Source organism: Vibrio hepatarius (genome assembly GCF_043642085.1).
Classification (GTDB): Bacteria; Pseudomonadota; Gammaproteobacteria; order Enterobacterales; family Vibrionaceae; genus Vibrio; species Vibrio hepatarius_C.
Genome location: NZ_JBHZSA010000004.1, coordinates 230,687 through 287,496 on the forward strand (window position 1 = coordinate 230,687; position 56,810 = coordinate 287,496).

Below are 56,810 nucleotides of genomic sequence, written 5' to 3' on the forward strand. Positions count from 1 at the left end.
ATGTAAAGATTTTATCCATTGCGCGAGCAACGACAGGGTTAACTTCGTACTCTTCACATGGGTTAGCGAACATCATGTGCAAGTAGTTCTCAGCGTAGCTTAGGTCATTACGTGGGTAAATGAACGGCTGGCCGATAGAGTACTTGTAACACATAGCCGCAAGCGTTGGCATTTTCGACAGTAGTCGGTATGCCGCGATTTCGCGGTGTTCGTCGTTGTTAATATCTAATGAATCGTGGTAGAACGCAGCAAGTGCACCAACCACACCACACATGACCGCCATTGGGTGAGCGTCACGACGGAAGCCGTGGAAGAAGCTCGCAATTTGCTCATGTACCATAGTGTGACGAGTAACAGTTGTCTTGAATTGCTCGTATTGTTCACGTGTTGGGGCTTCACCATAAAGAAGGATGTAACATACTTCTAAGTAATCAGCATTATTTGCTAGCTGATCAATTGGGTAACCGCGGTGCAAAAGAATCCCTTTGCCGCCGTCGATATAGGTGATTTGAGATTCACAAGATGCAGTGGCAAGAAAACCTGGGTCAAAAGTGAAAAATCCATTTGCTCCCAGTTTACGAACATCAATCACAGGTGTGCCTAGGGCACCTTCCATAATTGGCAGCTCGATAGGCGCTTGACCTTCAACATGAAGGGTAGCTTTCTTATCCGCCATAACAATCTCCTTTGTTTATTATTTTATCCGTCCAGGATGTTTGTGTGACATTTTTGTACGTGTCTTCGTTATCAAAGTCAATTTTTCTCCTCTGATGTGTGCACTTGTTGGGATTTTTTGAATGCAAAACGTTAAAAATCTGGGCTGTGTAGCAAAAATTGTTACATCAATTGTATTAGAATGTTGCCAGCCGTATAGTGGCGCTGTCAATTTTGGTGGAAACCTTATAAATTCAAGGCTTGAAACAAATGTGAGGTGAAGTTTTAAGTCTTGTTGTTAACAAAATTTTTACAAAATACTCGGTCGTTTGGTGGGGTTGGTTGTTAAATAAATGTTAACTTTTGCAGGTTTGCAACCAAAATTCGTTCATAACTATAAATGCTCAATGGAGCTGAGTGAGCAAGCCCGTGAAAGAAAGAAAGTCAAGACCTGTTAATTTAGATTTACAGACCATTCGCTTTCCGATCACTGCAATCGCATCTATTTTACACCGTGTTTCCGGTGTGATTACGTTTGTCGCGGTCGGGATCCTACTATGGTTACTATCCATTTCCTTATCCTCTCCTGTAGGTTACGCACAAGCAGTCGACATTGTTGATGGCTTCTTTGTGAAGTTTATCTTGTGGGGAATTCTAACGGCATTGGCCTACCACATTGCTGGTGGTATCCGTCACCTTCTGATGGACTTAGGTCATTTTGAAGAGCTGGAATCTGGTGCAATGAGCGCTAAGGTTGCATTCGCAGCGACAGCCGTCCTGTCACTACTAGCGGGGATCATGGTGTGGTAAAACATATTTCATCTTTTGGTCGTAATGGTGTACACGATTTCCTATTGATTCGTGCTACTGCGATCATCATGACACTTTATACTATCTATCTGGTTAGCTTTTGCGCTTTCACAGATATCTCTTACGTATCTTGGACTCAGTTCTTTGGTGGCACGTTCACTAAAGTGTTCACGATGTTAGCGTTGGTTTCGGTTCTAATCCATGCGTGGATTGGCTTGTGGCAGGTTCTTACTGACTACATTAAATGCGCTAAGCTTCGTGGCGGCCTACAGTTAGCGATTATTGCGGTACTGTTTGGTTACTTCTTCTCTGGTCTATTTATTCTGTGGGGTGCGTAAGTGTCTATTCCAGTTCGCGAATTTGATGCCGTAGTAATCGGCGCTGGTGGTGCAGGCATGCGTGCTGCGCTACAAATCTCTGAGCAAGGCCTATCATGTGCTTTGCTTTCTAAAGTATTTCCTACCCGTTCTCACACTGTATCAGCACAGGGTGGTATCACTGTTGCGTTAGGTAACGCGCACGAAGACCACTGGGAACAGCACATGTACGATACCGTTAAAGGTTCTGACTACATCGGTGACCAAGACGCTATCGAATACATGTGTAAGAATGGTCCTGAGTCAGTAATTGAACTTGAGAAAATGGGTCTACCTTTCTCACGTTTCGACAACGGTACTATCTACCAACGTCCATTTGGCGGTCAGTCAAAGAACTTTGGTGGTGAGCAGGCTGCGCGTACAGCTGCAGCTGCAGACCGTACAGGTCACGCACTTCTACACACGCTTTACCAACAAAACATCAAGCACAAAACAACTGTATTCTCTGAGTGGTATGCACTTGATCTTGTGAAGAACGAAGACGGTGTTGTTCTAGGTTGTACTGCGCTTTGTATGGAAACGGGTGAAGTTTGTTACTTCAAATCAAAAGCAACCATCCTAGCTACGGGTGGTGCAGGTCGTATCTACGCATCGACAACCAATGCTCACATCAACACGGGTGATGGTGTTGGTATGGCGCTACGTGCAGGCGTTCCAATGCAAGACATGGAAATGTGGCAGTTTCACCCAACGGGTATCGCTGGCGCAGGTGTTCTTGTAACAGAAGGCTGTCGTGGTGAAGGTGGTTACCTACTTAACAAAGATGGTGAGCGCTTCATGGAGCGTTACGCACCTAACGCGAAAGACCTAGCTGGTCGTGACGTTGTTGCTCGTTCAATGATGATCGAAATTCGTGAAGGTCGTGGTTGCGATGGCCCTTGGGGTCCACATATTAAACTGAAACTGGATCACCTAGGTAAAGAGACCCTTGAGTCACGTCTACCTGGTGTTTGTGAACTGTCTCGTACGTTTGCTCACGTTGATCCAGTGAAAGAGCCAATTCCAGTAATCCCAACCTGTCACTACATGATGGGTGGTGTTCCAACTCAGGTTTCTGGTCAGGCAATCAAGCAAGATGAAAACGGCGCTGATGTTGAAGTTCAAGGCCTATTCGCTTGTGGTGAAATTGCATCTGTATCAGTACACGGCGCTAACCGTCTTGGTGGTAACTCACTATTAGACTTGGTGGTATTTGGCCGCGCAACAGGTCTGCATCTAGGTGAAACTCTAGCGAAGCAAGCTGAGGCTACACCTGCAACTGAAGCGGACATTGAGCGTTCTCTAGAGCGTTACAACCGCTGGGAAAACAGCACTGAAGGTGAAGACCCAGCTCAGATTCGTAAAGACCTACAACAATGTATGCAAAACAACTTCTCGGTATTCCGTGAAGGTGATGCAATGGCTAAAGGTCTTGAAGAGCTTAAAGTTATCCGTGAGCGTCTTAAGAACGCACACCTTGCTGATAAATCAACAGAGTTCAACACTCAACGTATTGAGTGTCTAGAACTAGAAAACCTGATGGAAACAGCATACGCAACAGCTGTAGCGGCAAACTACCGTACAGAAAGTCGTGGCGCACATGCTCGTTTTGACTTCCCTGACCGTGATGATGCGCAGTGGCTATGTCACTCAGTCTACAACCCAGAAACGGAAGCAATGGCGAAGCGTGATGTAAACATGGAACCTATTCACCGTGATGCGTTCCCACCGAAAGCACGTACGTACTAAGGAAAGGAGGATAAGATTATGAAACTGAATTTCTCTTTGTACCGCTACAATCCGGATGTCGATCAAAAGCCTTACATGAAAGACTACACGCTTGAAGTGGAAGAAGGCTCTGACATGATGTTGCTTGATGCACTGATTCTGCTAAAAGAGCAAGATCCAAGCATCTCGTTCCGTCGCTCTTGCCGTGAAGGTGTATGTGGTTCAGATGGTCTGAACATGAATGGTAAAAATGGTCTAGCGTGTATCACACCACTTTCTGCACTAAAAGCAGACATGATTGTGATTCGTCCATTACCAGGTTTGCCTGTTGTTCGAGATCTTATTGTTGACATGACACAGTTCTACGATAACTATTCGAAAGTTAAGCCTTTCTTGATTGATGACGGCGCTCTACCGCCATCACGTGAGAACCTGCAAACGCCAGATGAGCGTGCTCATCTTGATGGTCTGTACGAATGTATCATGTGTGCATGTTGTACAACTTCATGTCCGTCTTTCTGGTGGAACCCTGATAAGTTTATTGGCCCTGCAGGTCTATTGGCCGCTTACCGTTGGTTAATTGATAGCCGAGATACGGCAACAGATGAACGTCTATCAAATCTTGATGATGCATTTAGCGTTTTCCGTTGCCATGGCATCATGAATTGTGTAAGTGTTTGTCCTAAGGGATTAAATCCGACGAAAGCGATTGGTCACATCAAGACGATGTTGGTTAACCGCTCTGTCTAATGAAACAAAAAATTGCCGGCCTAATTTAGGTCGGCTCTTAATAGCTCGGCGTAAGACCGAAGCAAACGTGAAAACTACTGGTTAAGGGAAAATATGCACAACGGCGTGATGAAGGCGTGGCTCGAGTCTTCACACTTGGCTGGCGCCAATGCAACGTATGTAGAGGACCTCTACGAACTGTATCTAAGTGATCCCGATCTGGTAAGTGAGGAGTGGAAACGCGTATTTGAAGGCTTGCCTAAGCCGACAGAAGAAGTGGTAGAACAACCACATTCGCGTGTCCGTGACTACTTCCGACGACTCGCTCAAGAAACAAAGCATTATAGTGTCCAGGTTAGTGATCCAGATGTCGACGCTAAACAAGTTAAAGTACTCCAATTAATCAATGCTTACCGATTCCGTGGACACGAAGCGGCACAGCTTGACCCTCTTGGTTTATGGCAACGTCCACCTGTGGCGGAGCTAGAACCCGCATTCCACAATCTTACCGAAGATGACCTAGAAGAGACCTTCAACGTTGGTTCTTTTGCCATTGGCCAAGAGACGATGCAGTTGAAAGATATCTACTCAGCTCTTAAGAAAACGTACTGTGGTTCTATCGGTGCAGAATATATGCACATGACAGACACAGAACAAAAACGTTGGATCCAGCAACGTTTAGAGTCAGTCATTGGTCAACCTTCTTTCTCTAATGAAGAAAAGCACATGTTCCTAGACGAGCTGACAGCAGCTGAAGGTCTAGAACGTTACCTAGGTGCAAAATTCCCAGGTGCTAAGCGATTCTCACTAGAAGGTGGTGATGCACTGATCCCAATGACGAAAGAATTGATTCGTCATGCGGGTGCAAGTGGCATGCGTGAAGTGGTTATCGGTATGGCTCACCGTGGTCGTCTAAACATGTTGGTAAACGTGTTAGGTAAGAAACCACAAGACCTATTCGATGAATTTGCTGGTAAGCATGACGAAACGTGGGGTACAGGTGATGTTAAGTATCACCAAGGTTTCTCTGCGGATTTCGCAACGCCAGGCGGTGATGTCCACCTAGCGCTAGCATTTAACCCGTCTCACCTTGAGATTGTAAACCCAGTAGTTATTGGTTCGGTACGTGCTCGTCAAGACCGCTTAGGCGATACGACAGGCAGCACAGTTCTTCCTATTACTATTCACGGTGACTCTGCGATTGCAGGTCAAGGTGTGGTTGCTGAGACGTTTAACATGTCTCAAGCACGCGGTTTCCAAGTGGGCGGCACGGTACGTATTGTTGTGAATAACCAAGTTGGTTTCACGACATCTAACCCTACCGATACGCGTTCTACTATGTACTGTACAGATATCGCTAAGATGGTACAGGCACCAATTTTCCACGTGAATGCGGATGACCCAGAAGCGGTTGCGTTTGTTACTCGTATCGCACTTGATTACCGTAATGAATTTAAACGCGATGTTGTGATCGATTTGGTTTGTTACCGTCGTCATGGTCACAACGAAGCCGATGAGCCGAACGCGACTCAACCGTTGATGTATCAGAAAATCAAGAAGCACCCAACACCACGTAAGCTGTACGCTGATGTGCTGATGGAGAAAGACGTTCTTGGTATTGATACTGCGACGCAACTGGTTAACGAATATCGTGATGCTTTAGATCACGGTGAAGTGGTCGTTAAAGAGTGGCGCCCAATGGCTCTACACTCAGTCGACTGGTCTCCATACCTAGGTCATGACTGGGATGTTGAGTGGGACAATAAATTTGATACTGAGCGCTTAATTGAGCTTGGTCAGCGTTTATGTACTTACCCTGAGAGCCACAAGCTGCAAAGCCGAGTGAACAAGCTTTACAACGATCGTAAAGCGATGATCAGCGGTGAGAAAGCACTCGATTGGGGTATGGCAGAAACGTTGGCGTATGCGACGCTTGTTGATGATGGTAAGCGTATTCGTATCTCTGGTCAGGACTCTGGTCGTGGTACTTTCTTCCACCGTCACTCAGTTCTGCATAACCAGAACGATGCGAGCACATTTGTTCCGCTAGCGAATATCCACGATAAGCAAGGTCCGTTCCAAGTCTTTGACTCGGTACTGTCTGAAGAAGCGGTATTGGCGTTCGAATATGGCTACGCGACTGCTGAGCCAAGCGGCTTGACCCTTTGGGAAGCGCAGTTTGGTGATTTCGCTAACGGTGCACAAGTTGTAATTGACCAATTCATCTCGTCAGGTGAACAAAAGTGGGCTCGTCTTTGTGGCCTAACGATGTTGTTGCCTCATGGTTATGAAGGTCAAGGTCCTGAGCACTCGTCAGCGCGTCTAGAGCGTTACCTACAGCTTTGTGCAGAACAAAACATGCAGGTGGTTGTGCCATCAACTCCGGCGCAGGTTTACCACATGATTCGTCGCCAAGTTGTTCGCCCAATGCGTCGACCATTGATTGTTATGTCACCGAAGTCACTACTTCGTCACCCGCTGTGTACTTCTACATTAGAAGAACTGTCGGAAGGGACATTCCAACCAGCGATTCCAGAGATCGACAACCTAGATGCAGCTAAGGTGAAACGCGTCGTCTTCTGTTCGGGTAAAGTTTACTTCGACTTGCTAGAGCAACGTCGTAATAACGAACAAGACGATGTGGCTATTGTCCGTATTGAGCAGCTATACCCATTCCCACAGGATGAAGTGAAAGCGGCAATCGAACAGTACATCAATGTTGAAGACTTTGTTTGGTGTCAAGAAGAGCCTCAAAACCAAGGTGCTTGGTACTGTAGCCAACACAACTTCCGTGCTGCAATCCCAGCGGGTGCTGATCTTAAATATGCTGGCCGCCCAGCATCAGCATCACCAGCTGTCGGTTATATGTCAGTACACTTGAAACAACAAAAAGCGCTGGTTGAAGATGCGCTTAACGTGAATACAAAAACTTCGGATTAAGAACTAGAAGTTAAAGGAAGAAACAGATATGACAATTGAAATTCTGGTTCCAGATTTACCTGAATCTGTTGCAGACGCTACAGTAGCAACTTGGCACAAACAACCTGGTGACGTAGTTGAGCGTGACGAAGTACTGGTTGATATCGAAACTGACAAAGTGGTTTTAGAAGTACCAGCTCCAGAAGCAGGTGTTCTAGAAGCAATCATTGAAGAAGAAGGTGCGACGGTACTTTCTAAGCAGCTTATCGCTAAGCTTAAGCCGGGTGCGGTAGCGGGTGAGCCAACGACTGACACAACTGAAGCATCAGAAGCGTCACCTGATAAGCGTCATAAAGCGGCGCTTACAGAAGAGAACAACGATGCACTAAGTCCAGCAGTCCGTCGTCTACTTGCAGAGCACGGTCTAGAAGCAGGCCAAGTGAAAGGGACTGGTGTTGGCGGTCGTATTACTCGTGAAGACATCGATGCGCACCTAGCTAATGCGAAAGCAGCACCGAAAGCAGACGCTCCAGCAGCAGTTGAAGCGCCAGCAGCGGCTCGTAGTCAGAAGCGTGTACCAATGACTCGCCTACGTAAGACTGTTGCAAACCGTCTGCTAGAAGCGAAGAACAACACGGCAATGCTAACGACGTTTAACGAAGTGAACATGAAGCCAATCATGGATCTTCGTAAGCAGTACAAAGACCAGTTCGAAGAGCGTCACGGTATCCGTCTAGGCTTTATGTCTTTCTACGTGAAAGCGGTAACTGAAGCACTAAAACGCTACCCAGAAGTGAATGCATCGATTGACGGTGAAGACATTGTTTACCACAACTACTTCGACATCAGCATGGCGGTATCTACGCCACGTGGTCTAGTAACACCAGTACTGAAAGACTGTGACACACTAGGTTTTGCTGACGTAGAAAAGGGCATCAAAGAGCTAGCAATCAAAGGCCGTGACGGCAAGCTAACTGTTGATGAGCTAATGGGTGGTAACTTCACTATCACTAACGGTGGTGTATTTGGTTCACTGATGTCTACGCCAATCATCAACCCGCCACAATCAGCAATTCTTGGTATGCATAAGATCCAAGAGCGCCCGATGGCAGTAGATGGCAAGGTAGAAATCCTACCTATGATGTATCTAGCACTGTCTTACGACCACCGTCTAATCGATGGCCGTGAGTCAGTGGGTTTCCTAGTAACGATTAAAGAGCTACTAGAAGATCCAGCACGTCTGCTATTAGACGTTTAATATCGCTAAAATGTCTAGTTGCCGCGGGTAGCTAGACGTTCGATAGTTTTAAGGGCTAGACTTGCTCAACTGTCTGGCCTTCACTTGAGTCATTGTTTGTTGTTGAAATAGACAATGATTGATTTGAGAAGACCCTACAGACGTACGCAGCATAGCGACGTTATGGAAATAATAATCCCTCAAGGGAAAATAAACGGAATATCAAAATGAATTTGCATGAATACCAAGCCAAACAGCTGTTTGCAGAATTCGGTTTGCCTGTACCGGAAGGCTTCGCTTGTGATACACCACAAGAAGCTTTTGAAGCTGCAGGTCGCATTACAACTGAGAAGAAAGTTGTAAAGTGTCAGGTTCACGCGGGTGGACGTGGTAAAGCGGGTGGCGTTGAGCTACACGACACGAAAGATGGCGTTAAAGAGTTTGCTCAAAAGTGGCTAGGTAAAAACCTAGTAACGTACCAAACAGATGCAAATGGTCAGCCTGTAACAAAAATCCTAGTTGAAGAAGCGTCAAACATCGCAAATGAACTTTACCTAGGTGCTGTTGTAGACCGCGCTAGTCGTAAAATTGTATTCATGGCTTCTACCGAAGGCGGCGTGGATATCGAGAAAATCGCAGAAGAAACTCCAGAGTTGATTCACAAAGCGGCAATCGATCCATTAGTTGGCCCTCAAGCTTATCAAGGTCGCGAGCTAGCGTTTAAGCTAGGTCTTGCAGGTGACCAAATCAAACAATTCGTTAAGATCTTCATGGGTCTTGGTGAGATGTTCGCTCAGTACGACTTAGCTCTACTAGAGATCAACCCTCTTGTTATTACTGGCGAAGGCAACCTGCTTTGTCTAGACGGTAAGATCAACATCGACTCAAACGCACTTTACCGTCAGCCTAAACTGCGTGAAATGCACGATCCTTCACAGGAAGATGAGCGCGAAGCACACGCAGCTCAGTGGGAACTGAACTACGTAGCACTTGATGGCAACGTTGGCTGTATGGTTAACGGTGCAGGCCTTGCGATGGGTACGATGGATATCGTTAACCTACATGGTGGCAAACCTGCTAACTTCCTAGACGTTGGTGGCGGCGCAACGAAAGAACGTGTTGCTGAAGCATTCAAGATCATCCTTTCTGATGACAATGTAAAAGCAGTTCTAGTAAACATCTTCGGTGGTATCGTTCGTTGTGACATGATCGCAGAAGGTATTATCGGTGCGGTTAAAGAAGTTGGTGTAACGGTTCCTGTTGTTGTTCGTCTAGAAGGTACTAACGCTGACCTAGGTCGCGAAGTTCTTGCTAATTCTGATGTTGATATCATTGCTGCTGAGTCGCTAACAGATGCTGCTCAGAAAGTTGTTGCTGCTGCGGAGGCTAAATAATGTCTGTACTAATTAACAAAGACACTAAAGTAATCTGTCAGGGCTTCACTGGTGGTCAAGGTACTTTCCACTCAGAGCAAGCTATCGCGTACGGTACGCAGATGGTTGGTGGTGTTTCTCCTGGTAAAGGTGGCCAAACTCACCTAGGTCAACCTGTATTCAACACAGTACGTGAAGCAGTAGAAGCGACGGGCGCAACAGCGACTGTTATCTATGTACCAGCACCGTTCTGTAAAGATGCAATCCTTGAAGCGATTGATGCAGGTATCGAGCTTATCGTGACTATCACGGAAGGTATCCCAACAACAGATATGATCGACGTGAAAGTGAAGCTAGAAGAAACTGGCGTTCGCATGATCGGTCCTAACTGTCCAGGCGTTATCACTCCTGACGAGTGTAAGATTGGTATCATGCCTGGTCATATCCACAAGAAAGGCAAAGTGGGTATCGTATCTCGTTCAGGTACACTAACTTACGAAGCAGTTAAGCAAACAACTGACGAAGGTTTCGGTCAGTCTACTTGTGTTGGTATCGGTGGCGACCCAATCCCAGGTTCTAACTTCATCGACATCCTGAAACTGTTCCAAGAAGACCCTGAAACAGAAGCAATCGTAATGATTGGTGAAATCGGCGGTACTGCGGAAGAAGAAGCTGCTGCATTCATCAAAGAGAACGTCACTAAGCCAGTGGTTTCTTACATTGCGGGTGTTACTGCTCCTCCAGGTAAGCGTATGGGTCACGCAGGTGCAATCATCTCTGGTGGTAAAGGCACTGCGGAAGACAAGTTTGCTGCGCTAGAAGCGGCAGGCGTTAAGACTGTGAAGTCTCTAGCAGACATCGGCAAAGGTCTACGTGAAGTAACGGGTTGGTAATCTAACCACTTCAAATAAGAAAGGCTTGGCATTGTGCCAAGCCTTTTGTTTTTCCGCTCTCTAAATATTTATCATTCCATAGAGCGACGAAGGAGAGAGTATTTGTTATTTCTCTAATTTCTTCTCAAGCGCATTCAATCTTGCCGTTAGGTCCATTACTTGCTTTTCTAGCTGTTCAATTCGATCTGCGTCAGCGACTTCTTTTTTCGCTGCGACCTCAACTTTAGGAACTCGGTTCGAGCTTTTCCAACTCTTCAAGGTTGTAATCAAAGCCGGCATAGGCACAGATGTACTCAAACGTGCTTTGACGAGTGCGACTGTCGGCTCTTTTCCTTCTGCGCGTAACTGTTCAAGGACATCTTTTAGCTCTTGGCTAACATCTTGAGTAAGCATAAAACCTCCATTGTGCTTATGTATTTAATCATACCCAGTCAGTTTAAAATTGGCGAATAGAAAATAGTGACAGAGTCTGTGCGAGATCTCTCACACCTGTTGTGAGACAAACAGCGTTTTAAACACAAGATAAGTACCTTTTAATTTGTTAACTTGTTGATTTGTAGTCTAAATTTATTTTGTTTCAATATTGTTGCGCATTTTTGATTTGCTACAGGCATTGTCTCTATCGGTAATTCGCGTAAATTAGAACCTGTCGGAAGGATACTGACACGGAACAGGAAAGACCAAGGATTGGGAATCTTCAGGAAGAAGATTGGTTGACTAGGATAGTTAATCAAGCATGGAGCGAAAGGACATTGTAAGGAAACAGCCACTGACAGGATGTGAGTGACATGGACGACAATGGACACCTCTAGGAAGAGGCTAGGACAGTATCAGGAAGATACAAGGACACCACTTAAGGATAGAGTGATGTGCGCTAACTAGGATATGTTAGCTATCAGGATGATGAGGACACCGCTAGGAAGGCGACGGTTGGATAATACTGAAGGATTCAGTAGCTATTAAGGAAGATGCATGGAGCACCTTCTGTAGCCGGATTGCTGCGAGTAAGACTTATAACCCCGATACTGATGTATCGGGGTTTTTCTTAGATCCCACCTTTACTAATAACTCTAATAACAATGTGCTAAAAACAACCTAGATCAATAAAGGTTGCTATCAGTTGGTATAAATTTTCGGCTTTGTTTTATAAGACAAGAACTGCTGCTTACAAGGATGTGTCATGACTATTGTGACTCGCCGATCGTTATTAGTACCTTATAACGACTCTTTACAATCTGAGTTTCTTATTCTCAACTGCTGTGCGATTAATCGTGCACAGATGAATGGGGCGCACACGGTGTCGTCTGCTAAGAGACGGTTTGAACAGGTACTGACAGACCCAAATATCTATGCCAGAGCGGTACTAGACAGCAATACTCGTGAATATATTGGTCACGTGTTTGTTTGCGATCTAGACGGCGAACCTGAGCTAGGGTATATCTTTGATAAAAATTACTGGGGAAGAGGAATCGCCAGCGAAGTGCTGCAGGCCTTTTTTCCAAAGGCATTGCGCGACTTAAACATCAGTAAAGTCATCGCGACAGCCAATGTAGGCCATGAGCCTTCAATTCGAATTCTAAATAAATTGGGTTTTGTACTCAATGCTCATAAAGCCGATACCTTCGGCCCCTATGATGAGTATCTATTTACATCCGATGCGGTGGTAGAGCCACCTTTGCTAGTCGGAAACCTTGCATAATAATCTCACCTTGGTAGCAGTCGTCACCCAGTGATGAAAATTCAAATTGATAGATAGAATGCCAACGCCAGACACCGTCCGGCGTTTTTAGTTTGTGGCGTTTGAGAGCGACACTGACTAATTGAAGATCAAGCTCTTTGCACTTTCGCAATGCGATGCTTTTAGCAATTTCCGCCTGTCGTCTTTGCTGCCAAAACAGAAGACAGACAATGGCAAGAGCCAGAATAGCAAAGAGGTCATGAATCATAATTACGCCTTAGTTGCTTGCTGCAGTCGGATGAGTGCTTGTGCAAGCTCTTCAGAAGGGCTTGAATGCAGTAAAGGCAGTAGAACCATTCTAAGTTCAGGCAGCATTACAAGATCGGCAAACAGCTGATTAAACAAGGTTTGATTGCCAGTTTGTGCTAAGCGTAATAGGAATTGTTGTGCTGTTTTAGCATCACCAAGCCAATGCCAGCTGCGACCGGCAATACCGATTAATACTTCTTGATGGCTTAAACGAGGGCTAGCCAGAATGGAATCAATAATAGGTTGAGCGATGGATGTTTTGGCACCCGAAAGCGCACGTGTTAGCGCTGAAAGCAGGAACAGGTCTGGTTGTTCATTCTCAATCTGCTGCTTGGCCATTTCGGCAATTCGCTCAGCCAGTTTATCTGAAAGTTCGGTGTGTTCTAGTGCCCCAAGCAACGCATAAAGAGGTTCATTAGGTAGGTGTTGCAGTGCTTTACGTACATTCACCCCGTTTTGCTCTTGGCCAAGGCGCGCACAAATATCAGTCACACCTTGTAGGCCAACCGTGTGCCATTTATCCCACTCTAATCCACCAGAAAAGTAGTGTTGAGCGTGCTCATAATATTGGCTGCAAGGCAGGTCTAGCGAAGCGCGTACTTGGCTGTGAAATACGGCCATCTTATCTTCAGCAGGTTTGAAGGTATAAGGGTTGTTAGATAGCTTCTCTTGTTGCTCTTCACTCATCTCTTGATTGATACGAGTACCCATCGCTTCAATCACGTACTTTAAGAAGTTACCAATGTCTGACTGCTTCAGTAAGCCGCGCTCATCGAGTTCAAACTTTAGAAACCAAATCCATGGCTGCTGCTCTTTATTCCAATACGCAATCGCTATATGGGCTTTACGCTGCATTGGGTAAGGGTATGGCAGTTGACCTTTTTCAGCATCAGAAAATGTTTTTGCGTCGATGGTTTTGATACGACGTCCAAGATCAAACACTTGATACTGGCAGTTACTGTCATTGAGCAATTGGGTAAGGGTATGAATCGTTTCCATTAGAGAATTGTCCTAACTTTCTTTCCTCTATAAATGGTACTCTTAGGCCAATTTTCAAGGTCCAATATAAAGTTTAATGACGAAAGAAAAACAATTAGTCGAGTTAGTCGACGCTTTAGAAGGTGAGATGCGAAAACAAGGGCAGTGGCAACAACACTCTCCTAGTGTTGAAGCATTAAGCAGTCAGGAGCCTTTTGCTATTGATAGCCTCACTCCTTTAGAGTGGTTGCAATGGATATTTGTCGCGCGTATCCGTCTACTCGTGAAAGAAAGTCAGCCGCTGCCAACGGGGTTTGCTATGGCTGCTTATTTTGAAGAGTGCTGGAAAGAAGAGCAGGGTATGACCCCACTCATTACGATTCTCCAACAGATTGATAAGGTATGTCGCCATGCTTGAGATTGTTTTCCAAGATGAGTATTTCGTCGCTGTAAATAAGCCTGCGGGAATGTTGGTTCACCGTAGTTGGTTAGATAAGCATGAAACACAGTTTGTGATGCAAACCTTACGTGATCAAATTGGTCAACATGTGTTTCCTCTTCATCGCCTTGATCGACCGACATCGGGTGTGCTGATTTTTGCTTTATCTAGTGAAGTCGCTTCGCAGGTGATGCCGATGTTCGCTAACCACGAGATGGAGAAAACCTATCACGCTATCGTACGCGGTTGGATTGAAGAGTCTGGCCGCCTTGATTACGCATTGAAGGTTGAGCTGGACAAGATTGCCGACAAGCACGCCAGCCAAGATAAAGAAGCCCAAGATGCCATTACAGACTACTGGCCGCTGGCGAAAGTAGAAGTGCCGCACTCGACAGGAAAGTTTCCAACCACTCGTTACTGCTTGATGGAAATGAAACCACTAACAGGGCGCAAACATCAACTAAGACGCCATATGGCTCACCTAAGGCATCCTATTGTCGGTGATACGACTCATGGCGACGGTAAGCATAATAAATTGTATAGAGAGGTCTATGACTCGCACAGACTGCTTCTGCATGCATCGAGCTTAGAGTTTGTACATCCCTTCACCAATGAAAAGGTGCTGATTAAAGCTGGCGTTGATGAAACTTGGCAAAAACTCTGTGCGGAGTTTGGTTGGCAAGTGCCAGAATAAATCGGTTAGAGACAAAAAAGCCCTCGAAGTGAGGGCTTTTTGCTATCGAAACAGTAACGTTTACTTTTCTAGGTATTGGCGAATGGCGTTTTCGATGCCGGTTGCATCTAAGCCTAACTCTGCATGGAGTTCATTTTGGGTACCTTGATGAACAAACTCGTCAGGCAAACCTAGGTTAAGCACAGGCTTGATGATTTTCTCTTTCATCATAAACTCAATCACACCTGCACCCGCACCGCCAGCAATCGCGTTTTCTTCTAGTGTTACTAGAACGTCGTGCTCTGCAGCAAGTTGTTTGATCAGTTCCTCGTCAAGCGGCTTAACAAAGCGCATGTCCGCAACAGTGGCATTTAAACTTTCTGCCGCTTCCAGTGCGTTACCAAGGAAAGTACCGAAGCTTAAAATCGCGACCTTTTCACCTTGACGAACAAGACGTCCTCTACCGATCTTAAGAGCGGTAAACTCTTGTTCTATCTCTGTGCCCATACCAGTGCCGCGTGGGTAACGAACGGCACTTGGACCTGTATGTTTATGACCCGTGTAGAGCATTTGACGACATTCATTTTCGTCGCTCGGAGCCATGATCACCATATTCGGAATACAACGCATAAAGCTTAGATCAAACGCACCTTGGTGAGTCTGGCCATCGGCGCCAACTAAACCTGCACGGTCAATAGCAAACATCACAGGCAAGTCCATGATTGCTACATCGTGAATCAGCTGATCGTAACCACGCTGTAAGAAGGTCGAGTAGATAGCAACGATCGGGTTGTCACCCGCAATTGCCATACCTGTCGCCAGCGTTACTGCGTGTTGCTCTGCAATGGCGACGTCGAAGTATTGTTCAGGGTACTCTTTAGAGAAACGAACCATACCTGAACCTTCACGCATTGCTGGCGTAATTGCCATTAGCTTAGGATCTTGCGCGGCCATATCACACAGGAAATCACCGAAGATCTTAGAAAAGCTTGGCTTGCCGCCACTGCTCTTAGGCAAAGAGTTGTGGCTAGGGTCGAACTTAGGTACACCGTGGTAACCGATTGGATCTTTTTCCGCTGGCTCGTAGCCTTTACCTTTCTTAGTCATGATGTGCAGGAACTGCGGGCCTTTTAGCTCACGCATGTTCTTCAGCGTTTTGACTAACTCATTCACATCATGGCCATCGACAGGACCAATGTAGTTAAAGCCTAGCTCTTCGAATAAGGTACCTGGGATCACCATGCCTTTGAGGTGTTCTTCAGTACGACGAACCAGTTCTTTAATTGGTGGAACGCCAGACAGAACCTTTTTGCCGCCTTCACGAATCGAGGTGTACAGGTTACCAGAAAGCACTTGCGCCAAATGGTTATTCAGTGCGCCAACGTTTTCTGAAATCGACATCTCGTTGTCATTAAGAATCACCAGCATGTCAGGGTGAACGTCGCCAGCATGGTTCATTGCTTCAAATGCCATACCTGCGGTAATCGCCCCGTCACCAATGACGCTGACCACTTTACGGTTCTTGTCTTCTTTACCGGCACTGATCGCCATACCTAACGCCGCACTGATCGACGTTGATGAGTGACCAACAGACAATGTGTCATATTCACTCTCTTCACGCCAAGGGAATGGGTGCAAGCCGTCTTTCTGACGAATCGTAGACAGTTTATCGCGGCGACCAGTTAAGATTTTGTGTGGGTACGCTTGATGGCCCACATCCCACACCAATTGATCAAAAGGCGTGTTGTAGACGTAATGAAGCGCGACAGTGAGTTCCACTGTACCTAGGCCAGAAGCCAAGTGACCACTAGATTGGCTCACTGAATTTAATAAGTAGGTACGTAGCTCATCACATAGCGTCGGCAGCACTTCTTTAGGAAGACTGCGTAGCTCATCTGGCGTATCTGCTAGAGCAAGTGTTGGATATTTTGAAATATCAAGAGTCATATAAATGCGCGCTTATTGTGTTAGTTCTTGCGCTCGATGACATATCGGGCGAACTCTTCGAGTAACTCTGTATTGTATGGGATTGCTTCCAAAGCTTGAAGTGCTTCATTTAACAGAGTGTGAGCTTTGTTAATAGCTCCATCCAATCCTAGTAGGGCTGGATAAGTACTTTTGTTTAATTCTTGATCAGAACCTTGAGGCTTACCTAAAGTTTCTGTATCACTAATAATATCTAAAATGTCGTCTTGAACCTGAAACGCTAGGCCAACTGCATCGGCGTATTTGTCGAGTTGAGGCATCACCTCAAGACCTTTTGCACCAGCAGCAAGAGCGCCTAGACGGATAGCAGACTTCATCAATGCACCGGTTTTATTGCGGTGAATCTCTTCTAATTCTTCTAGCGACACTGAGCGATTTTCAGCTGCGAGGTCCAAGGCTTGACCTAAGCACATACCATTGGCACCTGAAGCGTCCGCTAATACTTTGATCATCTTGATACGGTTAGCTTCAGCATTTGGATGTAAATCACCGTCTGCCAAAATAGTAAATGCTAACGTTTGCAGCGCGTCTCCGGTGAGGATAGCCGTTGCTTCATCAAATTTGATGTGACAGGTTGTTTGACCACGACGAAGTTCATCGTCATCCATCGCAGGGAGGTCATCATGGATCAGCGAGTAGGCGTGAATGCACTCAACCGCAGAAGCGGGAGTATCAAGGTCACTCTTGTCACAGCCTAGCATTTGGCCAGTAATGTAGACCAAAAATGGTCGAGCGCGTTTGCCACCAAGCAGTAGGCCGTAGCGCATGGCTTCAATTAACGGCTGATTTTGATGTGGCAGTGCTTGCAGCCAAAGATTTAGCTGCTCATTATTACGTTGTTGAAATGAGGTTAATGCCTCTTGCATAACAGACATATTTCTATCAATTACTCAGGCTGGCCGTCAAAGTCACTTAATGGAGATTCGTCATCGTTTTGCAGCAAAATACTTACGCGTTGCTCGGCATCGCTAAGTTTAGTTTGGCCTGCACGAGCAAGCGTAATGCCACGCTCAAATTTCTTAAGCGCATCTTCCAATGCTAAATCACCATTCTCAAGGTTTTCTACGATAACATCGAGCTCGTCGATCGTCGCCTCGAAGGTCATGTTTTCTGGTTTCTTGCTCGCCATAACTTTTCTACTTTGACAAAGATGCACGAAAGTTACCTTAGCCGATAATGATGGTCAAATTTAACCGAGTAAAATTGTCAGAAAAATCGAGCTTTGGCAGCCAATCAATCCGTTTGAATCTCATTGATAGCGGGATTTCTCTAGTGCAAACGAAGTAAGCAACTGCATTTATGTGAATAGAGTATCAATAAAAAACTAAAGATCTGAACACGTTGCCGATATACTTTGTTAGAAGCTCAAAGATTGCATGAGGAGTGCTTTGTGGATTTAGCAACGCTGGTGGGACTATTAGGCGGCTTTGCTTTCGTTATCATGGCAATGATACTTGGCGGAAGCATTATGATGTTCATCGACGTCACGTCGATTTTGATCGTAGTGGGTGGCTCTACCTTTGTCGTTTTAATGAAGTTCACCATGGGCCAATTTTTTGGTGCGGCGAAGATTGCCGGTAAAGCTTTCATGTTCAAAGCCGATGAGCCAGAAGATCTGATTGCTAAAGTTGTTGAGATGGCGGACGCTGCTCGTAAAGGCGGTTTCTTAGCGCTAGAAGAGATGGAAATCACCAACGGCTTTATGCAAAAAGGCATCGACTTACTGGTTGATGGACATGATGCCGACGTTGTTCGCGCTGCTCTGCAGAAAGACATTGTCCTTACCGATGAGCGCCATGATTTTGGTGGTAGTGTATTTAGAGCCTTTGGTGACGTTGCCCCTGCGATGGGGATGATCGGTACACTGGTTGGTCTGGTTGCGATGCTTTCTAACATGGATGACCCTAAAGCGATCGGTCCTGCGATGGCGGTAGCACTCTTAACCACTCTGTACGGTGCGATCTTATCAAACATGGTCTTTTTCCCAATTGCTGACAAGCTGTCTCTACGCCGTGAGCAAGAGAAATTGAACCGTCGCCTAGTGATGGATGGCGTATTAGCGATTCAAGATGGTCAGAACCCTCGTGTCATCGACAGTTACCTTAAGAATTACCTCAATGAAGGTAAGCGTGCTCTTGACGTAGATAACGAGTAAGGTCAAAGGTATGGAAGAAGAACAACCCAAATGTCCGCCGCCCGGTCTACCGTTGTGGATGGGGACCTTTGCTGACTTAATGTCGCTGCTGATGTGTTTCTTCGTACTTCTACTCTCGTTCTCTGAAATGGATGTACTGAAATTTAAACAGATCGCAGGCTCGATGAAATTTGCTTTTGGTGTTCAAAACCGATTGGAAGTCAAAGATATTCCAAAAGGCACCAGTATTATTGCTCAAGAGTTCCGACCTGGACGTCCTGAGCCGACACCGATTGACGTCATAATGCAGCAGACAATCGATATCACTCAGCAAACTCTCGAGTTCCATGAAGGGGAGTCCGACAGAGCCGGTGGTACTCAGCGTGACCAAGGCAAGTTGACCGGAGGTCAGTCTCCGGACACCTCGACGCAGAACAACCAAAACTCAGAGTCTGATAACGAACAGCAGCAATCAGCTGAAATGTCTCAAGAACTTGAAACGCTCATGGAGAGCATTAAGAAAGCCCTTAAGCGTGAGATTGAACAAGGCGCGATTGAAGTTGAGAACCTTGGTCAGCAGATTGATATTCGTATCCGTGAGAAGGGTGCATTCCCTGAAGGTTCTGCTTTCTTACAGCCGAAGTTTAGACCGCTAGTGAGGCAGATTGCTGATTTAGTGAAAGATGTCCCCGGGCGTATTCGTGTCTCTGGTCATACTGACAACCAGCGTATTGATTCTGAGTTGTATCGTTCTAATTGGGACTTGTCTGCTCAACGCGCTGTATCGGTGGCGCAAGAGATGGAAAAAGTCCGCGGCTTTAATCATGAGCGACTACGTGTTAGAGGTATGGCGGACACTGAGCCGCTTGGGCCGAATGATACTGAAGCACAACGTTCGCGAAACCGCCGAGTTGAAATCAGTATCATGCAGGGTGAAGCATTGTTAAGCGATGAAATCCCTGTGAATCAGTAAAAGAAAAAAGACGAGCAAAAGGCTCGTCTTTTTTATGGCCATTCATTCATGTATAATCTTGCGCCCTTAGAGTCCAACTCTTATTTCGAGTGAGCGGTGAGTGCTTAGCAGCCCTGCTTATTCTGCGAATTTATTAAACTTGTTGTGAAGTGAATTATGAAATTTATCGTCAAGCCCCATCCAGAAATTTTTGTAAAAAGTGAGTCGGTGCGTAAGCGCTTCACAAAGATTCTTGAGTGCAATATTCGCAACATTATTAAGAGCCGTTCAGAGTCTGTTGCGGTATTTAACCGTCGTGACCATATCGAAGTGACGTCTGAATCGGATCAATACCGCAATGAAGTTATTGAAGTCTTGACGCAAACGCCAGGTATCCACCACGTACTTGAAGTTCAGCAATCAGACTTTACAGATCTGCATAATATTTTCGAGCAGGTATTAGAGCTTAATCGTCCAAACCTTGAAGGTAAGACGTTTGTTGTGCGCGCTAAGCGTCGTGGTAAGCATGACTTTACCTCTATTGAACTTGAGCGTTACGTTGGTGGCGGCCTTAACCAAGCGATTGAAAGTGCAAGCGTTAAGCTGAAGAACCCAGACGTGACGGTAAAAGTTGAAGTCGCGAACGAGAAGCTAAACCAAGTTATCGCGCGTTACAAAGGTCTAGGCGGTTTCCCGCTTGGCACACAAGAAGATGTACTAAGTCTGATTTCTGGTGGCTTCGATTCAGGTGTATCAAGCTACCTACACATCAAGCGTGGCTCTAAAGTACATTACTGTTTCTTTAACCTAGGTGGCCCAGCGCACGAGATCGGTGTTAAGCAGGTTTCTCACTACCTATGGAACAAATACGGTTCTTCGGCAAAAGTACGTTTTATCTCGGTTGATTTCGAACCTGTAGTGGCGGAAATCCTAGAGAAAGTCGATGACGGCCAAATGGGTGTTATTCTTAAGCGTATGTTTATGCGTGCAGCAGGCATGGTCGCTGAGAAATTCAAGATTGAAGCGCTTGTTACCGGTGAGGCTCTAGGTCAGGTATCTAGCCAAACGCTGACTAACCTTCGTCATATCGATAACGTAACAGATACGCTGATTCTTCGTCCGCTAATCAACTGGGACAAAGAAGATATCATCAACCTAGCGCGTGATATCGGCACTGAAGACTTTGCTAAGACAATGCCTGAGTACTGTGGTGTTATTTCTAAGAAGCCAACAGTGAAAGCGGTGAAAGGCAAGCTAGAAGCTGAAGAAGACAAGTTCGACTTCGATATTTTAGAGCAAGTGGTTCGTGATGCTCGCGTGATGGACATCCGCGATATTGCTAAAGAAACCGAGCAAGCTGCACCTGAAGTTGAGCAAGTTCAAGCGGTGGAAGAGCATGCTGTCGTTCTTGATATCCGTAGTCCAGAAGAAGAAGACGATAACCCACTAGAGATTGAAGGTGTGGAAGTAAAACACATTCCATTCTTCAAACTCGGTACCCAGTTTGGTGATTTAGACCAGTCTAAAACTTACTTACTGTACTGTGATCGTGGTGTCATGAGCCGCCTACAAGCGCTGTACCTGCAAGAGCAAGGCTTTAACAATGTTAAGGTTTACCGTCCTTAATCTTTGCTAAAACAACAAAATGAAAGCGCAAATCGTTAATCCGGTTTGCGCTTTTTTATTATCTGGAATTCGAAAAGATCGCGCTCTATTCGGTGGCGTATTTTCGGTTGATTTCAATCGCGACATCTATATTATCTAGCAGGGTATCGACGATCTTGGCATCTAAATGGCTACCTTTAGAACGTTTAAGTTCCTCGATGACTTCCTCAACGGGCCAGGCTGGCTTATAACAGCGTTCGTGGGTTAAGGCATCAAACACATCGGCCACTGCAATAATGCGCGCTTCAATACTGATTTCATCGCCTTTTAGCCCCAGCGGGTAGCCTGTGCCGTCAACTTTCTCATGGTGTTGATGAGCGATGGTGGCAGCGGTTTGTAATATCTTGCGTTTAGAGCCAGCTAAAATATTGTGGCCAATAGCGGCATGGTTTTTCATCGTTTCCCATTCATCCGCATCAAGCTTACCCGGTTTAAGTAATACACTATCGGGAATGGCGATTTTACCAATATCATGCATTGGGGCCGCTTGGCGCAGTAACTGAGCTCTCTCTTCAGAATGACCGAGTAAGAGACACAGCTCATAGCTCAATTCCGACATGCGTCTGACGTGATTCCCTGCTTCTTGAGAGCGTGACTCAACCACATCACCAAGGCGATAAATAAGCTCACCTTGGGTATCAATAATCTCTTGGCTAAGAGAGAGATTCTCAAAAGCTAAACTGACACTGTAAGAGAAGATAGTCAGCAGTTGGCTTTCAAGCTCAGTGATTTTTCGAGCCCCTTTAAGATAAAGTAAACTGACCGCACCAGAGCTGGTGGCGAAGTAGCCGACGAAGATATCGCCTTCGATGATACTTTCTTTTTTCGCAATCGCTTTGTCTAAATAGTCTTGTACCAGTGGGTCAATGGTGTCTTCTTGGCCTTGACCAATTTGGGCTAATACTTGGTAGCCGCTCTCGGGCTGTTGAATGGTGGTTAAACCACGAACGCTGACCAACATGCTCTGTTCATTCATCCGTAGTAGCGATAAGACTTGCTGCAATATCCCGTTTGAGAAGGTTTTTAAAGTGTGTTGTTGGAAAATGACTGAAGTCGACTGAATGACGCGTTCCAAGCCTAAACGGTAATTGGTTTCTAGCTGTTTAGCATGCTCGATTTGGATAATATCGCGATAGGATCTCAGTGCCGATAACACCACCGTAAAGAGCTTCTGGCTAGTGAGCTCGGTTTTCTCTTTGTAATCATTAATATCGTAATTAGCGACGACACTTTGCTCTGGGGCTTGGCCGGGTTGACCTGTACGTAAGATTATCCGAACCTTGTGGTTACTCAGATCCTCTCTTGTCCATCGAGCAACTTCAAGGCCCGCATCATCCGTTTCCATCACCACGTCGAGAAACATTAATGCAATATCATCATGGGTCGAGAGCTTCTCTTTTGCTTCTAGTCCAGAATAAGCGTGGATAAATTCAAGTGGCCTATCATCAAGAGTAAAGCGTCTGAGTACGAGCACGGTAACTTGGTGAATATCGGCGTCGTCATCCACGAGCAGTACTTTCCAAGGGGGGAGAGTGGGTTCATCCATTTCTCGCAATAATTTTAAGGGCATAAGCGACTCCCAAATTCCACCTTAGTATCATCCATGTGTGTCATCCTTAATTAGGGTATAGGCAAGGTTAAAACTAATTACAAGTGAGTAGTTTGCTACTGTTCAGTAATGACTTTAGGCACGTTAATTTGATAGGCCAATCCTTTGCCCAGCGCAGTATCAATCGAAATACTGCCTTGTAGCTTCTGTGTAACCAAATTGTGGATAAGATGCGTTCCTAAACCACTCCCACCTTGATTTCTTTTGGTGGTAAAAAAAGGATCGAACAGTCGTTTGGCTTCTTCTTCATCTAAACCTTTACCATCATCTTGATAGTGGATAGATAAAGTATCTGCGTTATCTTCAACGCGAATCGAAATATGGCCAATTTGGTCAGGCTTAAACGCATGAATCAAACTGTTCATGATTAAGTTAGTAAAGATTTGAGATAATGTGCCAGCGTAGGAGTAACAATGAATACCTTCGGCGCAGCTCACGTCGATTTTATGCGCTACTTTTTTCAGCTGTGGTCGAAGTGATAGCATGATTTCATCAATGTATTTTTTGATGTCAAACTCTCTCAGTTCGTCTGAAGATTGATCAACGGCAATTTGTTTAAAACTGCGTATAAGCTGTGACGCACGCTCGTTATTTTTATGGATGATCAGCGCTGACTCATCACACAATTCGAAGAACTCTAGTAACTGCTTTTCGCTTAGCTGTTCACTGTCATAAGCTTGCTTCAATTGACTGACTTCTTCGCTTAAATTTGATGAGGCCGTGACACAAATACCAATCGGTGTATTGATCTCATGTGCTACCCCTGCGACTAACATACCTAGAGACGCTTGCTTTTCTTTTTCGACTAATTGACTCTGGGTTTTTTGCAGTTGCACCATCGCTGCCTGTAACTCATTGGTACGTTGCTCGACTTGAATCTCTAGCTGTGAATTGTACTCTTCGACCAATTGCTCTTTTTCTTTGGCGTAATTGAGCTGTTGTCTTAATTGGGTAGGGCTGATTTTTAATTGAGATAGCAGTTGGCTGTAGGTTTGTTCCAATGCTTTCATTTCTGCTGGCGAAAACAGTCCCGAATCTTGAATAAGGACATGTGCCATTGCGGAGCCTGTTGCACCACTGAGATAGCGTTCAGCGGTTTTTTCTAAGTTGGCGAGCTCAATGGTGGTAAGAAACTCTGCGTTATCGACATTGGCTTCACTGATACTTTGTTGCAGTTTTAAGTGCGCTTCATCATTGGGGAAATAGTGTTCGAACAAGTCTCTTAGGATGGCGAGCTTAGGGGCTAGGGCAATGTCTTTTGGAAGCTCAAGGCCAATGTCGTCATCCTCTGACTGAGTCTGGTTCATATTGTCGATGAACTCGGCATTGTAGCGACTCTCTGACTCACTCTCTTTATACAGCAAACTACCCAATATCAGACCTGAGATATTAGCCATCATTGACCAAAATGCGCCATGACTGACTCGGTTCATTGTCGAACCAAATAAGTGTTCAGGATGCAACCACTCAATCCCCCAAGGTCCCGTGGCGAGCAGGCTGTCATCGATCCAACCACTTTTCATCAATGAAGGGACGAACAAGCAATAGCCCCAAACAAGAAAGCCCATCATCAGGCCGAATATCGCGCCGCGCGTATTGACCTCTCGCCAATAGAGCCCGGCAAGCACAAGGGGAAGTAATTGGAGTACGGCGCAAAACGAGATCATCCCCATATTGACCAAAAGATAGGATTCACCGAGATATAGGAAGAATGTTTGTCCGGCAATAAACACTAGGACAACGGCAAACCAACGTATTTGTAATAAGTAGCGACCAAATCTTCGGTTGGGAAAAAACTGACGTATCAGGGGTAATGCTAAATGGTTGCTAAACATGGTCGACAGGGTCATACCTGAGATCATCAACATGGCCATAGCGGCAGAAAAACCACCAATAAAGACCAGTAGCGTTAGCGCAAACTGCTGTTGAGACATTGGCAACGCCAACATATAAGTATCCGGTGGCGTAGAGCCTAACAACAAGATACCAGCGGCAGAAATAGGCATGACAAACATGGTCATTAAGAACAAGTAAATTGGCAGTTTCCACTGGGCTTGTTTGATGTACTGAACCTTAGGGTTTTCTATTACCATCACGTGAAACTGCCTAGGCAATAAAAAGAAGGCTGAGCCTGCCAAAATTAAATAGCTCACCCAGGTGATAAAATTGGGTGTTTGAGCCATCTGTCTGGCGGCGTCTGGATATTCACGCTGTAGTTGTTCGAAGATCTGGCTCGGTGAATCAAACAGGAAAAAGCAGACAAAAATACCCACCGCCAGCATGGCAATGAGCTTGATGATCCCTTCAAAGGCGAGCGCCATCATCATGCCAGGGTGGCGTTCTGTAGGGTCTATATGGCGAACACCGAAGATAATTGTGAAGAGTACGACGCCAAGCCAAACGATCCACGTAATGATATCCCCTGAGACACTTTCATCCAGAATGACGGACACCGTGTTATTGATCGATTTTAACTGTAAGGCGAGGTAGGGAACGATACCGACCATCGCGACCACAGAGGTTAGTCCTGCTAGGAAAAGGCTGCGGTTAAAACGTGCAGATAGGAAGTCCGCAATGCTATTGACGTGATAGGTTTGCTTAACCAACAAAATTCGGCGCATTAAAGGCCACAATACGAGCATAAGCAGAGTTGGACCTAGGTAGATGGTGTAGACAATGATTCCGCTACGTGAGGCGAGCCCAACGCTGCCATAGAAGGTCCAACTGGTGCAATAGACAGCAATGGACAAAATGTAGACCAGAGAGCTTGAAGACCAACGTTGAGCAGTTTTACTGGAGGATTCAGCCCAATTCGCAATGGCGTAAAGAATACCTATGTAGCCAATTAGTACTGTTACGAGCATCCCAGCGCTTAGCATAGTGAATTACCTAGCAAGGCCGATGAGGATCGCGATGAGAATCACCCAAATACTCAGTATAGAAATGGTAATTGAAGTGATTGAAAACGGTGTCACGAGTATCACTGGCCAAGTAGCCAAAGTGAGTGCAAGAACCAATAGCAATATACGCAGTGCTAACTGGTTTTGAATAGGTTGCATTCGTTTCCCTCTACCGCAAATACGTTAGTACAATCATAGGACATGCAACAAAAGTTGACTAAAAAACTCAGGTATTTACTTCACAAGCATTAGTCGTATTGAGAGGGCATAAAAAAACACCGCCATATAGGCGGTGCTAAAAAATTTGACAGACAGGTCAAAATAAATACAGGAAGTATATGTTTCGTCTCACGGAGAAACAAAACTGGTAGAAACCTACCGAACTCGAAATACGAGTTTGCAAACACAACATCGCAACAAGAAGTCAATTGATTCAAAAGGGAATCAAGCCGTTCTGACTCCTCGCTGCGGTGTGAAATATAGAATTTCTCTGGTCGTCAGGCAACGGACATTTTATAATGTTTCAGATAAAAAAAACTAATCTATTTACGGAAGGCTATTATGTCCAGAAGATTGCCTCCTTTGAACTCTTTAAAAGTGTTTGAAGCTGCTGCCCGACATTTGAGTTTTACGCGTGCTGCAGAGGAGCTGTTTGTTACCCAAGCAGCCGTCAGTCACCAGATCAAAGCGCTAGAAGAATTCCTTGGCTTAAAACTATTTCGTCGTCGAAATCGCTCACTTCTGCTCACCGAAGAGGGGCAGAGTTATTTTCTCGATATCAAAGATATTTTCACCTCACTAGCAGAAGCGACTGATAAAGTCCTAGAACGTAGTGAAAAAGGTGCGTTAACCATCAGCTTACCGCCAAGCTTTGCTATTCAATGGCTTGTGCCTCGCTTGGCGGATTTCAACCAACAAGAACCGGATATCGATGTTCGTATTAAAGCGGTTGATATGGATGAAGGCTCATTAACCGATGATGTGGATGTCGCCATCTACTATGGCCGCGGTAATTGGCCAGGTTTACGTGCCGATAAGCTCTATCAAGAGTTCTTGATCCCGCTTTGTTCACCTTCATTACTTTTAGGTAACAAACCATTAGAAACTCTAAGTGATTTAAAACAGCATACGTTACTGCATGACACTTCTCGTAAAGACTGGAAACAGTTTGCCAAACTGAATGGTATCGAAGGAGTGAATGTTAATCACGGTCCGATCTTCAGTCACTCGACTATGGTTCTGCAAGCGGCAGCGCATGGGCAAGGGGTTGCACTTGGAAATAACGTTCTGGCTCAACCAGAGCTCGAAGCGGGTCGACTTATCGCGCCATTTGATGAAGTGCTGCTTTCGAAGAATGCGTTTTACGTGGTTTGCCATGATAAACAGGCAGATATGGGCCGTATCGCAACATTCCGTGATTGGATGCTAGCTAAAGCGCAAAGTGAACAAGAGGAGTTACTGGATGAGTAATTACCTGATTGATGGTCAACAGGGCAACCCTCTCTTTATCTTTGCTCATGGTGCTGGTGCGGGTATGGACCATACCTTTATGGAGTCCGTGGCGAAAGGGTTGGCGAAGAAGGGCATTCAAGTGGTGCGCTTTAATTTCCCTTATATGGTCAAACGCGCTGAAGATGGTAAGAAACGTCCACCGGATAGAGCGCCTAAGTTACTTGAAGCCTATCAAGCTGTGATCGCAGAATTTGCAGATAATGGACCGATTGTTATTGGCGGCAAATCAATGGGCGGACGCATGTCGAGCTTACTGGCAGAAGAATCAAACGTGGCGGGTGTTGCTTGTCTTGGTTTTCCGTTCCATCCACCGGGAAAACCAGAAAAGTTCAAAGGTGAGCACTTAGCGACATTGGAAAAGCCGACCCTTATCCTTCAAGGAGAGCGAGATACCTTCGGCAAAAAAGAAGAGTTTGCTGAATTCGAGCTTTCCTCCTCGGTTCAGGTGAGCTTTATCCCTGATGGTGATCATAGCTTTAAACCGCGTAAGAGCTCTGGGCATACTGAGTTAGGTAATATTCAGCTTGCAGTAAAACATCTGGCTGAGTTTATTTTTGAGGTGTACGGTGAAAAGTAAACATCTGCTTGCTGTCGGCGGGCTTCTCAGTGGAGTCGGGGTGGCCTTAGGCGCCTTTGCTGCGCATGGTTTGAAGAAGTCATTATCGCCTTACTTACTCGACGTATTCCAAACGGGCGTGCAGTACCAATTTATTCACGCGATTGCGATTTTGCTCTGCGCTGTCCTGCTACAGCTAAAATTGCCTACTAAGTCACAAAAATATTTCGCCCTAGCCGCAATTTGCTTTATCATCGGCATCTTTTGTTTTAGCGGCAGTCTTTACGCACTCGCATTAACGGGCATTAAATGGTTCGGACCGATTACCCCATTTGGTGGTATGACGTTTATGCTTGGCTGGGGCTTGTTCGTCTATGCAGCGCTACAGATTACAGAGGTGAAACAGTGAAACAATTAATGCTCTACTGCCGCAGTGGCTTTGAGAAAGAGTGTGCCGGTGAAATTCAAGATCGTGCGACTCAGCTAGAAGTGTTCGGTTTCCCTCGTGTGAAAAAGAACAGCGGTTACGTAATTTTTGAATGTTACCAAGATGGTGATGCGCAAAAGTTAGTGAAAGAGCTTGATTTCAAATCGCTTATTTTCGCTCGTCAAATTTTCGCTGTAGCGGCTGAAATTCAAGAACTGCCACGTGAAGACCGTATCTCGCCAATTCTTCATGATTTGAGCTTTGTAGAAACCATGCCTCGTTGTGGTGATATTCGTATCGAAACCCCAGACACGAACGAAGCCAAAGAGCTATTGAAGTTCTGCCGTAAGTTCACGGTACCAATGCGCCAAGCACTGCGTGGTAAAGGCCTCCTTTTTCCGAAAGATAGCCCGAAGAAACCAGTACTGCATGTTTGCTTTGTCGGTCCGACGCACTGTTTCATTGGTTACTCGCTGCCAGACAACAACTCGCAGTTCTTTATGGGTATCCCACGTCTTAAGTTCCCAGCGGATGCGCCAAGTCGTTCAACATTAAAGCTTGAAGAGGCGTTCCACGTGTTTATTCCACGCGATGAGTGGGATGAGCGTTTAGCTGCAGGTATGTGGGGCGTTGATTTAGGTGCGTGCCCAGGCGGTTGGACTTACCAACTTGTTAAGCGTTCGATGTTCGTTCACTCAGTGGATAACGGCATGATGGCAGATAGCTTGATGGATACTGGTCAGGTGAAACACCACCAAGAAGATGGCTTTAAGTTTGAGCCAGCACGTAAGAACGTGACTTGGTTAGTGTGTGACATGATTGAAAAGCCATCTCGCGTAGCTCAGTTAATGGGTGAGTGGATCATCAGTGGTTGGGCAAAAGAAGCGATCTTTAACCTTAAGCTGCCAATGAAAGGCCGCTATGATGAGGTTCTTGAAGATATTGAAAACTTGAAGCTGTTCCTGATTGAAAATAAGGTCAAGTTTAAGCTACAAGCGAAACACCTATACCATGACCGTGAAGAGATCACGGTGCATGTTCAGTGTTTATCAAACATCTCACCGCACTAAGAAAGAACTGAGCGGATTTCGCCCTTCGAGCGACGGACGCGGCATTGCTCAAATAGACTGACTCCAATAAAATAAAGGGTTGCTACTTGGTAGTAACCCTTTAAATTTTCTCGCATCTCACAGTCCGTTATTACTCATTTGTCCCATTAAAGCGCAAATCTTGCAGATTAAACCCGAGCTCAATATCCGTTTTAAGCGCTGCGATCAGTTTGCACTTGCGCGCTGATTCGATGTGCTCATCGAGTTTTTTGCGATATTTGGCTGGTAGCTCTTCACTAGCAAAGGCTTGTTCAATATCGGTAAATTGGGTCAGGATCTCTTTGGCCGCTTTTGGTCCGACACCCGGCACACCCGGCACTTGGCTTGAGCTAATACCCGTTAGCCCCCAGTAGTCCGAAAGCTGTTTTGGCTTAACGCCAAACTCTTTTTCAATAAAGGGTTCATCTAACCAGCGGTGCTGGAAGTAGTCTCGGATCTGCAGGGTAGGTGACAGCAACTGACAGTAGCCTTTGTCAGTTGAAATGATCGTGACTTTTTCATTGTGGCTAGCCACTTTCATTGCCAGTGTTGCTACGAGATCGTCCGCCTCGTCGCCATCAGATAACAGCGAATCTATTCCCAGTTTCCACCAAGCATCTTGGATAGCTTCCAAGCCGTTCATTAATGGTTCTGGCATAGGTTTACGATTCTGTTTGTACTCTGGCCAGATTTCTGCGCGCCAACCACGCTCTTGAAGGTGATGATCAAACACCGCAATGATATGGGTCGGTTGAGACTCAGATAAGATTCGGTTAAGAGTACGAGAGGTGGTCGTAATGGTTCTTGCTATATCGGTGGGATCTGGCTGGGCAGAGTGAACTCGGCGAATAAGGTTTAACGCATCGATGATAACAAGATGAATAGACATACAAATCAAAAAAATAAGGGCATGAAGCCCTTATTGTATCGGATGGTGTTGAGATTACCAGTCAGTCACTAGCTGATGGTCTTGATTTGGTAACAAGGCTCGTAAGCCGTGCCGCCTGGCAGCTTCATACGATCTTGCTCAACAAAGTCTTTCAGTAGCTTGTCCATCTTCTTCATCAGATCAACGTCGCCATCGAGAATAAATGGACCGTGGCGTTCGATTTCACGAATCCCCTCTGCTTTAACGTTACCAGCTACAATGCCCGAGAAGGCTTGGCGTAGCGCTGCTGCGAGGTTTTCAGGGCGTTGGTTTAGATGTAAGTCTAAGCTCGCCATGTTGTCATGGGTCGGGTCAAATGGCAGTTGGAACTCAGGCTCAATTTTCAGTGACCAGTTGAAGCTGTAGGCATCACCGGTGTCCTTACGATGTTGGCGTACATCAGCCATGCTTTGCTTCATGATTTGCGCCACTTTAGCTGGGTCATCAACCACAATCTGATAGTGCTTCTGCGCAGCTTCGCCTAAGGTGTCACCAATAAAACGGTCGATAGAGCGGAAGTATTGCTCGCTCTCTTTTGGACCGGTTAGCACGATAGGCAAAGGTTGATCGGCATTATCAGGGTGCATCATGATACCGAGGATATAAAGCAGCTCTTCTGCGGTACCAGCGCCACCTGGGAAGATAACAATACCATGGCCCATACGAACAAACGCTTCAAGACGTTTTTCGATATCGGGCATGATGACGAGCTCATTGACGATAGGGTTTGGTGGCTCTGCGGCAATGATTGAGGGCTCGGTTAGACCTAGGTAACGCTGCTCGTAGTAACGCTGCTTAGCGTGACCAATCGCAGCGCCTTTCATTGGGCCTTCCATTGCACCAGGACCACAACCGGTACAGATGTTCATTTCACGTAGGCCAAGCTCGTTACCAACTTCACGCGTGTATTGGTACTCGATAGCGTTGATTGAGTGACCACCCCAGCAGACCACAAGGTTAGGCTCGATACCCGGAGTAAGCGCGCCAGCATTACGCAAAATACCAAACACAAGGTTGGTGATATGCGAGGCGTTAGTGAGGTTGAGACGTTGGTTATCCGCAAGGTGCATGTTGACATAAACAATGTCGCGAAGCACAGAAAACAGGTGTTCCTGAATCCCTTTGATTATTTCACCATCAACAAATGCGTGTTCTGGGGCGTTGCTTAATTCAAGCTTAATCCCACGTTCACGGCGTACCACGTTGACGTCGAAAGATTTGTATTTGTCCAACAGCTCTTTGGAGTTGTCGGTATGACTACCTGAATTGAGAACCGCGAGCGTACAGTTGCGGTATAGCTGGTATAGATCACTAGCAGCGGTCTTCTTAAGGCGCTCAACTTCAAGTTGAGAGAGTAGGTCCATACTACCTGCTGGACTAATATGCGTGATCATAGTGACCTCCTTGACTAGCAACTCACAAGTCGTGAGTAAAGTGTCGTTGTTATTATTGTCCTTATACGTCGCAGTTATATCTGAGTTTTAGCGACGGGTTTCTTAAGCTTAGCAGGTTTTTGCTGATAGTGAAGCTAACTAACTGATATATAAAGATGAGTCACATAATGAGTCGGAGGGAATTAGAGTTCTGGCGCGTGATGGTGAGTCAGTTTAGCGCCATACAAGTTGGTTTTTACCCAGAGATTTGGCTTCATTGAGGCACAAATTGAGGCGTTCGAGGATCTCTTCCGGCGTGTCTGAATCTTTAAACGCAGTACTGGCTGCTGAAAGCGTAATCATCAAATTGCGGTCGCGGAACTTAAATGGCAGTTTCGACACTTGGCTCTGGATGGTCTGGATCAAGCTAAATGCGTCGCTATCGCTGGCTTCTGGGAGTAGGAGAATAAATTCTTCGCCAGAGAAACGTGCAACAGTATCAGTATCTTGCAGCTCTTTTTTGATCGTGCGAGCAATGATTTTCAGTGCTTTATCACCCGCGCTGTAGCCGAAGCTATCATTGATCGCTTTAAAGCCATCAATATCAAGAATGACCACACGTAGCGTATGCTGCGCGCGAATCCAGCGGCGGTATTCCAGTTCCAGTCGATCGCCAAAAGCGGCGCGGTTGTACACTTTAGTCAGTGGATCGAGAAGCATACGCTGGGCTTGGTCTTCTAGACGGCGGCGATAATCTTGGGTCACTTCAAACAGTGCTTCCAGTTGATTCTTGCCATAATCCATTCTTTCTAAAAGTGCTTGCTCGCGTTGCTCTGCATGTTTTAAACGCTCGGTGAGTGAATTGAGCTGATCAAGCAGTGGATTGACTTGTGTCTTCAATCCTACCAAGTCTTCTGCATTTGCGACTTTGGTTTGGGTCACGCTGATCAAATCACCGAGCTCTGAGCTCATTTCCTGGCGGGTATCAAAGTAACTTTGCGATTGCTGGACATTTTGCGCTGAGCTCTTGAGTGTAGAGGCGAGGGATGAATTCACCTGCTCAAGGAACTGCTCTGACGTTTTACGCTCGTAGTGGGTGCCTTCAATGACCAACTTTAATGTTTGCAGGGTGAGCTCAAGTAGCGTGTGGCTACTAACGCCCGTCAACAATTTAGCGCGAATATCTACGAGTAAGTCGCCAGATTCACCTTCAAAATCAAGTTCAGTAATCAGGTGTTGTAGCTCTTCAGATAGGCGCAACTGCAGTTCACGATCGGCGCTATTAGAAACTTGGTTGATACTGTAATCAGGGTTAGAAGTGATGATCTTTACAGAGCGTTCGTAAAGGCTTAGCAGTCGCAGGGCTTGCTCTGATTTAGGGCGCGAGAGTCCACTGGAGTAGCTGAGTAAATCGCGCAGATCACGTTTAATCTTAGCGGGCAGGCCCGTTAAGCGTAGCAGCGTTTCTCCACTGTTTTTGATCTGCGTATCTAAATGTTCACTCTGGGTGTCCATAGCCAAGCCTTGTTGTTTTAGCAGGCGCTCTAATACCGCAAGTTTTGGGATAAGAGTACTGACGTCTTGCTGTTGTTCGATAGCTTGAGTGAGTTCCATTAGACCCGCTTGAAGGCGCGGATTCTCACTTTTATAGGCGTTACTTAGCGACGCGATGATGCGCTGAAGTACCTTCTGTTCTCTTTTAAATTTGAACGAAGTGTCCCTTTGTGTCAATCGAACTTGTTCCAATTGAGATTTCAGGTTGTGCAGCTGTGACTGAAGATCTTGTTCGAGAACGCCCATGAAATATAAACTTAAAGATATAATCTACTTCTATTTATTAATCTGTAGATAATATCAAATAAATCACGGGCGTCACGAGTTACTACGTTTGTTTGATGAGCTTTTATTCATCTTTTAATAGTTTTTTGATGCTGTCCTCATTCTTGAACGAAGAGTGTACTTTTATTAACCCTTGGTTTATCGAATGCTTGCAGGCCTTGCGAATATTACCAGTTGCTAAACTTGCTGCTGGAGCGTTATCGATCGCTTTTAAATAGACCCACTGACTGCAATGTTCCTTCATACTCAGCGTGCGCGCGGTACTGGTAGACATTAGTAGCACATCAACTAGTTCCTTATCATTAACGGCGGTATAAGCCCTAGGTAGGAACGGATAGTCAGCCATACCAATACGAATGATGCGATTTAAAATCCGCTCTGGCTCGAACTCCATGATCCATTGCTGAATTTTTTCAAACAGCTGTTCTGGATCGGTATTACGTTCACTGTTGGGTTCGATATAAAGTAAGTTGGCATCTGAAAAGTGATAAATACGTGCAGGATACTCAACGCGTTGTTGCAGGAATTCGCCGAAAGCACGCTCCAGTTTGAGGCCTTCTTGGTAACCATGTTGCAGGTACATATTACGTAGGAAGGGAACATCAATCATTACAAAGCGCAGTCGGTCATTGAGTGGCTCATGGATTAACTCACCCACATGCCACTTTTCAAATTTATGGCTACTCTCTTCTAAAGACGCGGGCAACTTAGCATTGAGCATACGTAGATTCTTCAGCCCAGATCGAGAGTGGGTATAGAGATCTTCGTTTAGCGTATCGAGTTCGTCTTTTTGCACATTGATGACATGACCGCGGCGTAATAAGAACATGAACAGCAGTGCTGAAAGTACAAACAGCGTTAAGGTAATTTTCTGGAACTTACGATATTCCGCATGGGCTTGTTCAAGCTCTTCTTTTTGACCACTTAAATGTAGGCTTTGCTCAACAAAGTCTTTCTGTTGGCGGAAAGCATCTTCACTGATCATATCCAGCTCTTGCTGTTCTATCGTGGCTAACGAGTTGTAGAACAGCAGGTATTCGAGCGCTAGCTTATATTGACCACTTTGTTCATAGCCTAAGTAAAGCAACTGATAGGCGGCTTTTTGCGTACTAATGTCCTGCTCTTTTTGCGCAATTTCTAGCGCTTTCTGTGCGTTTTTTAAGACTTTATCCGACTCTCGCTTATGTCGAGCTAGCCCTGCCTCAAGTAAGTACGCATAGGCTTCTAAGCGAGGGATGCTAGCGTACTCTAGTAGTTCTTCTGCTCGGTTCAGATATTGCTCGGCTAAGGTGTAGTTAACCAGTTGCAGGTAAGTGGCAGCCAAAGATATACGGATTTCAATCACGCTCTCAATGTTGTTTTGCATGCGCTCATGATCCATGGCATTGAAGTAGTGGACCAGCGCGAGGTTGTATTTGTTTTGGTGGTAATAGATATCACCCATGCGCTTTAAGATAGGCGCAAGCATAGGCGAGCTCTGGTAGTTGTCGTAAAAGTCAGCTGCCTGAGAAAAGTGATTATTGGCTTTATCCAGCACACGACGTTCGTAAAATAGTTGGCCTAAAATACGGTTTACTTGAGCCAGTTGCAGTGCTGAGTCCGTTTCAATCGCTTTCCAGTAACTGATTAACAGCTCTGATAGGGCGCGGTTGTATTTTTTGTTCTGCAGTAAATGTTTGCCGACCGTGGTGTGATACTCAATTAGAGTGTGGGTAGACTTCGCGTTATCAACGTAAGGTTTTGCTTCGAGGTAGAGCTTGTTGGCCACATCGACTTCACCTTCCGCAGAGGCAATATCCGCTTTTAACATGGTCATTTTGTATCTCAGACCACGAGCGACAAGTTGAGTATTATTAATTTGTGAGTAGCTCTGTTCGAGCTTTTCGATTTTCTTGCGCGCCGCAATCGCATCTTTATCGATGCTCCAAGCTAGGCGAGTTTCCAGCAAGTCGATGTCGATTTGTAGGTATGGCAGTTTATAGTTGGTGGCAATTTCTTTGGCTTCAGCTAAATGCCTTAACGCGCTTTCTTGGCTGCCAAGATTAAACTCAGCACGTGCGAGAATACGCAAGGCATCAATGGTGCCACCTGGGGTGCGTGTTCGGCTATCGGTTTCATCCCGAGAGATAGCTGACGGGCTTTTTTCAGTTTTGTCAGAAAGCGTACGCTGAGCTAGGTAGTTTGCTGCTAGCTTCTTTGCTTGCTTTGGCACCACTTCTACTAAGCTATTCGCCTCGTTCAGTACTGCTGATGAGTAGATTGTACTGGCCAATAATGGTGATGACACAATCAGCAACAGCATGCCGATAATGCGTTCCCAGCGTACGTTTAACATCCTGAATTAATCCCTATTGACGCGCCATGCGTTGGTTGTGGTTTGGTTGAGCGTGAACGTTAGAGCGGTATGGGTTAATGTCTAAACCACCGCGACGAGTATAGCGCGCATAGACGGTTAATTCGCTCGGCTGACAAAATTCCATAATGTCAGTAAAGATGCGCTCAACACATTGCTCGTGGAACTCGTTGTGCTCACGGAAAGAGACAAGATAGCGAAGTAGCGCTTCTCGGTCGATCTGTTTACCCGTGTAGCTGATCTCAACGCTGCCCCAGTCAGGCTGGTTGGTGATCAGACAGTTCGATTTGAGTAAGTGACTGTGGAGACTTTCTTTTACGTCATCACCTGTTGCCGCACCTTTGAGTAATGCACGGTCAAAATCATAACTAGTGATCTCGATATCTTGCTCATCAATGCATTCTCCATCCATAGTGACAATCACAGAATCTGTGTAATCGACCACGGAGCGAACCGTTACGCTGACTTCTTCGCCGGCGCAATGAGACAAATCTTTGATCAGCGTTTTTTCAACCTCATCCCAAGTCGAGAAACGTGTCTGATTGAAGCTGTTGAGGTAGAGCTTGAATGACTTCGACTCAATAAGGTTTGCGCTGGTGGCAGGAATTGACACTTCACCAACCGCTACTTGAGGCAAACCTTTATCATTAAGCCATGATAGCTCGTACAGCGTCCAAATATCGCAACCTTGGAACGGTAGAGTATCACCGAGATTAAGGTCATCACGGTTCAAACTACGAGGCACAGGTTGGAGTAGGCTTGGGTCATATTGGTTCGCGTATTCAGTCTTTTGACCCAAGGTTAGGCCAGCAAGCTCTTTCGCATCAGAATATTTGCTCATACTTTTGTTCATTTTCTATTAGAATGACGAGAATTTTACGCAATCCCGCTGTTAAAAGCGAATATTCATGTTGGAGAATCTAATGGCTGATAATGCCTTGCAAGCGTTGCTCTCATTCAGTGAAAAATACCGCCAGGCGCACCTTGATGCTTCGGGTCATTTACCAAAAAGCGAAGAGTTGGTTGACCTAGTGTCACCTTGTGTCGAAAGTAAAACTGAGCAGGCGGTCGAGTGGCAAGCTTGTCAGCGTGATGAACCAGCTGATTTTACCAATGTAGAAAACGGTATTGAGCTTACCTTGCATGACGACATTAAAACCTTCTACGGTTCTCAATACAGCGCCGATATGGAGGCGACATGGCAGGGCAATGAGTTAACGCTACTGCAAGTGTGGAGCGATGAAGACTTTGTCCGCTTACAAGAAAATATTCTCGGCCATCTTGTTACTCAGCGCCGCTTAAAGCTCAAGCCGACCGTCTTTATTGCCGCAACAGACGCAGAGTTAGATGTTATCTCTATCTGTAATATTTCAGGCAACGTTATCTTGGAGCGTTTAGGTACCGACAAGCGGGATGTACTGGCGCAGGATATCGCGGAGTTCTTAGCAAACCTTGAAGCTGTGGTGCTGTAATCATGTATGTTGTAGAGCTTCAGTTTGAGTGTTTTGACAACACTACCGTGTCGGCCGTTGATAAAGCGATTAATGGCTTGATGGATGCGCTTAGATACAACGGTCAAGTGCTTGGCCGTGAATTTCCAATTGTGATGGGGGATGGCGAATTTTTTGTTCGTGTGGTTTGCCCAGAACAAGATAGTTTACACCCAAACTATCACTCTGACTTTGTTAAAGTGTGTCTTAATCGTTTATCAGAGGCGAGTCTATTAGCGCCAAAGATGCGTATGTTAGGCCGAGATCTAAACTCTGAAGAAGCCGCTGAAGATGAGCAGCCAAGCTGGCAAGTGCTGTACACAACGTATGTCCATACGTGCTCTCCTTTGCGCTCCGGTGAAACCTTATTACCAATCCCACTTTACCGAAATGGCGCTACCTTAAACGGTGATCATAAGGCTGTCGTCAAATGGCAGACCGAGTGGCAGGCCTGTGACGAGATCCAAATGGCGGGAGGCTGCCGCGCGGAACATGCAGCGCTGCATGAGATCTGTGATGCCGACAGTGTGCTATTCAAGCGCGGTTGGGACTTACGCGGCCGTATTGAATACATCACTAAAATTCCGACCTACTACTATCAGTATCGCGTCGGTGGCAAGAGTCTTGAAGATGAAAAAGTACGTAAATGCCCGAAGTGTGGTGGAGAGTGGTTGCTAGACGAGCCACTGCACGACATCTTCTACTTCAAATGTGATGACTGCAGAATCGTATCGAATATGTCTTGGGATCATATTAAGTAGTGATACCAGATTTGACGCAATAAAAAAGACGCTCTACTGAGCGTCTTTTTTTGATTCTTCAGACTCGTCGTTATGGTCATCTGAGTCACTTTGCGGTTTTTTCTCGCCTTGGCCAAACTTCATATTGGCGGTGTATTTAAGCGCCGCAATATTACCGATCACAACGCTCAATACGATAACAATGATAACCCAAGGGTTAGTTAGTAAATCCATCTCGCTACCTATTGATGTATGTTGCTAATAAACTGATTGTAGATCGTTTCCAGTTGGCCTAACACTACTTGTTTACCCAAAATGGGAGCAGACGCGAGTTGCTCGGCAAGAAGAGCCGGTGTTAGCTGTTGTAAGCACGGCTCGGCAGTGGCTCTATGGCTAATATGCCAAGGCTCAGGAGCGACACCGCCTTTATCTTGTGCATAGGGAAAGAAGAAGCCATGTTGCTCAATGTTTTCTTTTAGCCACAGATAGAAAGTTTGCTGATGGCCAGTAAGGTATTCCCAAGGCTCTAGTTGAAGCTGAGTACCTTTGGGCAGACTGTCACGATTGAAGATATCGAAATCGGTGCCCCAATGATGACGACTGCCCCCAGGCAGCGCCGACCAGCGTAAAATTGCCATCACCTTCTGCTGCTCCGTTAAGCTGTCAGCGTTCAGTGGTTGGCTGTCACTATCTAAAATGGCCGTTTTGCCTGCCATTTTATTATTCCAAATCGTCATCTGACGCTCGAAATTACGAAAGCCACTGGCGATATTGAGGTTGAATCCCGCCCGAGTCGCTGACTGTTTCAGTGCAAGTATATCTTGGCTCACTTTAGCGTGAACCAAGAAGGCTTTTTGTCCGACAACAGTTTCAACCAAGTGAGTTTGCGTCTGACCAGTCAGTTGTTCGGGCGTCATCATTAGGCTAACAAGTTCTCTAGTGTTTTCTGATACATGTCGGTTAGCTTCTCTAGGTCGTCTACCTTCACGCATTCATTCACTTTGTGAATAGTGGCGTTAACAGGACCAAGCTCTACAACCTGACCATTCATACGGGCAATGAAACGGCCATCCGATGTACCACCAGTTGTCAGCAATGCTGGCTTCGTTTGGTTCACCGCATCAACGGCGTCGACGACAGCATCCAACAGTGCGCCAGTGTCCGTTAAGAACGGGTCGCCGTTGAATGTCCATTTTAGGTCGTAATCGAGGTCATGTTTATCTAGCGTTTCAGTCACACGCGAGACAATGGCATCGTTATTTAACTCAGTGCTAAAGCGCAGGTTGAACTGAACGTTGAACTCACCAGGGATCACGTTCGATGCACCCGTACCAGCATGAACGTTTGGAATTTGGAAACTGGTTGGCGGGAAGTACGCATTACCTTGGTCCCATTCCGTCGTCGCCAGTTCATGAATCGCCATTAAAGATTGGTGAACAGGGTTTCTTGCTAAATGCGGGTAGGCAACGTGTCCTTGAATCCCTTTGACGGTTAAATCACCAGTAATTGAACCACGACGGCCGTTTTTAACCACATCGCCAACAATCTCAGTACTTGAAGGTTCGCCGACAATACACATATCGATGTTTTCACCGCGCGCCATTAGAGCTTCCACCACGCGAACCGTACCATTGATGAATGGACCTTCTTCATCTGATGTGATCAAAAAGCCAATAGAGCCTTTATGATTTGGGTTGTCGGCAATGAACTGCTCAACGGCAACAATCATACTTGCTAGCGAGCCTTTCATATCCGCTGCGCCGCGACCGTGTAAGAAGCCATCTTTAATCGTTGGCTCAAAAGGAGGGGTATCCCATAGCTCTAGTTTACCGGCTGGGACAACATCCGTATGACCAGCGAAAGCAAACAGTGGCGCTTCACTGCCACGGCGAGCCCAGAAGTTAGTCGTATCTTCAAAGACCATTACTTCAATTTCAAAACCAAGCGCCTTTAAACGCTCAATCATTACATCTTGGCAGCCTGCATCTTCTGGTGTGACTGATTGGCGGCTAATTAAATCTTTTGCGAGAGCCAGAGTTGGGCTGTCTGTCATCCTTGAAATCCTTTCAAAAAAATTATGAGAATATTGCTGTGTACTGGTCAGCTTTAAAACCTAAGTGGTAGCTATCACCAGTGACAAGAATAGGGCGCTTAATCATCGCAGGTTGCTCTACAAGAAGCTCAATTGCATTGGCTTCATTTAGCGAGTCTTTTTGCTCTTGGGTCAGTTGACGGTAAGTTGTTCCGCGCTTGTTGAGTACATTTTCCCAGCCAAGTTGCTGACAAAATATTTCAACCATTGCTTTATCAACACCTTGCTTGCGGTAGTCATGAAAGCTGTATTCGACACCTTCTGCTTCTAACCATTTCTTGGCTTTTTTTATCGTGTCGCAGTTAGGAATGCCATACATAGTGATTGTCATTGTTAAACCTTTGGAAGTGACTTTTTTGTTATTCAAGCATCCTATCAGGAAGTGAATAGAGAGACAAAAGTGTGATGGATATATTTCATTGGGCAAAAAAAATGTGTTTCAAACAATGACGATCGTAGAGTTTTTGATCAAACTCAACACATGGCTAAGCAAAACAGAAATAATGACTCTAGAAACTTATAGGAGGTATCAATGGAGTTGAGTCCTGTTTTTGCGAGGCGCTTGTATCTTGCATTATTGGTTGAAAACTTAGAGCGCCCAAATGTCCCGAAACTCATCGAGCAAACAGGCTGGCCACGTCGAACAATTCAAGACGTTATTAAAGCGCTACCTGGTATCGGCATAGAGCTGATGTTTGTACAAGATGGTCGACGTCACAACGATGGCTATTACCAACTATCAGATTGGGGACCATTTGATAGTCAATGGGTCACTGAGCGAGAGTCTGATATAGCAGCAAGCTTAGGCTTTAAAGCCTGATAAATAAAAACCTAGTGTGTCGCACTAGGTTTTTGGTTTTGTTGGTTGGTTAAGGGCAGGTATAGGCGTTGCCCATGACCGTAAATGAGGTGGCAAAATCTTGTGGGTTGGTCATGTAAACCGTATTGGCACCAAGTAGGCTAGCTTGATTCTTCATATCGTTTAATGCCCCACGTATGAGCACATCGTTAGGGAAAAACAGGTAACTATACCAATGTCCCTCACTGCCAGTGACTTCACCAAGCCATTGGCAATCTTCGGCATTAAATTGAGAGTCTAGCCTTAGATGCACTGGCTGTGCGCTTGGCTCTAGCGTGTTCATTGGCGTGCTGCAACCACTGGCGAGCAGCAGCGCTGAAAAAAGTAGACTAATTCTGGCTAACATAAACAAGGAATCCTATCCAACTTATCGCTAATAGTGCCCAAGGTAATAAGGCACTTTTTTTGCCTGTTTCTTGTGCGCTAACTTCTTCCGTTACGGGCTCTTGATCAAATTGCTGAGACTGTTGTTTCGATTTCTGGGCTTTCTTTTTCGCTTTATCCGCTTGTCGAGAGCGTTCTTTTTGCTGTTTTTTGTATTGGGCGATACCTTTCTCAATACCTTGAGCAACTAATTTAGTTTGCTCTTTGGTTTGTCCTGGCTTTTGAGTCGCTTTAGCTATTTTCATTGCTTCTGTTTGCGTTTCTTGTGAGGGAACGACTTTGTTTTTCATAGTGATAGGTCTTGCGAGATCAAAGATAGTTTTATCCTATCACGATATAATTCCAACATACTGTACAAAATCATGAGTCTTTGAATGAAACGTATTTTGCTCGCCAGTTTTGCTTTGTCTGTTCCTTTGTACTTTTGGTTACAAGGGGAGCAACCTCAGCCGAAAGTGGATGATACGTTAGCTCAAACTCATTCTGAGTGGATGGACTCAATCCAGCAGCAACTAAAGCAAGATCCCAACCAAGCGGAGCTGTGGTTTCAGTTGGGCCATGGCTACTTAAACAATCAAGAATTCTCTTCTGCGCTAACCTGTTTTGATTATGCGGCGCGTCTAAGTGATGCACCTTCTGCCAGTCAATTGGCTGCCAAAGCGACGGCACTCTATTACGTCAAAAAGCAAAGAATGACTGATGAAGTGCGCGGTTTGCTCAATCAAGCCTTAGCCCTTGAGCCGAAAAACTTAACCGCGTTAGCGCTAATTGCCAGTGATCATTTTATTAGCTTCCGCTATCAAGAAGCAGTCGATGCGTGGACTCGCATGTTGGACTCAAACAGCCCTGAGCTGGATAGAGAATCGGTGATTCGCTCATTAAATCAAGCCAAAGAGATGATGTCTAATAAGTCTTAGTAGGTGGCATTAAAGTGTGAGTGCGCGCGATAACTTATAGGCAAGCACAAAAAAACCGGCGAAGTTCGCCGGTTTTTAGTTTTATGGGCTGGAATTAGTATTCAGCTTCGCGCTTTTCTGCTGCCTCATTCCAATCAGGAACAACGGTCTTCAAAAAGTTTTGCTTGTCAGCGTTCATCTTATCCATATCCATACCTAGCGCTTTTTGAGCCGCCGCTTTGGTTGAAATGTCTGGCAGCTCTACTGGCTCGGTAATGCCTTTCTTCGCAAGTAGTCGAACAATCTTAGTTCGAGCATCCGCTGCGCGGTCAACCGCAGTACCAAGTACTTCTAGTGCCACTTCAGGTGCGTGCATATGTACACCGTGTGAGGCAATCGCATAGTCCCAACGCCATTGAGCATGACGAATATCTTGCAGGATATCTTTCATCTCAGCTTCGGTTGCGCCCGCATCCCAAGCCGCGCCTGCTTCAAAGTGTGCCGCGACAATTTGCTTCTCAGCGGTTAGCTTCATATTCAGCACTTGCGCTTTACGAGTCGACACGATTTCGCGCATTTGCTCTTTAGACTGGGTGTGACAGTTAGCACAGGTGTCTTCGAAGCGGTCAAATGGGTTACCCACTTTATGATCGGTATAAACCGTACCGTCTTCTTTGGTCACTTTTGGCATATGACAATCAACACAAGCGACTTTGTTTTTGCCGTGAATACCATCGCGCCAAGTTTCGTAACCAGGGTGCTGAGCTTTTAGCATCGGCGCTTTGGATACTTTGTGAGTCCAATCCTTAAAGCCAAGTGCATCGTAGTACTCTTCCATATCATCAACGGTTGTGCCTCTGTCCCAAGGGAACTTAACCGCGTTTTTCTCTGATTTAACGAAGTAGTATTCGACGTGACACTGGCCACATACCGAAGCTTGTTGATCGAGACGAGACTGCTGCTCAAAAGGTTTATCAATCGCTTCGAATGCGCGCTCAACATAAGGCTTAGCTAATGCAAGTGCTGGTTCGCCATTTTTGAATCCTTCACTACGTGTATCGTGACAGTCAGCACAACCGATAGGGTTAACCACTTGATCACCAAGACGCGCCCATTTACCTTCGAAATAGCCATCTTCACCACGTTCATCAATGATTCTACCTACGTCAGGGCTCTTACAGCTCCAACATGCCATCGGCATTGGGCCTGAGGTTTCATCTTGTGGTGCGCCAGTACGCAGCGTTTGTCTTACGTCATCGACTGCGTAAAAGTGGCCACGTGCTTTGTTGTAGTCTTTTGCAAAGCCGTAACCTGCCCATAGAATCACCATATTTGGATCTTCTGCCAGAGCATCTTCGATATGTTCACTTTCTGAGGTGGCTTTCCAAGAGTGGTATTGATCTGGGTGCTGCTGTTCGTACGCGTCGTTACGAGGATCAATTAAGCCTTTGTCTTCGGATGCAGCAAAGCTAGTGACACTCATTAATGAGCTGGCCACGATCGCTAATGCTGCAGCGGATTTTGGTATCCAATGCAATTTATTCACAGTGCTATCTCCGTATTCTGTTTTTATAAGCAGCGTTGTGAACTGGCTATATTCCAAACTAAGAACTGGAGAAACTGATACATATTGTAATAAAAAGAAATAAATTAAATAACTTGTTAATAAGTAATCATTGTTTGAGATCAATTTTACCTAGTGATCCAGTTCAAATTGGACTTGTTATACCCCTAAAGGGCTACTGTTGGTTTGTGCGATGGTTTAATGAAACTTATTATCATCAATGACTTAGTGACATTAACCGCTCATTTATTAAGGTGATGGAGATCGAATTTTGAGCAGTTATAGCTACCCCTAAAGAGTAGTGAGAGTAATATATAGTTAAATAGCGTTGTGGCTTTTCCAAAATAAGAATTGATCTCATTTGATATGTTTTTTGATGTATCAAGGGGCTTTAATTTTTAACCGTATATCAACTTATTGATTTTTCAATAAAAGGTACGGGAATAAGGAAAGGATAATATGGGCAATATAAAGTTGGCCATAGTCATAATGCTAAAGTCACTTCTAGCATTTTGCCTCTATGGTTATTCTCTTCATGCCGTTGCCGACACTTCAACTGTGCAGTCTGAAGAAAAGTCAGCCCGCCATGAGGTCACGCTTATCCGTGACAAGGATTACAAATGTATCCAATGTCATAAGGATTCGAAACAAACCCTCCAAGAGTCACACGGTGAAGACGCGCACAAAAATCTTGGCCGCGAAGTTAACTGTACCGAGTGTCACAATAATATCGGCCCAGATCACCGTGAAGGTGCGCCGGTTGTGACCAAATACTCCAGTGCTCAGTCTCAGCCAGGTAGCGAGAAAGTCTTTCTTGATCCTGAAGCTATCTTAAAGGCCAATAGCCAATGTACCGATTGTCACCAGCCTAAGGATATGCGTGATGATAGCTGGACACACGATGTGCATGCTAAGAACTTAACTTGTTCAAATTGTCATGACGTCCACGCGAGCAAATCTAAGGTGCTAGGCCTTGAGCGTAAAGAACGCATCAAGTTGTGTGTCGATTGTCACTCTGACTTTAATCAGCTGAATAAGGAGAAGTAGTATGAGTTGTTCTAGACGAAACTTCTTAGCTGGCTCGGGTGCGCTGATCTTTGCTACAGGCGTTGCGGGTACTGCGGTACTGAGCAGCCGAAAATCTCTAGCTAATGTTGAGCAAGACGGTAATAAACTCTACGGTATGATCCACGATGAAACCGCTTGTATCGGTTGTACTGCTTGTACTGAGGCATGTCGTGAAGTGAATAAGGTGCCAGAAGGTGTCTCTCGCCTTGAGATTATTCGTAGTGAGCCGCAAGGTGAATTCCCAGATGTTGATTACCGTTTTACGCGCAAATCTTGTCAGCACTGTGAAAACCCACCTTGTGTCTATGTATGTCCAACTGGGGCGGCGTACAAAGATGAGAAAACTGGCATTATTGATGTGCACAAAGAAAAATGTGTTGGCTGTGGCTACTGTTTAGCGGCGTGTCCATATCAAGTGCGTTTCTTCAATCCAGAAGATCACTCAGCAGATAAGTGTAATTTCTGTCGTGATACCAACCTAGCGCAAGGCAAATTGCCTGCATGTGTTGAATCTTGTCCAACTAAGGCACTGATCTTTGGCGATCTCAACGATCCGAACAGTGAAATTAATCAGGTGCTTAATAGTGAAGCGGTCTACCGAGATAAAGTGCACTTAGGGACGAAGCCTAAGTTGTACAAAGTGCCTCATCAGAAAGGGGAGATATCATAATGAATGGTTTTGAAAGTGCATTCCACTTTGACTCTCTGGTGTGGGACTGGATTATCGCTATCTACCTGTTTTTAGCGGGTATGTCGGCAGGTGCGGTGATGATCTCGCTCTACCTGAAGCGAAAAGTGATTGAAGGTGATCCAGCTAATAATGGCATCATGAAAGCGATGGCATGGTTGGCACCGTTTGGCATCATTTCGGGTTTAACAATTCTTATCTTCCACTTAACCAAACCGTTATCGTTTTGGAAGATCATGGTTTTCTACAATCCGAGCTCAGTCATGTCGATGGGTGTTATCTTGTTCCAGGTCTACATGATTGTATTGTTTATCTGGATTGGGATTATATTCCGTCATCAAATCATCCGCTTCTGTGAAGGCAAACTGCCAACTAAGTTGCTCGATCTGGTTGATGGAATCTTAATTAAGTCCGGTAAGGCTACCAACGGTATTGAACTGTTTTTGGGTTTCCTAGCGATTGTGTTAGCCGCTTATACGGGCTTCCTACTTTCAGCATTGAAAACTTACCCAATGCTGAATAATCCAGTCCTGCCGATTTTGTTCCTGTTCTCTAGCCTTTCATCCGGTGCCGCGGCGTGCTTAATGTTCGGCATATTGGTGTTTAAAGAGTCAGCGACAAGTCCTAGTGTTTCTTGGGTACATGGCTTTGAGCGCCCAGTTGTGATGTTCGAACTGTTTGTCTTGGTAACCTTCTTTACTGGTTTGATTTTTAGTGGTGGACAGAACGAAGTTGCGGCTTGGAATGCGATTGGTGGCGGGTTCTGGTCAAATTGGTTTTGGTTTGGTGTGGTATTGATCGGTATGTTGCTGCCGTTGACGCTCAATGCTGTGACGCCTAAAGAGACGCGCCATAATGGCGGCTATATCTTCATCGTTACCACATTAAGCTTGGTTGGTGTACTGATGCTGCGCACCTTTATCTTGTACGCAGGACAGATGACGGTCGTGTAATCATGGTAGGAGAGTTTGGTCATTTTGCGTTAATTTGGATTGCGGTATCGAGCTCACTTAGCTCTGCTTGGTACGGGTGGCAAAAATGGCGCGGCAATGATTCAACACTCTCCTTATCATTGGTGGCTAAGCTCAACGGTGTGTTGGCACTGTTGAGCCTTATTATTCTTGGCTACTTGTTTATAGCCGATCAATTCCAGTTTCATTATGTCGCCTCTCACTCTAATTCTGCACTGCCTGTATTCTATAAAATGGCAGCAGTGTGGGGCGGCCATGAAGGCTCAATGTTGTTTTGGGTCTTTACTCTCGCGCTATGGTCAGCGTGTATCTGCTTTATTCCCAATACCAGTAAGCGTTACTTAAATGACGTGTTGTGGGTCATGACCCTGTTTGTCGCTGCGTTTAGTTGGTTTACCTTACTTGCCTCTAATCCTTTTGTTTATTCAGACGTTTGGCTAGAACAAGGGCGAGATTTAAACCCCATGTTGCAAGACATCGGGCTAATCTTTCATCCTCCATTGCTTTACCTTGGCTATATTGGCTTCTCGACGGTATTGGCATTTGCGTTGGCAGCATTGATGCAAGCTGAATATATGACGCAATGGGTCAAGCTGGCCACGCCTTGGGTTATTTCTGCATGGCTGTTTTTAACCTTAGGCATTTTGGTTGGTTCTTGGTGGGCCTATAACGAATTGGGCTGGGGAGGCTGGTGGTTCTGGGATCCTGTCGAGAATGCCTCTTTGCTACCTTGGTTAACCGGTACCGCATTGCTACATGCGATGCTGGCGGCCAAGAAACATCAGCAACAAAGTCGTAGTGCGCTAATCCTCGCTTTAGTCACCTTTAGCCTGAGTATACTCGGTACATTCATTGTCCGCTCAGGGGTTCTGACATCAGTACATGCCTTTGCGGTTGACCCAAGTAAAGGTGTGGCGCTGCTACTGATTTTGGCCGTCACCTTAATAGCCTCGTTTAGTTTACTGTTCGAGCGCAGCGATGCTGTTAACAGTCGACCTATTAAAGCAGTAAATGGGCGCAGCTATTTATCTTTAATGGCGGTTGGCCTACTTGCTGTCGCCACCTTTACTGTCTTTTTAGGCACGTTTTACCCGATGGTTTATGAGCTGCTAGGACTTGGCTCAATCTCGGTCGGGGCGCCTTATTTCAACACCTTGTTCTTACCATTGACTCTGTTGGCTCTGCTTGGAATGGGGCTAGTGCCATTATTGAAATGGCACTGCGGCGCTTATTATTCCCCAGCTGAGATAGTGACACTGTTGTTGTTTGCGCTCTTGGTTGGCACTTTGCTGTATTGGCTACAAGTGGATCAGCTATCTATTGTGGTGACACTGGTGTGGGGACTTGCTGTTTGGGTATTGCTCAGCCATAGCTTGCTCGCCATCAAACAATCGAAGCTCTCATTTATGATCCTTGCTCATGTCGGTCTTGCGATAAGCTGCGTTGGCGCAGTGATGAACAGTGAACACTCGTTTGAAGTGAACCATAAAATGTCAGCGGGAAGCAGCGCACAATTCGGTGATTGGCAGGTCGACTATCTGGATACCGAGTGGTCAATCGGTCCCAATTACACGGCGGAAAGGGCGCTGATTCGTTTTTCCCAGCAAGGGCGAGAGTTCGTACTGATGCCAGAGCGTCGTCATTACCCCGTTCGTGTGATGAATATGAGTGAGCCTGCCATTCGACCTTTTTGGCATGGCGATTACTACATAACGCTTGGCAGTAAAGTGGACGTCGATTCCTACGCGGTGAAAATTCAGTATAAAGCCTATATCGGATGGATCTGGGGCGGCGCACTAGTGGCGATGCTTGGCGGTGTGATACCTTTGTTTTCATCGCGGAGAAAAGGAGTCGCTCATGGCGTTATCAAGCAAGCGTAAGATCAGCATATTCATCGTTGTTCTGCTTGGCTTTATCGGTTTTTTGGTTGCGGGGCTTAACTCTCAACAATTTGGTCCTCAATCAACGCCTGTTGTGCGCGCTTTTCCGGTGATGGCTGTCGAATTGCTTGATGGAAACAGCGAGGTGCAAACTCGCCAGCTGTTCAAAAGTGACTACCAGATCGTCAATGTTTGGGCGTCTTGGTGTGGGGTATGTAAACAAGAACATGCCTATCTGAATCAAATCGAACAATCAGGTGTTCCGATAGTGGGGTTAAATTATCGCGACCAACGTTCAGGCGCGCTTAATTACCTTGGCCATTTAGGTAACCCGTATCGTGATGTTATTTTTGATCCTAAAGGTCGCTTGGCGCTTGATTTGGGAGTGGTTGGCACGCCAGAAACGTATCTAGTGAATAAACAAGGTGACATCATTTATAAGCATCTTGGCGTACTGAATGAGCGAGTATGGAACAAGTATTTCGCTCAATATTTTCAACTAGGAGAGAGCTAAGCTTATGGCAATAAGTAAGCAAGCATTGTCAGTGATACTGATGGTTTTAGCGCTATTCTCTCAAGCGGCGTATGCCTCACAAGAACTGTTTGCTCCTGCGACGTCGGAACAAAACTCTCAGGTGGAACTGTTTGAGTTTGATTCTCCTCAGTTGCAAAAAACGGCAATCGAGCTAGCGAAATCATTACGCTGCCCTCAGTGTCAAAATCAAAACTTGGTCGAGTCGAATTCGCCGATTGCCAAAGATTTACGCCTAATCGTGTTTGAGAAAATCAATCAAGGCCAGAGTGAGCAACAAGTGATTGATTTTATGATCGCCCGTTATGGTGAGTTCGTTTTGTATAAACCCTCCTTTAGCTTATCGAATGCCTTATTATGGCTAGCTCCTATCCTGTTACTCGTCGCATTTATTGGATTGTCGATTCGACGCATCAAAGGCTAACCCTTACTTCCTTTGCTCTAACAATTTACTGATAGAAAATTGTGCCAATTGGTATAGAGTAATAGTTAATTTCAAATCAGTAGTTACCGATCAGTGCGTTACGCAATAGAACAATATGATAAGCATGGCTTTTTGAAAGCACCGAAGCTGCTTTGGTTTAGCTGGTTATTCTTAGCTAAAGCTTGGATAGTTTTTGTCGTTGCAGGAGCAAGCCGAGAGAGTGGCAGTAAGATTCTTTCGATTGTCTATCCAGACCATACCATGCTCTATTTAGGCCTTGCGATGGGGGTTCCTAGCATAGCTTTGATGTGGCTTGTCAATCTACGAAGTCCAGAGCGCCACTGGGTGAACAGAATTGTTGCTTGGGGACGCAGTATTACACTCGTGACAGCTACCCTGCAGTTATCCCAGACCATGTATCATGTTTATTTGGTACACGGCGCATTCAGTTGGGCGAATGGAGCGGTGATGCTACTGCTGCTATGGTTAATTATTTATGTCGCGAGAAGCCGCAGTGTCAGAGACAGTTTTCATAACCCTCCAATGCACTGATCGAAGCAAGCGATGATCGCTATCAATATTTAGAAATCAAAACGAAATACACTGAGCAAAAAATTAAGTGAGGAACTCATAATGTCATACCCTCAAAGCGCAATTCTTCCTGAAGCAGGACCATTTGCACAATACACTTTGTTGAAAGTAAACCAAGATGCTCAAGGCGTGTTAGCACAGCTGCAAGCACTACCGGCACTGGTTGAAGAACTTAATGCTCAACAGCCTGGAGCAGAGCTGACACTGTCCATTGCATTTACTAAAGCCTTTTGGAGCAAGCTTGACGTAGCAGTTCCTAGTGAGCTGATTGATTTCCCACAATTAGGTGAAGGTGAAGCAGTCGCACCTAGCTCAGATGTTGATGTTTTGATTCACTGCCATTCAAATCGTCATGATTTACACTTCTACTTACTGCGTAAATTCTTTGCTCAGGTTTCAGAAAATGTCTCTGTTGTTGATGAGACTTACGGTTACCGCTACCTAGATTCACGTGATATGACGGATTTCGTTGATGGCACAGAGAACCCGAAAGATGCCCAACGTGAAGAAGTCGCGATTGTTCCACAAGGTGAGTTTGCTGGTGGTAGCTATGTAATGGTGCAGCGCTTTATTCACAATCTGCCATCTTGGAATCGTCTCAACGTTTCTGCGCAAGAGAAAGTGATTGGTCGTACTAAGCCTGACTCTATCGAACTAGACGATGTACCTGCAGCGTCACACGTAGGACGTGTTGATATTAAAGAAGAAGGTAAGGGCCTTAAGATTGTTCGCCACAGCTTGCCATACGGTAGTGTGTCAGGTGAGCACGGTCTGCTGTTCATTGCTTACTGTAATACACTGCATAACTTCAAAGCGATGCTTGAGAGTATGTACGGTGTAACAGATGGCAAAACTGACCAACTGCTGCGCTTTACAACCGCTGTGACAGGGGCTTACTTCTTTGCGCCTTCGGCACAGATGCTACAGAGCTTGAACGTTAAGTAGTACAACACTGAATTTTAAAATAAAAACCGAAGCCAAGTGCTTCGGTTTTTTTATGCAAATTCCCTTAAAGAATAATCCATTTGGCCGATACAAAGAGTAACTGAAAGAAGGATATCGCTTAATCATGGCCATCACTGTTAATACCAATGTCTCTGCAATGACGGCGCAGCGTCACCTGACGAATGCGACGGACTTGCTTAACCAGTCGTTAGAAAGGCTGGCATCGGGCAATCGTATTAATAGTGCCAAAGATGATGCTGCGGGTTTGCAAATATCCAATCGCCTTGAATCTCAAATGCGCGGGCTTGATGTTGCAATGCGTAATGCCAACGATGGTATTTCCATTATGCAAACCGCAGAAGGGGCGATGAATGAAACCACCAACTTATTGCAACGTATGCGAGATCTCTCGTTGCAATCCGCTAATGGCTCCAACAGTCGCGCTGAGCGAGATGCGTTACAAGAAGAAATGGGCGCTTTAAATGATGAATTGAATAGAATTGCAGAAACCACCTCTTTTGGTGGTCGAAAATTGCTCAATGGTTCATTTTCATCGTCTTCTTTTCAGATTGGTGCTAGTTCAGGTGAAGCAGTACAAGTCTCATTGAAAAACATGCGTTCTGACAGCGTGGATATGGGCGGGTTTAGCTATATTGCCGCAGGTAAAGCGGACAGTTCATGGCAAGTATCTCAGGGCAGCCAAGATCTCACCATGCAATATACCAATGCTCAAGGTCAGCAAGAAACCATCAATATAAGCGCGAAATCTGGCGACGATATTGAAGAGTTGGCGACCTATATCAATGGTCAAACGGATAAAGTCTCGGCCTCTGTCAATGAAGAAGGGCAACTGCAAATCTTTATGGCTGGCAAGGAAACGGCGGGAACGATTTCGTTTTCTGGTGGCTTAGCGAATGAGCTCAATATGAATCTAGCTGGTTATGAAGCGGTTGATAATATTGATATTTCAGAGGTTGGGGGCGCGCAAAGGGCTGTTTCAGTCCTCGATACCGCACTCAATTATGTCGATAGCCACCGAGCTGAACTCGGCGCAATGCAAAATCGCTTTAATCACGCCATCAACAATTTGAGCAATGTGAACGAAAACTTGTCAGCGTCTAATAGCCGGATTAAAGATACCGACTACGCGAAAGAAACCACCCAAATGGTTAAGCAGCAAATACTGCAGCAAGTGAGTACATCTATCTTAGCCCAGGCTAAACAACAACCAAATTTGGCGATAACGTTACTCGGTTAATTTAAGACAAGAGAGCATTATCGACAGCCGAAGCGAAAGCTTTAGCAAAAAAATGACTTTATTAACGTTTAATCACGCTTTTCTCACCAATAGAACTTTTTTCGAAAAAAACTTAAAAAAAACCTCAAGGTTTTGGAAATAGCGCCGTTAATAAATGTAACTTTTGAGAGAACTACTTTGGTTTTCCGAGACGTCGGAAACCGGAAACATCGGAAAATCAAACGGAGAAATCACCATGGCAGTGAATGTAAACACCAACGTATCAGCAATGACAGCACAGCGTTACCTAAATAGCGCGAACAACGCTCAACAAACTTCAATGGAGCGTTTGTCATCTGGTTCTAAGATCAACAGCGCTAAAGACGATGCAGCGGGTCTTCAAATCTCTAACCGCTTAAACGTACAAAGCCGTGGTCTAGACGTGGCTGTACGTAACGCGAACGACGGTATCTCTATCGCGCAGACTGCTGAAGGTGCGATGAATGAGACAACAAACATCCTGCAACGTATGCGTGACCTATCGCTACAGTCTGCTAACGGTTCAAACTCGAAATCTGAGCGTGTTGCTATCCAAGAAGAAGTAACAGCACTTAATGACGAACTAAACCGTATCGCTGAAACAACATCTTTCGGTGGTAACAAGCTACTGAACGGTACGTTCGGCACTAAATCAATGCAGATCGGTGCAGACAACGGTGAAGCGGTAATGCTTTCACTAAACAACATGCGCTCTGATGACTCTAAAATGGGTGGCCAAAGCTTCCAAGCGGCGACTGCTAAAGATTCAAGCTGGACAGTTGCTGCAGGCGCAAACGACCTAACAGTTAACCTAACTGACACTGACGGTGTTGCTCAAACTATCACTATCAACGCGAAAGAAGGCGACGATATTGAGGAACTAGCGACATACATCAACGGTCAAACTGACATGGTTAAAGCGTCAGTAAACGAAGATGGTCAACTACAAGTATTCGCAGGTGCGGATAAAGTAGACGGCGCAGTATCATTCTCTGGTGGTCTTGCTGGTGAGCTTTCAATGGGCGCAGCAACAAACGTAACAGTTGATACTATCGACGTTACATCGGTAGGTGGCGCGCAAGAATCTGTTGGTATCATCGATGCTGCACTTAAAAATGTAGATAGCCACCGTGCTGAGCTGGGTGCATTCCAGAACCGCTTCAACCACGCTATCAACAACTTAGATAACATCAACGAAAACGTGAATGCATCTAAGAGCCGTATCAAAGACACTGACTTCGCGAAAGAAACAACTGCACTAACTAAGTCGCAAATTCTTTCTCAAGCTTCAAGCTCTATCCTTGCTCAAGCGAAGCAGGCACCAAACTCGGCACTAAGCCTACTAGGCTAATCAAGCCCAAATTAAAAAAATCCAGCTTCGGCTGGATTTTTTTTTGCCTCACGCAAATAGATGATCTCCATCACATTTCATATGCTCGCCGATAAAAAAGCAAAAAAAAATTATTTTTTTCCTAAAGGTATTTTTTAGTTCGCCGTTAAAGGATTGAGAGAAATGAGATGTGCCAAAGTGAGGTGAGAGACACTGCGGCACATCGCCCTAATGCCGAAGGAGATCAAATATGGCAATTAATGTAAACACGAACGTGTCTGCAATGACCGCACAGCGTTACCTAAATGGTGCCGCTGACGGGATGCAGAAATCGATGGAGCGCTTATCTTCAGGTTATAAAATCAACAGTGCACGAGATGACGCTGCTGGTTTGCAAATTTCCAACCGCTTAAACTCACAAAGCCGTGGCTTAGACATGGCTGTAAAAAATGCCAATGATGGTATCTCAATTGCTCAAACCGCTGAAGGTGCGATGAATGAGACCACTAACATACTTCAACGTATGCGTGATTTGGCACTTCAATCTTCAAACGGCTCTAACTCTCGTGGCGAGCGTATCGCGATTCAAGAAGAAGTAACGGCGCTTAACGACGAGCTAAACCGTATCGCAGAAACTACCTCTTTTGGTGGTAATAAACTGCTAAACGGCACATTTGGCGACAAGTCTTTCCAAATCGGAGCAAGTTCTGGTGAAGCTGTACAGCTAGGCATCGGCAACATGCGTTCTGATACTATGGATATGGGTGGTAAAGCATATATTGCAACTGCTGCTAAAGACGCTGATTGGGCTGTTGCGGCAGGAGCGACTGACCTTACACTGGGCTATACTGATGTACATGGTGAAGCTAAAAATATCACCATAAATGCTAAAGTTGGCGACGATGTCGAGCAGCTTGCAACGTACATTAATGGTCAAAGTGAAGATGTGAAAGCATCTGTTGGTGAAGAGGGTAAACTACAGCTATTTGCAGCATCTAATAAAGTTGCTACAGACGTCACTATTGGTGGTGGACTTGGTGGTGAAATTGGTTTCGGTGCTGCAGAAGATCGTACTGTTGCTGATGTAGATGTAACGACAGTTGCAGGCTCTCAGCTAGCGGTATCTGTGATCGACGGCGCATTGAAAACTGTAGATAGCCAACGTGCTGAACTGGGTGCATTCCAAAACCGTTTTGGTCACGCGATCACCAACTTAGACAACATCAACGAGAATGTGAATGCATCTCGTAGTCGAATTGTTGATACAGACTATGCGAAGGAAACCACTGCGATGACGAAATCTCAGATCCTTCAACAAGCGAGTACCTCTATTCTGGCACAGGCGAAGCAGTCTCCGTCGGCAGCACTTAGCTTACTTGGTTAACCGATGGGTTCGATAGGAGCTTATTGGCACAACATTATGTTGTGACCTGCTAAGGTGGAAGGGAGATCGTTATGGAAATACCATCCTACACATCGAACGTCCAGCCTTATGGCTCAGAAAGTGGCACTAAAATTGCTTCCAAGTATGATGGTGTACAGCAAGTTTCCTCGAAAAAGGAGCAAGTTTCTACCGCGGAGATAAGTGAAAAAGCGACTCAGAATGTTGAAAAGGCTATCGAAGCTTCAAAAGAGCGAGAAAAGCTGAATCGAGTAGAACGAGAGCGAATTGTGGAAGAGATGAATAATTTTATTTCCTCCATCAATAAAGGCTTATCATTTCGTGTGGATGAAGAATCCGGTAGAGATGTTGTAACGATATATGAAGCGGATACTGGTGATATTATTCGTCAGATTCCGGATGAGGAAATGTTGGAGATCTTACGTCGACTGAGAGAGCAGACGGCCCGTTATTCATCAGGGCTTTTCAACCAGGCGGTGTAATCATACTTGAGGTGAGTGAATGAGTTTTGGCCCAATAGGCATGAATTCTGGCATGGATATCAATTCTATGGTCAGCAAAATTGTAGATGCGGAGCGCGTACCTAAGCAGCAACGCATCAACAATGAGCAGACCAAGATTGATTCTAGTATCAGTGCCTATGGTCGACTTAGAGAGTCGCTGGATACGATGAAAAACTTGATGGCGAGCTTTCGTCAGGAGAAAGCTTTCGCCGCAAGAACAGTGGAATCGACTGATGAAGCTGTTGTATCCGCAACTGCAACCACTGAAGCTATCGCTGGTCGCTATGCGATTGATGTGTTGCAGCTTGCCCAAAGCCACAAAATTGCATCTGATGTTCTACCTGAAGATGCGAAATTTGGTCCGGGTAAGCTGCAGGTTTCATTGGGGGACAAAAAGTTCTCCATTGACGTGCAACAAAATTCCAAATTGATTGATATCGTCCGTGGTATCAATGGCAGTAAATCCAATCCCGGTGTTCGAGCCGCTGTAATCAATGATACGGCAGGGCCTCGTTTAATCGTCGCCGCGAATAAATCTGGTCAAGATAACGACATTTCGATGACGGTTGACGCTCAGCCAGGTGATGCCCTTAAACAGCTCGAATACAAAACACTAGAACAACGTGTAAAAGATCTAGAGCGTGCGCGTGCCGCAGCTCAAGACTTGCTTTCTCCGCTTAATGCCGCTGAACAACTGATTGCCGACAAAATTGCGCAAAGAAACATCGATGCGGCAAAAATTGTAGACCAAGAAATTGCCGATGCCTCTAAACAAGCGGCAATAAGTGCCGATCCCAATGCGGCGAAAGAGGCAACTCCGGGTAATGAAATGTCCAGTGGTGCCACCTCGGCTGCCGCTCAAGCAGGCATTGAAGCTAATAAATACCTAAAACCTGAAGATCGCATTCCTGGCTGGTCGCCGACAGCGTCAGGTACCTTATTAGATTCGTACTGGGAACCTGAACCTCAGCTTGATGCAAAAGCCAAAGAAAAAATGGGTGATGTTCCAGGCTGGTCAAACAGTGCTTCAGGTACTCTTACCGATTCCTATGTCACACCTAAAGAGGCACAAGCCAA

The 56,810-nt window shown here is 45.5% G+C and carries 57 protein-coding genes (2 of these 57 running past the window's edge); 35 read left to right on the forward strand and 22 right to left on the reverse strand.

Annotated elements, in window-relative coordinates; all coding sequences use genetic code 11:
- Positions 1–676, reverse strand: partial view of a citrate synthase gene (locus ACHUFZ_RS10315; protein ID WP_134835250.1) — the 5' portion only. Its footprint begins 614 nt before the window's first position; the window shows 676 of its 1,290 coding nt (coding positions 1–676); its start codon is at positions 674–676; its stop codon lies off the left edge, out of view.
- Between the two features lie 395 nt (positions 677–1,071).
- On the opposite strand from ACHUFZ_RS10315, the gene sdhC reads away from it, so the two are divergent.
- The 8 genes from sdhC to sucD all read left to right on the forward strand — a co-directional run bounded on the left by sdhC (position 1,072) and on the right by sucD (position 10,699).
- Complete coding sequence (sdhC, locus tag ACHUFZ_RS10320) at positions 1,072–1,464, forward strand: succinate dehydrogenase cytochrome b556 subunit (protein ID WP_008078592.1); 393 nt, start codon at positions 1,072–1,074, stop codon at positions 1,462–1,464.
- Positions 1,458–1,802 carry a succinate dehydrogenase, hydrophobic membrane anchor protein gene (gene sdhD / locus ACHUFZ_RS10325; protein ID WP_004744512.1) on the forward strand — a complete coding sequence of 115 codons (345 nt, stop codon included), beginning with the start codon at positions 1,458–1,460 and terminating at the stop codon, positions 1,800–1,802. The genes sdhC and sdhD overlap by 7 nt, the downstream gene beginning before the upstream one ends.
- Positions 1,803–3,569: a succinate dehydrogenase flavoprotein subunit gene (gene sdhA, locus ACHUFZ_RS10330; RefSeq protein ID WP_394127104.1), complete on the forward strand. Its 1,767-nt coding sequence runs from the start codon at positions 1,803–1,805 to the stop codon at positions 3,567–3,569.
- An 18-nt stretch (positions 3,570–3,587) separates the two neighbouring features.
- Positions 3,588–4,298, forward strand: a complete 711-nt coding sequence (locus ACHUFZ_RS10335) for a succinate dehydrogenase iron-sulfur subunit (protein WP_394127105.1) — start codon at positions 3,588–3,590, stop codon at positions 4,296–4,298.
- A gap of 93 nt (positions 4,299–4,391) precedes the next feature.
- The gene (gene sucA, locus ACHUFZ_RS10340) at positions 4,392–7,217 is read left to right on the forward strand and encodes a 2-oxoglutarate dehydrogenase E1 component (protein ID WP_394127106.1); all 2,826 of its coding nucleotides are present in this window, start codon (positions 4,392–4,394) and stop codon (positions 7,215–7,217) included.
- A 28-nt stretch (positions 7,218–7,245) separates the two neighbouring features.
- Complete coding sequence (gene odhB / locus ACHUFZ_RS10345) at positions 7,246–8,454, forward strand: 2-oxoglutarate dehydrogenase complex dihydrolipoyllysine-residue succinyltransferase (RefSeq protein WP_394127107.1); 1,209 nt, start codon at positions 7,246–7,248, stop codon at positions 8,452–8,454.
- A gap of 206 nt (positions 8,455–8,660) precedes the next feature.
- A complete protein-coding gene (gene sucC, locus ACHUFZ_RS10350) occupies positions 8,661–9,827 on the forward strand; it encodes an ADP-forming succinate--CoA ligase subunit beta (RefSeq protein ID WP_134835244.1) in 1,167 nt (388 codons plus the stop codon).
- Positions 9,827–10,699 (forward strand): succinate--CoA ligase subunit alpha, encoded by an 873-nt coding sequence (gene sucD / locus ACHUFZ_RS10355; protein WP_053440526.1) that lies wholly within the window; start codon positions 9,827–9,829, stop codon positions 10,697–10,699. The genes sucC and sucD overlap by 1 nt, the downstream gene beginning before the upstream one ends.
- A gap of 105 nt (positions 10,700–10,804) precedes the next feature.
- On the opposite strand, the gene ACHUFZ_RS10360 is transcribed toward sucD, so the two are convergent.
- Positions 10,805–11,092, reverse strand: coding sequence for a hypothetical protein (locus ACHUFZ_RS10360; protein WP_394127108.1), 288 nt, complete (start codon positions 11,090–11,092; stop codon positions 10,805–10,807).
- Positions 11,093–11,879: 787 nt separating this feature from the next.
- Here ACHUFZ_RS10360 and ACHUFZ_RS10365 point away from each other — a divergent pair.
- Positions 11,880–12,398 carry a GNAT family N-acetyltransferase gene (locus ACHUFZ_RS10365; protein ID WP_394127109.1) on the forward strand — a complete coding sequence of 173 codons (519 nt, stop codon included), beginning with the start codon at positions 11,880–11,882 and terminating at the stop codon, positions 12,396–12,398.
- On the opposite strand, the gene ACHUFZ_RS10370 is transcribed toward ACHUFZ_RS10365, so the two are convergent.
- Positions 12,346–12,645 (reverse strand): DUF3301 domain-containing protein, encoded by a 300-nt coding sequence (locus ACHUFZ_RS10370; RefSeq protein ID WP_004418618.1) that lies wholly within the window; start codon positions 12,643–12,645, stop codon positions 12,346–12,348. The genes ACHUFZ_RS10365 and ACHUFZ_RS10370 overlap by 53 nt on opposite strands.
- A gap of 2 nt (positions 12,646–12,647) precedes the next feature.
- A complete protein-coding gene (locus ACHUFZ_RS10375; protein WP_394127110.1) occupies positions 12,648–13,685 on the reverse strand; it encodes a DUF3549 family protein in 1,038 nt (345 codons plus the stop codon).
- Positions 13,686–13,761: 76 nt separating this feature from the next.
- On the opposite strand from ACHUFZ_RS10375, the gene ACHUFZ_RS10380 reads away from it, so the two are divergent.
- Both ACHUFZ_RS10380 and truC read left to right on the forward strand, forming a co-directional pair.
- Positions 13,762–14,082, forward strand: a complete 321-nt coding sequence (locus ACHUFZ_RS10380) for a YqcC family protein (protein WP_394127111.1) — start codon at positions 13,762–13,764, stop codon at positions 14,080–14,082.
- Positions 14,075–14,797, forward strand: coding sequence for a tRNA pseudouridine(65) synthase TruC (gene truC, locus ACHUFZ_RS10385; protein WP_394127112.1), 723 nt, complete (start codon positions 14,075–14,077; stop codon positions 14,795–14,797). Before ACHUFZ_RS10380 ends, truC begins: the two co-directional genes overlap by 8 nt.
- A gap of 60 nt (positions 14,798–14,857) precedes the next feature.
- On the opposite strand, the gene dxs is transcribed toward truC, so the two are convergent.
- Genes dxs through xseB form a run of 3 tightly spaced genes read right to left on the reverse strand, consistent with a single transcriptional unit; the run spans position 14,858 to position 17,891 of the window.
- Complete coding sequence (dxs, locus tag ACHUFZ_RS10390) at positions 14,858–16,723, reverse strand: 1-deoxy-D-xylulose-5-phosphate synthase (RefSeq protein WP_394127113.1); 1,866 nt, start codon at positions 16,721–16,723, stop codon at positions 14,858–14,860.
- Positions 16,724–16,743: 20 nt separating this feature from the next.
- A complete protein-coding gene (gene ispA, locus ACHUFZ_RS10395) occupies positions 16,744–17,628 on the reverse strand; it encodes a (2E,6E)-farnesyl diphosphate synthase (RefSeq protein ID WP_394127334.1) in 885 nt (294 codons plus the stop codon).
- 20 nt (positions 17,629–17,648) lie between these two features.
- Complete coding sequence (xseB, locus tag ACHUFZ_RS10400) at positions 17,649–17,891, reverse strand: exodeoxyribonuclease VII small subunit (RefSeq protein WP_134835235.1); 243 nt, start codon at positions 17,889–17,891, stop codon at positions 17,649–17,651.
- Positions 17,892–18,152: 261 nt separating this feature from the next.
- Between xseB and pomA the strand changes: the two genes are divergently transcribed.
- The 3 genes from pomA (at position 18,153) to thiI (ending at position 21,474) form a co-directional block, all read left to right on the forward strand.
- Entirely contained in the window at positions 18,153–18,917 is a 765-nt protein-coding gene (pomA, locus tag ACHUFZ_RS10405) for a flagellar motor protein PomA (protein ID WP_004413205.1), read from the forward strand.
- Positions 18,918–18,927: 10 nt separating this feature from the next.
- Complete coding sequence (locus tag ACHUFZ_RS10410; RefSeq protein WP_394127114.1) at positions 18,928–19,869, forward strand: flagellar motor protein MotB; 942 nt, start codon at positions 18,928–18,930, stop codon at positions 19,867–19,869.
- 156 nt (positions 19,870–20,025) lie between these two features.
- The gene (gene thiI, locus ACHUFZ_RS10415) at positions 20,026–21,474 is read left to right on the forward strand and encodes a tRNA uracil 4-sulfurtransferase ThiI (RefSeq protein ID WP_394127115.1); all 1,449 of its coding nucleotides are present in this window, start codon (positions 20,026–20,028) and stop codon (positions 21,472–21,474) included.
- Positions 21,475–21,559: 85 nt separating this feature from the next.
- On the opposite strand, the gene ACHUFZ_RS10420 is transcribed toward thiI, so the two are convergent.
- The 3 genes from ACHUFZ_RS10420 to ACHUFZ_RS10430 form a co-directional block, all read right to left on the reverse strand.
- A complete protein-coding gene (locus ACHUFZ_RS10420; protein WP_394127116.1) occupies positions 21,560–23,083 on the reverse strand; it encodes an HD domain-containing phosphohydrolase in 1,524 nt (507 codons plus the stop codon).
- 95 nt (positions 23,084–23,178) lie between these two features.
- Entirely contained in the window at positions 23,179–26,001 is a 2,823-nt protein-coding gene (locus ACHUFZ_RS10425; RefSeq protein ID WP_394127117.1) for an ATP-binding protein, read from the reverse strand.
- Between the two features lie 6 nt (positions 26,002–26,007).
- Complete coding sequence (locus ACHUFZ_RS10430; RefSeq protein WP_394127118.1) at positions 26,008–26,181, reverse strand: hypothetical protein; 174 nt, start codon at positions 26,179–26,181, stop codon at positions 26,008–26,010.
- 402 nt (positions 26,182–26,583) lie between these two features.
- Here ACHUFZ_RS10430 and ACHUFZ_RS10435 point away from each other — a divergent pair, with 402 nt between their 5' ends.
- The 4 genes from ACHUFZ_RS10435 to rlmM are packed head-to-tail and all read left to right on the forward strand — an operon-like array spanning position 26,584 to position 29,587.
- Complete coding sequence (locus ACHUFZ_RS10435; protein WP_004418613.1) at positions 26,584–27,492, forward strand: transcriptional regulator GcvA; 909 nt, start codon at positions 26,584–26,586, stop codon at positions 27,490–27,492.
- Entirely contained in the window at positions 27,485–28,111 is a 627-nt protein-coding gene (locus tag ACHUFZ_RS10440; RefSeq protein WP_394127119.1) for an alpha/beta family hydrolase, read from the forward strand. Before ACHUFZ_RS10435 ends, ACHUFZ_RS10440 begins: the two co-directional genes overlap by 8 nt.
- Positions 28,101–28,499, forward strand: coding sequence for a DUF423 domain-containing protein (locus ACHUFZ_RS10445; protein ID WP_394127120.1), 399 nt, complete (start codon positions 28,101–28,103; stop codon positions 28,497–28,499). The genes ACHUFZ_RS10440 and ACHUFZ_RS10445 overlap by 11 nt, the downstream gene beginning before the upstream one ends.
- Entirely contained in the window at positions 28,496–29,587 is a 1,092-nt protein-coding gene (rlmM, locus tag ACHUFZ_RS10450; RefSeq protein ID WP_394127121.1) for a 23S rRNA (cytidine(2498)-2'-O)-methyltransferase RlmM, read from the forward strand. The genes ACHUFZ_RS10445 and rlmM overlap by 4 nt, the downstream gene beginning before the upstream one ends.
- Before the next feature lie 130 nt (positions 29,588–29,717).
- Here rlmM and xni read toward each other — a convergent pair whose 3' ends face one another.
- The 5 genes from xni to queF all read right to left on the reverse strand — a co-directional run bounded on the left by xni (position 29,718) and on the right by queF (position 36,939).
- Positions 29,718–30,494 (reverse strand): flap endonuclease Xni, encoded by a 777-nt coding sequence (xni, locus tag ACHUFZ_RS10455; RefSeq protein WP_394127122.1) that lies wholly within the window; start codon positions 30,492–30,494, stop codon positions 29,718–29,720.
- Positions 30,495–30,562: 68 nt separating this feature from the next.
- Entirely contained in the window at positions 30,563–31,927 is a 1,365-nt protein-coding gene (ppnN, locus tag ACHUFZ_RS10460; protein ID WP_394127123.1) for a nucleotide 5'-monophosphate nucleosidase PpnN, read from the reverse strand.
- Between the two features lie 213 nt (positions 31,928–32,140).
- The gene (locus ACHUFZ_RS10465) at positions 32,141–33,706 is read right to left on the reverse strand and encodes a GGDEF domain-containing protein (protein ID WP_394127124.1); all 1,566 of its coding nucleotides are present in this window, start codon (positions 33,704–33,706) and stop codon (positions 32,141–32,143) included.
- Positions 33,707–33,809: 103 nt separating this feature from the next.
- Complete coding sequence (locus ACHUFZ_RS10470; RefSeq protein ID WP_394127125.1) at positions 33,810–36,080, reverse strand: tetratricopeptide repeat protein; 2,271 nt, start codon at positions 36,078–36,080, stop codon at positions 33,810–33,812.
- Positions 36,081–36,093: 13 nt separating this feature from the next.
- The gene (gene queF / locus ACHUFZ_RS10475; protein ID WP_394127126.1) at positions 36,094–36,939 is read right to left on the reverse strand and encodes an NADPH-dependent 7-cyano-7-deazaguanine reductase QueF; all 846 of its coding nucleotides are present in this window, start codon (positions 36,937–36,939) and stop codon (positions 36,094–36,096) included.
- A gap of 82 nt (positions 36,940–37,021) precedes the next feature.
- Here queF and syd point away from each other — a divergent pair, with 82 nt between their 5' ends.
- Both syd and ACHUFZ_RS10485 read left to right on the forward strand, forming a co-directional pair.
- Entirely contained in the window at positions 37,022–37,570 is a 549-nt protein-coding gene (syd, locus tag ACHUFZ_RS10480; RefSeq protein WP_394127127.1) for a SecY-interacting protein, read from the forward strand.
- A 2-nt stretch (positions 37,571–37,572) separates the two neighbouring features.
- The gene (locus ACHUFZ_RS10485) at positions 37,573–38,349 is read left to right on the forward strand and encodes a Zn-ribbon-containing protein (protein ID WP_394127128.1); all 777 of its coding nucleotides are present in this window, start codon (positions 37,573–37,575) and stop codon (positions 38,347–38,349) included.
- A 33-nt stretch (positions 38,350–38,382) separates the two neighbouring features.
- Here the strand turns inward: ACHUFZ_RS10485 and ACHUFZ_RS10490 are convergent, their stop codons facing one another.
- From ACHUFZ_RS10490 to ACHUFZ_RS10505, 4 genes are read right to left on the reverse strand one after another with little or no spacing between them, the layout of a single operon-like run.
- Entirely contained in the window at positions 38,383–38,562 is a 180-nt protein-coding gene (locus ACHUFZ_RS10490) for a DUF2897 family protein (RefSeq protein ID WP_394127129.1), read from the reverse strand.
- A gap of 8 nt (positions 38,563–38,570) precedes the next feature.
- Positions 38,571–39,248 (reverse strand): M15 family metallopeptidase, encoded by a 678-nt coding sequence (locus tag ACHUFZ_RS10495; protein WP_394127130.1) that lies wholly within the window; start codon positions 39,246–39,248, stop codon positions 38,571–38,573.
- Positions 39,248–40,381, reverse strand: a complete 1,134-nt coding sequence (gene dapE / locus ACHUFZ_RS10500) for a succinyl-diaminopimelate desuccinylase (RefSeq protein WP_394127131.1) — start codon at positions 40,379–40,381, stop codon at positions 39,248–39,250. The genes ACHUFZ_RS10495 and dapE overlap by 1 nt, the downstream gene beginning before the upstream one ends.
- Positions 40,382–40,403: 22 nt before the next feature.
- Positions 40,404–40,751 (reverse strand): ArsC family reductase, encoded by a 348-nt coding sequence (locus ACHUFZ_RS10505; protein ID WP_394127132.1) that lies wholly within the window; start codon positions 40,749–40,751, stop codon positions 40,404–40,406.
- Positions 40,752–40,952: 201 nt separating this feature from the next.
- Here ACHUFZ_RS10505 and ACHUFZ_RS10510 point away from each other — a divergent pair, with 201 nt between their 5' ends.
- The gene (locus tag ACHUFZ_RS10510) at positions 40,953–41,240 is read left to right on the forward strand and encodes a winged helix-turn-helix domain-containing protein (protein WP_004413228.1); all 288 of its coding nucleotides are present in this window, start codon (positions 40,953–40,955) and stop codon (positions 41,238–41,240) included.
- A 49-nt stretch (positions 41,241–41,289) separates the two neighbouring features.
- Here ACHUFZ_RS10510 and ACHUFZ_RS10515 read toward each other — a convergent pair whose 3' ends face one another.
- Complete coding sequence (locus tag ACHUFZ_RS10515; protein WP_394127133.1) at positions 41,290–41,625, reverse strand: DUF4156 domain-containing protein; 336 nt, start codon at positions 41,623–41,625, stop codon at positions 41,290–41,292.
- A complete protein-coding gene (locus ACHUFZ_RS10520) occupies positions 41,609–41,953 on the reverse strand; it encodes a DUF2956 domain-containing protein (protein WP_394127134.1) in 345 nt (114 codons plus the stop codon). Before ACHUFZ_RS10520 ends, ACHUFZ_RS10515 begins: the two co-directional genes overlap by 17 nt.
- A gap of 84 nt (positions 41,954–42,037) precedes the next feature.
- Here ACHUFZ_RS10520 and ACHUFZ_RS10525 point away from each other — a divergent pair, with 84 nt between their 5' ends.
- Positions 42,038–42,580, forward strand: a complete 543-nt coding sequence (locus ACHUFZ_RS10525) for a TPR domain-containing protein (RefSeq protein ID WP_394127135.1) — start codon at positions 42,038–42,040, stop codon at positions 42,578–42,580.
- Between the two features lie 94 nt (positions 42,581–42,674).
- Here ACHUFZ_RS10525 and nrfA read toward each other — a convergent pair whose 3' ends face one another.
- Positions 42,675–44,042: an ammonia-forming nitrite reductase cytochrome c552 subunit gene (gene nrfA / locus ACHUFZ_RS10530; RefSeq protein WP_208733154.1), complete on the reverse strand. Its 1,368-nt coding sequence runs from the start codon at positions 44,040–44,042 to the stop codon at positions 42,675–42,677.
- A gap of 540 nt (positions 44,043–44,582) precedes the next feature.
- Here nrfA and nrfB point away from each other — a divergent pair.
- The 13 genes from nrfB to fliD form a co-directional block, all read left to right on the forward strand.
- Positions 44,583–45,170 carry a cytochrome c nitrite reductase pentaheme subunit gene (gene nrfB / locus ACHUFZ_RS10535; RefSeq protein ID WP_394127136.1) on the forward strand — a complete coding sequence of 196 codons (588 nt, stop codon included), beginning with the start codon at positions 44,583–44,585 and terminating at the stop codon, positions 45,168–45,170.
- A gap of 1 nt (position 45,171) precedes the next feature.
- Positions 45,172–45,861, forward strand: a complete 690-nt coding sequence (gene nrfC / locus ACHUFZ_RS10540; protein WP_394127137.1) for a cytochrome c nitrite reductase Fe-S protein — start codon at positions 45,172–45,174, stop codon at positions 45,859–45,861.
- Positions 45,861–46,832, forward strand: a complete 972-nt coding sequence (gene nrfD / locus ACHUFZ_RS10545; RefSeq protein ID WP_394127138.1) for a cytochrome c nitrite reductase subunit NrfD — start codon at positions 45,861–45,863, stop codon at positions 46,830–46,832. Before nrfC ends, nrfD begins: the two co-directional genes overlap by 1 nt.
- Before the next feature lie 2 nt (positions 46,833–46,834).
- Positions 46,835–48,730, forward strand: a complete 1,896-nt coding sequence (locus ACHUFZ_RS10550) for a heme lyase CcmF/NrfE family subunit (RefSeq protein ID WP_394127139.1) — start codon at positions 46,835–46,837, stop codon at positions 48,728–48,730.
- Positions 48,708–49,244, forward strand: coding sequence for a DsbE family thiol:disulfide interchange protein (locus ACHUFZ_RS10555; protein ID WP_394127140.1), 537 nt, complete (start codon positions 48,708–48,710; stop codon positions 49,242–49,244). The genes ACHUFZ_RS10550 and ACHUFZ_RS10555 overlap by 23 nt, the downstream gene beginning before the upstream one ends.
- A 4-nt stretch (positions 49,245–49,248) precedes the next feature.
- Positions 49,249–49,686, forward strand: a complete 438-nt coding sequence (gene nrfF, locus ACHUFZ_RS10560) for a heme lyase NrfEFG subunit NrfF (protein WP_394127141.1) — start codon at positions 49,249–49,251, stop codon at positions 49,684–49,686.
- Between the two features lie 93 nt (positions 49,687–49,779).
- On the forward strand, positions 49,780–50,238 hold the full coding sequence (locus tag ACHUFZ_RS10565; RefSeq protein ID WP_053440486.1) for a DUF2919 domain-containing protein: 459 nt from the start codon (positions 49,780–49,782) through the stop codon (positions 50,236–50,238).
- 81 nt (positions 50,239–50,319) lie between these two features.
- Positions 50,320–51,222, forward strand: a complete 903-nt coding sequence (locus tag ACHUFZ_RS10570) for a Dyp-type peroxidase (RefSeq protein WP_394127142.1) — start codon at positions 50,320–50,322, stop codon at positions 51,220–51,222.
- Between the two features lie 124 nt (positions 51,223–51,346).
- Positions 51,347–52,480, forward strand: a complete 1,134-nt coding sequence (locus ACHUFZ_RS10575) for a flagellin (RefSeq protein ID WP_394127143.1) — start codon at positions 51,347–51,349, stop codon at positions 52,478–52,480.
- Positions 52,481–52,715: 235 nt separating this feature from the next.
- Positions 52,716–53,849 (forward strand): flagellin, encoded by a 1,134-nt coding sequence (locus ACHUFZ_RS10580; protein WP_004413242.1) that lies wholly within the window; start codon positions 52,716–52,718, stop codon positions 53,847–53,849.
- Between the two features lie 229 nt (positions 53,850–54,078).
- Positions 54,079–55,212: a flagellin gene (locus ACHUFZ_RS10585; RefSeq protein WP_394127144.1), complete on the forward strand. Its 1,134-nt coding sequence runs from the start codon at positions 54,079–54,081 to the stop codon at positions 55,210–55,212.
- Between the two features lie 71 nt (positions 55,213–55,283).
- Entirely contained in the window at positions 55,284–55,712 is a 429-nt protein-coding gene (gene flaG / locus ACHUFZ_RS10590) for a flagellar protein FlaG (protein WP_394127145.1), read from the forward strand.
- A 19-nt stretch (positions 55,713–55,731) separates the two neighbouring features.
- On the forward strand, positions 55,732–56,810 hold the 5' portion of the coding sequence (gene fliD, locus ACHUFZ_RS10595) for a flagellar filament capping protein FliD (protein ID WP_394127146.1). It continues 943 nt past the right edge of the window; 1,079 of the gene's 2,022 nt are visible here — the first part of the coding sequence; it begins with the start codon at positions 55,732–55,734; the stop codon falls past the right edge of the window.

What these genes read in the sequence shown, in the direction of transcription:
- dxs (WP_394127113.1), bottom strand. Translation starts at nt 16,723, where the DNA reads ATGACTCTTGATATTTCAAAATATCCAACACTTGCTCTAGCAGATACG.
- syd (WP_394127127.1), top strand. Translation starts at nt 37,022, where the DNA reads ATGGCTGATAATGCCTTGCAAGCGTTGCTCTCATTCAGTGAAAAATAC.
- ACHUFZ_RS10380 (WP_394127111.1), top strand. Translation starts at nt 13,762, where the DNA reads ATGACGAAAGAAAAACAATTAGTCGAGTTAGTCGACGCTTTAGAAGGT.
- nrfF (WP_394127141.1), top strand. Translation starts at nt 49,249, where the DNA reads ATGGCAATAAGTAAGCAAGCATTGTCAGTGATACTGATGGTTTTAGCG.
- ACHUFZ_RS10440 (WP_394127119.1), top strand. Translation starts at nt 27,485, where the DNA reads ATGAGTAATTACCTGATTGATGGTCAACAGGGCAACCCTCTCTTTATC.
- ACHUFZ_RS10490 (WP_394127129.1), bottom strand. Translation starts at nt 38,562, where the DNA reads ATGGATTTACTAACTAACCCTTGGGTTATCATTGTTATCGTATTGAGC.
- ACHUFZ_RS10495 (WP_394127130.1), bottom strand. Translation starts at nt 39,248, where the DNA reads ATGATGACGCCCGAACAACTGACTGGTCAGACGCAAACTCACTTGGTT.
- ACHUFZ_RS10505 (WP_394127132.1), bottom strand. Translation starts at nt 40,751, where the DNA reads ATGACAATCACTATGTATGGCATTCCTAACTGCGACACGATAAAAAAA.
- ACHUFZ_RS10370 (WP_004418618.1), bottom strand. Translation starts at nt 12,645, where the DNA reads ATGATTCATGACCTCTTTGCTATTCTGGCTCTTGCCATTGTCTGTCTT.
- nrfA (WP_208733154.1), bottom strand. Translation starts at nt 44,042, where the DNA reads ATGAGTGTCACTAGCTTTGCTGCATCCGAAGACAAAGGCTTAATTGAT.
- ACHUFZ_RS10525 (WP_394127135.1), top strand. Translation starts at nt 42,038, where the DNA reads ATGAAACGTATTTTGCTCGCCAGTTTTGCTTTGTCTGTTCCTTTGTAC.
- odhB (WP_394127107.1), top strand. Translation starts at nt 7,246, where the DNA reads ATGACAATTGAAATTCTGGTTCCAGATTTACCTGAATCTGTTGCAGAC.
- ACHUFZ_RS10580 (WP_004413242.1), top strand. Translation starts at nt 52,716, where the DNA reads ATGGCAGTGAATGTAAACACCAACGTATCAGCAATGACAGCACAGCGT.
- ispA (WP_394127334.1), bottom strand. Translation starts at nt 17,628, where the DNA reads ATGCAAGAGGCATTAACCTCATTTCAACAACGTAATAATGAGCAGCTA.
- ACHUFZ_RS10425 (WP_394127117.1), bottom strand. Translation starts at nt 26,001, where the DNA reads ATGCTAAGCGCTGGGATGCTCGTAACAGTACTAATTGGCTACATAGGT.
- ACHUFZ_RS10375 (WP_394127110.1), bottom strand. Translation starts at nt 13,685, where the DNA reads ATGGAAACGATTCATACCCTTACCCAATTGCTCAATGACAGTAACTGC.
- ACHUFZ_RS10550 (WP_394127139.1), top strand. Translation starts at nt 46,835, where the DNA reads ATGGTAGGAGAGTTTGGTCATTTTGCGTTAATTTGGATTGCGGTATCG.
- ACHUFZ_RS10575 (WP_394127143.1), top strand. Translation starts at nt 51,347, where the DNA reads ATGGCCATCACTGTTAATACCAATGTCTCTGCAATGACGGCGCAGCGT.
- ACHUFZ_RS10520 (WP_394127134.1), bottom strand. Translation starts at nt 41,953, where the DNA reads ATGAAAAACAAAGTCGTTCCCTCACAAGAAACGCAAACAGAAGCAATG.
- flaG (WP_394127145.1), top strand. Translation starts at nt 55,284, where the DNA reads ATGGAAATACCATCCTACACATCGAACGTCCAGCCTTATGGCTCAGAA.
- sucA (WP_394127106.1), top strand. Translation starts at nt 4,392, where the DNA reads ATGCACAACGGCGTGATGAAGGCGTGGCTCGAGTCTTCACACTTGGCT.
- ACHUFZ_RS10360 (WP_394127108.1), bottom strand. Translation starts at nt 11,092, where the DNA reads ATGCTTACTCAAGATGTTAGCCAAGAGCTAAAAGATGTCCTTGAACAG.
- ACHUFZ_RS10410 (WP_394127114.1), top strand. Translation starts at nt 18,928, where the DNA reads ATGGAAGAAGAACAACCCAAATGTCCGCCGCCCGGTCTACCGTTGTGG.
- queF (WP_394127126.1), bottom strand. Translation starts at nt 36,939, where the DNA reads ATGAGCAAATATTCTGATGCGAAAGAGCTTGCTGGCCTAACCTTGGGT.
- ACHUFZ_RS10430 (WP_394127118.1), bottom strand. Translation starts at nt 26,181, where the DNA reads ATGCAACCTATTCAAAACCAGTTAGCACTGCGTATATTGCTATTGGTT.
- ACHUFZ_RS10510 (WP_004413228.1), top strand. Translation starts at nt 40,953, where the DNA reads ATGGAGTTGAGTCCTGTTTTTGCGAGGCGCTTGTATCTTGCATTATTG.
- thiI (WP_394127115.1), top strand. Translation starts at nt 20,026, where the DNA reads ATGAAATTTATCGTCAAGCCCCATCCAGAAATTTTTGTAAAAAGTGAG.
- dapE (WP_394127131.1), bottom strand. Translation starts at nt 40,381, where the DNA reads ATGACAGACAGCCCAACTCTGGCTCTCGCAAAAGATTTAATTAGCCGC.
- ACHUFZ_RS10420 (WP_394127116.1), bottom strand. Translation starts at nt 23,083, where the DNA reads ATGCCCTTAAAATTATTGCGAGAAATGGATGAACCCACTCTCCCCCCT.
- nrfC (WP_394127137.1), top strand. Translation starts at nt 45,172, where the DNA reads ATGAGTTGTTCTAGACGAAACTTCTTAGCTGGCTCGGGTGCGCTGATC.
- ACHUFZ_RS10335 (WP_394127105.1), top strand. Translation starts at nt 3,588, where the DNA reads ATGAAACTGAATTTCTCTTTGTACCGCTACAATCCGGATGTCGATCAA.
- ACHUFZ_RS10570 (WP_394127142.1), top strand. Translation starts at nt 50,320, where the DNA reads ATGTCATACCCTCAAAGCGCAATTCTTCCTGAAGCAGGACCATTTGCA.
- ACHUFZ_RS10465 (WP_394127124.1), bottom strand. Translation starts at nt 33,706, where the DNA reads ATGGGCGTTCTCGAACAAGATCTTCAGTCACAGCTGCACAACCTGAAA.
- ACHUFZ_RS10585 (WP_394127144.1), top strand. Translation starts at nt 54,079, where the DNA reads ATGGCAATTAATGTAAACACGAACGTGTCTGCAATGACCGCACAGCGT.
- ACHUFZ_RS10470 (WP_394127125.1), bottom strand. Translation starts at nt 36,080, where the DNA reads ATGTTAAACGTACGCTGGGAACGCATTATCGGCATGCTGTTGCTGATT.
- ACHUFZ_RS10435 (WP_004418613.1), top strand. Translation starts at nt 26,584, where the DNA reads ATGTCCAGAAGATTGCCTCCTTTGAACTCTTTAAAAGTGTTTGAAGCT.
- ACHUFZ_RS10365 (WP_394127109.1), top strand. Translation starts at nt 11,880, where the DNA reads ATGACTATTGTGACTCGCCGATCGTTATTAGTACCTTATAACGACTCT.
- ACHUFZ_RS10515 (WP_394127133.1), bottom strand. Translation starts at nt 41,625, where the DNA reads ATGTTAGCCAGAATTAGTCTACTTTTTTCAGCGCTGCTGCTCGCCAGT.
- sucC (WP_134835244.1), top strand. Translation starts at nt 8,661, where the DNA reads ATGAATTTGCATGAATACCAAGCCAAACAGCTGTTTGCAGAATTCGGT.
- xseB (WP_134835235.1), bottom strand. Translation starts at nt 17,891, where the DNA reads ATGGCGAGCAAGAAACCAGAAAACATGACCTTCGAGGCGACGATCGAC.
- ACHUFZ_RS10555 (WP_394127140.1), top strand. Translation starts at nt 48,708, where the DNA reads ATGGCGTTATCAAGCAAGCGTAAGATCAGCATATTCATCGTTGTTCTG.
- ACHUFZ_RS10485 (WP_394127128.1), top strand. Translation starts at nt 37,573, where the DNA reads ATGTATGTTGTAGAGCTTCAGTTTGAGTGTTTTGACAACACTACCGTG.
- ppnN (WP_394127123.1), bottom strand. Translation starts at nt 31,927, where the DNA reads ATGATCACGCATATTAGTCCAGCAGGTAGTATGGACCTACTCTCTCAA.
- truC (WP_394127112.1), top strand. Translation starts at nt 14,075, where the DNA reads ATGCTTGAGATTGTTTTCCAAGATGAGTATTTCGTCGCTGTAAATAAG.
- nrfB (WP_394127136.1), top strand. Translation starts at nt 44,583, where the DNA reads ATGGGCAATATAAAGTTGGCCATAGTCATAATGCTAAAGTCACTTCTA.
- sucD (WP_053440526.1), top strand. Translation starts at nt 9,827, where the DNA reads ATGTCTGTACTAATTAACAAAGACACTAAAGTAATCTGTCAGGGCTTC.
- xni (WP_394127122.1), bottom strand. Translation starts at nt 30,494, where the DNA reads ATGTCTATTCATCTTGTTATCATCGATGCGTTAAACCTTATTCGCCGA.
- nrfD (WP_394127138.1), top strand. Translation starts at nt 45,861, where the DNA reads ATGAATGGTTTTGAAAGTGCATTCCACTTTGACTCTCTGGTGTGGGAC.